This window comes from Shouchella oshimensis (genome assembly GCF_004375095.1).
In the GTDB taxonomy this organism is placed as follows: Bacteria; Bacillota; Bacilli; order Bacillales; family Bacillaceae_D; genus Shouchella; species Shouchella oshimensis.
This window is the reverse complement of the sequence record NZ_SNUX01000003.1, coordinates 460,070-517,482: the sequence shown is the minus strand read 5'-3', so window position 1 is coordinate 517,482 and position 57,413 is coordinate 460,070. Positions and strand designations below refer to the sequence as shown.

Below are 57,413 nucleotides of genomic sequence, written 5' to 3'. Positions count from 1 at the left end.
TTTATCGCAAAGGATGCCGTGACGATACTACATTCATCCAGTGCCTTTAGCTGATTTTCATTTCCAATTGAAACATTTAATCCATTCACATGCTGTGTTTTCAACCAATCATAAAGCAATGTTTCTTCTTCAAGCGCTCGGTAAACCATTCTCATCTTTTCAATATCTTGAAACTCTGGCTGCTCCATTAAATTCGAGCGGCCCGAAAAGATCAGTTTTTCTGTAATAGCTGGTGAAAGTGTTGGTTCAAGCATACCTAATACTTGCTTATAATTTCTTACATGGGCTTTAAAAAGATGATTTAGTTCATGATGAATTTTCTGTTGCAACTGTGAGAATGCCACACCACGTAACCGCTCATTTAAGAGATTGACTGTTCGTTCTAAGTCTTCTGTCGTGACATGTTCATCTAATAGCACAATATGGTTTTCAATATGACCTGTTTCACTGATTAAGATAACGATGGCTTTCATTCCCTCAAGCGGAACGATTTGAATCTTTTGCAATCGCTCATTAGACAGCTCAGATCCTAGAACAATCGACACATAGCTTGTCATTTCTGATAAAATTCGTGCCGACTCTTGGAACACTTCTTCAATCGCTTGTATTTTCGCTGAGGCAATTGTGGACAGCCTCGAACGTTCAGCTACTGTTAATCGATGCGGAGATAGTAAATGGTCTACATAGTAACGATAGCCCTTTTGAGAAGGAACTCGTCCGGCAGAGCTGTGCGGCTTATCAAGAAAACCAAGCTCTTCCAAGTCGGCCATTTCATTCCGTATCGTTGCTGAGCTGAATTGGACATCAGCACGCTTAGAGATGCTTCTAGAACCAACTGGCTCAGCGGAACGTACATAGTCGTCAACGATTGCATGCAAGATCAAGAGTTGTCTTTCAGTTAACATTCCTAGCACCTCCCTGTTAGCACTCTATGCTGTTGAGTGCTAATGCTATAGTTACACTATCAAAAGGCATCTCTTTTGTCAATTAAAAAACACGTTTTAACTATGAATAAAGCGTCTCATCAAGTGAAGCCACAAATAATTCAAATGCTTCATTCGCTAGCAATAACCCTTCTTCTGTTAACGCAAGCGTCGTTTCTCCATCTTTAAGCAGACCTTTCTTTACACCTGAAGCAATCTCATCTTTAAACAATTGATCCAAGTCAAACCCATAGCGCTCTTTAAAGTCTGCCTTTTTAATACCAGCTCGTTTTCGTAAACCAAGAAAGACAGCTTCCTCTAAATACTCTGCTGTTGAAACATCATGTCTGCGGTAGTGGGCACTGCCATTTTGATTGATAGCATCTATATATTTTTGAATTGGATTAATGTTTTGGTAGCGCACGCGTCCTTCGTAACCAGATGCACCAGCACCGAACCCTGCATATGACAAGTTGTTCCAGTAGACTAGATTGTGTTGGCTCTCATAGCCAGGCTTACCAAAATTGCTCAGCTCATACTGATAAAGACCGTGAGCTTTTGTCATTTCCGTTAATAGATCATACATCGCAACGTCATCTTCTTCTGGAGGCAAAGATAACGTCCCCTTCTTTTTACGGTTGTAAAACACCGTTTGTTTCTCGACTTTTAACATGTAAGCAGAAATGTGCTCTACATCTAGTTCAAGTGCTTTCTCTAGAGACTCTTTAAAATCTGCAACCGATTGATTCGGAAGCCCCAACATTAAATCAACAGAGAGATTAGTAAATCCACTTTCTCGTGCTTTTTGAATTGCCTCATGAACACCTTCTGGAGAATGTGTTCGTCCGATTTCCGTTAAAATCGGTTGTGAAAATGTTTGAACCCCTAAGCTTAATCGGTTTACACCGAAACGTTTCATAACGTTAAGCCGGTCTGCTGTAGCACTATCGGGATTGACTTCGACAGACCATTCAATAAGCGCGCTTAAATTCAACTCTTTGTGCAGCGCTTGACATAACGTTTCTAGTTGTTTAGCCGTAAGTGCAGTTGGCGTTCCTCCACCAATATAAATCGTGCGAATCGGACGCTGTTCTCTAGCTTGTGGTGATCGCTGCACTTCTTTTATAAGTGCGTCAACATATGCATCGACAGGCTGGTTTTCTAGAAAGACTTTATTAAAATCACAGTAGTGACAAATATGTTCACAAAACGGAATATGGATATAAATCGAATCCCCCATACCTTTACCTCCTAATAAGAAAAAAGCCAACTGAAATAGCCGGCTTTTTCATTCTTAATCCTCGTCCATTCGTAATACTGCCATAAAAGCTTCTTGAGGAACTTCAACGTTCCCGACAGCCTTCATACGTTTCTTTCCTTCTTTTTGCTTCTCTAGAAGCTTACGTTTACGGGAAATATCTCCACCGTAACATTTTGAAAGAACGTTTTTACGCATGGCTTTTATCGTCGAACGAGCAATGACTTTTGTGCCAATACTTGCTTGAACAGGAACTTCAAATTGCTGTCGTGGAATTAATTTTTTTAATTTCTCAACAATGATTTTTCCACGTTCATAAGCAGAATCGCGATGAACAATAACAGATAGTGCATCGACTTTTTCACCATTTAACAAAATATCCATTTTCACAAGCTTAGATGCTCGATAGCCGACAAGCTCATAGTCAAAGGATGCATAGCCTTTTGTATTAGACTTAAGCTGATCAAAAAAGTCATACACAATTTCTGAAAGTGGGATTTCATAAATGATCTGTACGCGTACTTCATCCAAGTACTGCATGTCCATAAACACACCGCGCTTACCTTGACAGAGTTCCATTACAGCGCCAACGTAATCATTTGGGACCATAATCGTCGCTTTCACATAAGGCTCTTCAACATGATCCACTTTTTGTGCGTCAGGCATGTTAGCTGGGTTATCAATTTTAACCGTTTCCTGATCCGTTAACGTTACATTATAAATAACAGATGGAGCTGTTGTAATTAGAGAGATACCAAACTCTCGTTCAATTCTTTCTTGTATAATTTCCATGTGTAGTAAGCCAAGAAATCCACAACGAAAGCCGAAGCCTAATGCTTGAGATGTTTCTGCCTCATATTGCAACGAGGAATCGTTTAGTTCCAAACGTTCTAGCGCTTCGCGAAGATCATTATATTCTCCCGTATCGATTGGGTAAAGGCCGCAGTATACCATTGGGTTCATTCTACGATAACCTGGTAATGGCTCGTCAGCCGGTGTAACTGCACTTGTAATCGTGTCCCCTACACGGGAATCCCCTACATTTTTTATAGCTGCTGTTAAAAACCCAACATCTCCTACAGACAGTTCATCGCATTTTATCGCTTTCGGTGTAAACACACCTACTTCGTTGACTTCAAACTCTTTGCCTGTTTGCATCATGCGAATTTTTTGCCCTGGCTTAACCGTGCCTTCCACAATTCGAATGTAGGCAATAACACCTCGATATGGATCATAAAGAGAATCAAAAATAAGTGCTTTTAATGGAGCACTTGGATCTCCAGTCGGTGCCGGTACCTTTTCTACTACTTGTTCGAGAATTTCTTCAATACCGATTCCGTTTTTTGCAGATGCGAGCACAGCATCAGAAGCATCTAGCCCAATAACATCTTGAACTTCTTGCTTAACACGTTCCGGTTCTGCACTTGGCAAGTCGATTTTATTAATAACAGGAAGAATTTCTAAATCATTATCCAACGCTAAATACACATTGGCCAATGTTTGAGCTTCAATTCCTTGCGCACTATCAACAATTAACAGAGCACCTTCACAAGCAGCTAAGCTTCGTGAGACTTCATATGTAAAATCGACATGTCCTGGTGTATCAATTAAATGAAAGATATACTCTTCTCCGTCTTTCGCTTTATATTTCAACTGAACCGCATTTAGTTTAATTGTAATGCCACGTTCTCTTTCAAGATCCATTGCATCAAGCGTCTGGTCTTTCATTTCTCGGTCTGTTAATGCGCCGGTTCGTTCCAATATCCGATCAGCCAGCGTTGATTTACCGTGGTCAATGTGAGCAATAATCGAGAAATTACGAATTCTGGATTGACGCTCTAAATTTTGATCCTTTTTCATTCGTTTGCCTTCACCCCTAAAAAACCTGCATTTACACTATCCCTTATTATAACAAGGTTAAGGCACACCAGCAATAAAAGCTTTTGATTGACCTACCTATCGTCTTTATTAACGCTTCCTTGTACAATGGAAACCACTTTCTCCAACCCTGACCGTGTTGCACCTTCTGTTTGGTCTGCTAACGTCGAACCTAAGTCTGAGAATAAATTTGATAATCCTTTTTCTTCTCGATCCGTTGTCAAAGGTTTCTTTTCAACCACTACTTCTTGCGCTGGAGACACTGGCTGAAGCTGGTTCTCTTCTTCCTTTTCTATTAATTCTATGTTTAATGGCTTTGGTTCATTTAACCCTGCATATTCACTCATTAACTGCACACCCATCATCAAGCCAAATAAAATACTAAAAAATAATAAGAAAAATCGACGTTTCGCAGTTTTCATGTCGCTCATCCTCTCTAGCCCGATTCAAACAGCCTGTCCATTTGTATACTGTATGCGAGAAGAATAGGATCAGAACAAATCCTTTTCATTTGGCAAATTAAAAACCTGTTTAAAGAGGCATCTTGGTTACTTTTAAAAAAGGAGCTATACTCAAAATCATTGAGACAGCTCCTCTCACGTCTTATTTTGTGTACGCTCCGACATTTTCTTGGTTCACTTTTCCATGTAGAGCTGCATTCAATCCCCCAGCAACCACGTGAGCCATATCTTCTATAAAAACGTCTATTTCTTTAGGTGTGACCATTAAATTATGCCCGAGAGGAGCAAGTACTTCTTGAATAAGTCTGCGCTTCTCTTCCACTTCCAATCCTCCTACCATACCTAAAATAGCTTTTCGACCAGCTTCATCGGGTAGGTCTTCATCTGTTAGTGTCCGCTTCTCTCCAAACGTCATACCAGCAGGTGCTAATCGTCTTGATGGCTTATCTCCTTCACGCATTTCTTTGCCCATATGCTTAAGAACAAAATCAATGGCATCAGAAGTAATGGTCACTGCATCAACAACAGTCGGTATGCCGATGGCGATAACTGGAATACCAAGTGTTTCTTGATTCATTGCTTTTCGATTATTTCCTACACCGCTACCTGGGTGTATGCCTGTATCCGCTATTTGAATCGTTGTGTTGACCCGTTCAATGGATCGTGAAGCGAGTGCATCAATGACGATTAAAAAGTCTGGTTTTGTTTTTTCAATAACACCAAAGACAACATCACTTGTCTCAATACCAGTTACACCCATAACGCCAGGGGTAATGGCACTAACTGAGCGATATCCATCTTGAACTTCTTCTGGTGCAAGTTTAAATAGATGCTTTGTGACTAGAATCTCTTCTACCGCGAGGGGTCCCAGAGCATCAGGTGTCACATTCCAATTTCCCAGTCCAACAATTAAGCATGTAGCGTCTTCGTGAATTGAGGAGCGTTTTAAGAAAGCAGAGAACTCGTTCGCGAACACTCGTTCAAGGTCTGCCTGTAATTCGGTATCTTTTTGCCTTATACCTTGAGCTTCAAAGGTTAAATAGTTCCCAGCTTGTTTCCCTAAGCGTTCTGCACCCTTTGCACCAATTTTCACTTTTGTTACTTTCACATTCGCTATTGTTTCTTCTACTACTAGCACATCATCAACTTTAGTCGGCTCTTTCACATTTTGATTAACTTGTTCCTCCACAACCATTTCATGTGCTTCAAGTGCAAGATCTGTACGAATCGCATACGGTTCCATGTTTAAATTTCCCATTTTATCGCTTCTCCTTCGTCAATGTCATGCCTTTAATATGACCGAGTCAAAAAGAAAACATTCAGAAGATAGAAGACTTCAACACTTTGTATTGCATTCGTGGAGTATGTTTGATAAAATGCAGAGTGTTGTACTGCTGAAACAGTGATCTAGAGAGGCCTTCGCATAGGCCATTTTATGACGGAGGTGAAATAAATGCCAAACATCAAATCTGCTATTAAACGTGTTAAAACAAACGATAAACGTCGCGTGCAAAACGCAGCGCAAAAATCTGCTTTACGTTCTGCAGTTAAGAACTTTGAAACTGCTGCTTCTAACGGTAATGCAGAAGAAGCAAAAACTGCTTTTGCTGAAGCAACGAAGAAGATTGATAAAGCCGCAACAAAAGGACTTATCCATAAAAACGCTGCAGCTCGTCAAAAATCTCGTCTTGCAAAAAAATTAAACAGCTTGTCTGCATAAGACCTACTGTTTATAAAACAATAAAAACGACTCACCAATTGGTGAGTCGTTTTTATTATGGTCACATACTCAATGAAATAAGAAGTAGTTCAACTGCTCGCTCCTTTACATCTCTACCTGTTTTTATAGCGTAATCTGTATCTGCACACGCGATTAACGCTCGACGTAAGTAAGGTTTTGAATAACGCTTCGTTTGCTGAAGAGCAAGCTGAACAACATATGGGTGCAACTTTAATTGACTAGCTATTTCTTTTTGTCCATAGCCTTTTTCTTGTCTAATCCTCACATAAAGTAAATTACGGAATTGTCTCGTTAACAAGGCGAGAATCGCGAGTGGCTCTTCTTTTTGACGCAATAATTTATGATAGACAAGCAACGCACGCTCGGTTTTCCCTAATGCAACACTCTCAACCACGGAAAAGATGCTCTCCTCTACCGTTTCTGCGACTAGCTCTTTCACATCTTGCTCCACTATATGTTTTCTATCTGCTGTATAAAGCATGCATTTCTCCAATTCCTTCTCCAGCAACATTAAATTGGAGCCCACTCTTGAAAACAGAAGTTGTGATGCCCGCTGATCAATATGAAACCCGTTTTCATTTAGAGAATTTGCAATCCACTGCTTCACTTGCTCTTCATTTAACGGGTTAGACTCTACCGTTGTAACTTCTTTTTTTAATCGTTTCGTTAGCTTTTTCCGCTCATCAATTTTCTCATACGGGGCTATAATAAGAAGAACCGTCGAATCGGCTGGCGATGCTAAATACTCTTCTAACGCTTGTACATCATGCTCAACTTTTGCTTTCACTTTTTGACTAGATACTAAATGAAAATCATTCACAACAACGAGTTTATGGGTTGAAAAAAAAGGTATTGTTGCTGCTTCCTCGACAATATCTTGAATAGGTGTGTCCATTAATTGAAAGCGAATATCGTTCATTGATTCATCTTCTTCAGTAAACAATAACTGATGAACTTTATCAACAAACTCATTTATTAAAAATGTTTCAACGCCATAAAGAAAATAGACTCTTTGTAGCGTATCACGCTTTAACTGTTTTATTGTTGTTAAAATCGTCATATGTATAACTCCAATCTCATGCTCATCCACTCTAGTTTAGTCACTTTTTAGCAAATGAGCAAGGGAGAGATATCCTCTCCCCCTATCTATAATGAACGCTTCTAACGAAGACCCTAGGACTTCCCGTTAAAAGCGGGCGACCTTTATTTCTTACTTTCACCATATGCAATGAATGATTGTTCGGTGCTGATATCCGCTTTATTTTGTAAAACGTTGGGCTAACCACGATCGTACCTTTTCATTTACTTTAAAATCACGTATACTTACTTCGTAGAGGAGGTGCAAGAAATGAATAAATTTGAAAAAGACGTACAAGACAAAGCAAATGACATTGTCCCTTCTGTTGTTGGTTTTGTTGCCTCTTTTGGATTTTTTGCATTAATTTTTGTAATCGCTAATATTGTGGACGTGGCCACACACTAACCACCCACAGAAAAAACAGCTCCTTTTATTTGACTAAAAAGAAAACGTTTCCGCATGGATGGTTCCATTGAACCTTCGTACATAAGAAACCTGCTTAGTCTGTCTATTTGGGAGCTGTTTTTTCATTTGCTGCTTGCGGCACACTTTTATGAATGGAGATGCCATCGCTTCTAATAGAAAGTTCGACTGATCCGTGGATATTTGTTTGATAGACATGAATATCTCGTGTATGCAGTCGCTCTAGTACTTCTGGATGGGGATGACCAAATCGATTGTTCACTCCTGCTGATACGAGTGCGATGTTAGGTTTAAGCTGATCAAGTAACGATTCTTGAGTTGATGTCCGACTACCATGATGACCAGCTTTTAAGATGTCTACTTTTAAATTAGGAAAGCCCTTAAGTAAATGATTCTCACCCTCTTCTTCTAAATCGCCGGTAAATAAAATAGATTGTTTGTGAAAGGAACCATAAAGCACTATGGACTGATCATTTCCACTCCATATTCGATCACTCGATGGATGAAGAACATAAAATTGATTCGAAATCATATCCCCCGCTTTAACTAAAACCATTTTTTCGTCATCTACTTGTTCAAATAATTCGACTTCAATTTCTTTTTCGAGTTCTCCTTCTGGATAATATACGTATTCAACATGTACATTCTCCAAAATCCCTTTAGCCCCACCTATATGATCAAAATCACCGTGAGTTAAAATGAGACCTGTTAGTGATTTAATCCCTTTTGCCTTTAAATAAGGCACAACAATGTCCTTTCCTGTGTCAAAAGTTTTTTTCCTCTGTTCCCAATCCTCTGTGGCAAACGTCATAACGCCACCAGTATCAATAAGATAGACTTCTTTTCGATTTGGTGTTTCAATGAGAAAACTATCTCCTTGCCCTACGTCAAGCATAGTAATAACTGCGTTTCCATTGAATTTTGGTAACTGGGCTGGCACCGTTAAAGCAACGCAAAATAAACCGATCGCAACCCACGTCCAGTAAGACTGCTTTTCCCATAGAAGTGCAATGGCTACTAGAAAGCCATATAATACCATCATTTGAACTATCGTTGGCCGACCTATCACCCACATATATACATTATTGCCTAGCTCAACGACCCATTTGTGTATCCATACCATTAAGGTTTCTGATGCCATTACAAGGGGATCAATTGGAATGATAGGAAGCTCACTTATAAATACGAGAAAAAAACTGTAAGGGAGTAAAAAGAGGGAAATAAATGGAATGTAGACAAGATTAATCAGTAAACTAAGGGGTGACCATTGAAAGAAATGATAGGCGATTAAAGGCAACCCGACTAATTGGGCAATTGTTGTCACACAAAAAAGTCGCTTTCCATAAGAATGGTACCGGTCCATAATTGGCTTTTGCATGAGAAGGAGTGTAAATGAAACAAGGAAGGATAGTTGAAAACCTAATTGAAATAGCGCATACGGTTGGACGAGCAAATAAAGAAGGAAAATGGCTGAAAATCCATAAAAAGGATGAATAGGTACACGAAGAAGCACGAGGAAAAAGTAAATCATCGTCATAATTGCTGCTCGGATTACAGGGGGTGATGCACCAGTAAGAATAATAAAAACAGGAAGAAACGCAAGCAAACTAATAAAAACAACTTCTCTTGGAATACCAATTCGTATTAAAAGATAAAAAATTGACCCTGTCAGTATGCCCACATGCAGACCCGATATAGCCAGTAAATGAATAACACCGAGCTTCGAATAAGCCTCTATGACATCAGGAGCTAGATAGCGACGCTCTCCAAATGTTAAAGCAAGTACAATGCCACTCAATGACGGTGGTAGTTGCTCCTGTAGCCGTTGTGTTGCGTTATGTCTATACTTTTGCACTTTTGTAACAAAAGACTGTGAATCAATTGATTTGCATGAAATGGTAGCCAGTTGGGTAACGCGAAATAGCATATGTATATGCTGATAATACAAAAACTGACGATAGTCAAATCCATAGCGATTTCTTGCAGCTGTGGGTTGCGTTAGATCCCCCTTAGCTTGACAGATGTTCCCTACACTCATATCTGGACGATAGAGCTCTACCTCTTCCTTAGCGTAGCCCATTAGCAACAAGGTTTCTCCGTCAGTTGTTTTAATCGTTGTTGTTAACTGACTGCCGTTTATATAGGGCGCTTCTTTCACATAAAAAGTAAGGGATGTCGGTCCTGGTTTTAAAGAGGAAGCATTACGGTCGTCAATAAAAGATGTCGAGCAAAGGTACAGGCTAAAAGGTAAAAGAAAAAAGAGAGGAGCTGCTCTTTCCCCTTTACTAAACGAATAAGAGGAAAGAACAAGAGCGATGAGTAAAAAAATTAAAGCGAGAGTAGATTCTAGTTGAACAACAAATAAGATAGCGGAGATAGCAGATAAAAAGGAGATAAATGCTTTATTCACTTGCTTTTGAAAAATACAATGTTTTTGTTTTTGTAACAAATTCTTCTAACCGATCACTTGATATCCCAAGCTCTTCTACTTCTTGTAGTAATTCAGTTGTTAATGAGAGCTTATCGTGAAACAGTGTATCAAATACAGTTGGATCTAGCTCTACTTCTATACACTCAATTCCTGCTTCTGCAAACAATTGCTCTGCATAAGGCTGGTTTTTGTAATCATTGGCATAATGCACTTTGGAAATACCTGCTTGTATTAATGACTTTGCGCAATGCACACACGGAAAGTGGGTAATATAAATTTCCGCACCTTTTGTTGGCACACCAAACTTAGCACACTGTAATAATGCATTTACTTCTGCGTGAACGGTTCTTATGCAGTGTCCGTCAACGACATAACACCCTTGATCTAAGCAGTGATCAGACCCTGTTACAGAGCCATTATAGCCACCTGCAATAATACGCTTTTCTCTAACAATTGTCGCGCCCACCTTCAGTCTCGGGCACGTACTTCGTAATGAAAGCAATTGGCTTTGTGACATAAAATATAAATCCCACGAAATTCGTTCCATGTTTGTACTCCTTTTCTCTTACATATATAAGAGTGTAAAATGAATAAAAGAAAGCGTCAAATAGTGGATTAGTTCACTTCTATAAAATCTTTTAAAGAATCAAAAGATTTTTCACCTATTCCACTGACATTTTTCAAATCGTCAATGGTTTGATAGGGGCCGTGTTCTTCTCGATGGGAAACAATTGAGGCAGCTTTTGCAGGACCAATCCCTGTTAGACCTTGCAGTTCTTCAATCGTCGCTGTGTTTAAATTGACTTTTCCAGACTCTCCATCACCTGCTTCTTTCCAATACTGTTCTATTTCAACAGGCGCCTCTCCCATTTCCGGAACGTAAATTACTTGCTCATCTAGAAGTTTAAGAGCTAGATTAACATGAATTTCTTCAGCATCCTCTGTAAAACCTCCAGCTCTCTTTATAGCATCGTCAATTCGATCTCCTTCAGTAAACGTATAGACCCCAGGTAGCTTCACAGCACCTTTCACATCAACCATTAACACAAGCGGCACGTCATCTATTAAATCCTCCTCTAAGTCCATTGTTTTAAAGGAGTCTGTCTCAAAAGCACCTTCGCCGTTCGCTTTTGTATCGCTTCGATTAAAAAGAAAGAAGATAAGCATCATAACGACTCCCACAATGATCACAATCAGTAGATACTGTTGTTTTACATAATGCAACAGGCTCTTCACCTTTTAACCCTCCTCTACTAATTTGTATGAATGTTAACCAAGCATGGGCGCATAACATGAGTAAAGCTACGTCTTAAAGGAGGTAATTCGGATGAAGATTGGCTTTATTGGAACAGGAAGTATGGGCAGTATGCTCATTGATACGTTACTTGAAGCGAAGACAATAAAAGAAGAAGACATTGTCATTACGAATCGGACAATTGAAAAAGCAATAAAGATAAAAGAAACCTACCCAGCTATTCATATTGCTTCTAATATTGAAGAGTTAACGCGACAGTGTAAATGGATTTTCGTTTGTGTAAAACCAAAGGATATTCCGGGCTTAACACCAACAGTCGCTCCTTATTTAGTAAGTGAACATGTAGTAATCTCTATAACGAGCCCAGTATCCATTCACCATTTAGAAGAGCTTTTCCCTTGTAAAGTAGCCCGTATTATCCCGAGCATTTTAAACCGAGCTCAGTCCGGTTCTACCCTTGTTAGTTTTAGTTCTCGTTGCACGAGTGCTGATGAAGAAGCGATCATTTCCTTTGTCTCATCCATATCGCGACCTTTGTTTATTGATGAGGATGTTACCCGAGTTTCTTCTGATATTGTAAGTTGTGGGCCTGCATTTTTTGCATTTATGGCGCAGCGATTTATTGAAGGAGCTGTATCAGAGACGCCATTAGGTGAAAAAGAAGCAACAGAATTAACGACATCCATGTTAATTGGTTTAGGGAAATTGTTACAAGAGGGGTATTACACACTTCCAACATTACAAGAGCGAGTATGTGTTCCAGGAGGTATTACAGGGGTCGGCATTGCTCATTTAGATCAATTATTAGGAGAGGGATTTGGATCATTGTTTCGTTTGACTGAAGAAAAATATGCAACGGAGAAGAAAAAGCTAGCGCAGGAATTTCAGTTAAAATAAGTTAGGTTTTCCTAACTTATTTTAACTTTTTCGCTATTAATTGCTCATTTCCTGCTTTTTCTGGGCAGAAAAGAAAATTCTTTCTGTTTGATCATGAAGCTCGAACTGATTAAAATCACCTGTTATACGAATATCTGTAAAACCCGCTTCTTTCAACCACTTTGTATACGTAGCTACGTCAAACGTTCTCTCTTTATGAAGCTCTTCGACGCGCTCATATAGACCATTCTCCGTCTCAATAAAAAATGTAAGTTCATGCTCTACACTTAGTGGTTCTTCCCCAGCAAATGAGTGCCACATATAGGCAACACCATCTTGTTCGTCTGCAAATGTAGCCTGATAAAACTGCTGTATTTTAAAAGGGGAATGAACATCAAAAAGTAAAATGCCGTTTTTGTGTAAGGCATTGTAACAACGTGAAAAAACACGCTTTACATCTTCTTCTTTTTCAAGATAGTTTAACGAATCACAAAAAATGGTTATTGCATCATAATTTTCAGGAAGAGAAAATTGACTCATATCCTCTTGAAAAAGTTGCGGCTGAATGTGAGCAGCTTCTAATTTTTGATGTGCTATCGCTAGCATATCCTCCGAGATGTCTAGCCCAGTTGTAACGAAACCAGCTTGATGCATACGGAGCATAAGCTCACCTGTTCCACAGCCAACATCAAGCACTTTTGATACTTGAACCTTTCTCTCTTTAAAAACGTTTTCCATAAAAATTAACCACTGGTCATACTCTACGTGAGCCATTAAATGATCATAGATGTGCGCGAAATGTATATAAGGTTTCATGCAATCAATCTTCCGTTCATTTTACTTTATGGGTAAATCCATCTTTTTGCTCAATAAGCTTTTGTTTCATAAGCTTCCCAAGAGCTCGTTTAAACGCTGCTTTACTCATTCCTACCGCACGCTCAATATCTTCTGGTGCTGATTTGTCCGTTAAGGGCATCGCTTGATTACGTCGACTCTCTAGATACATTAACACTTTTTTCGCATCAATGTCTTGCTGATCGGTTCGCTTTAAACGCTGAGTAATATTAATGCGTCCATCTTCGCGTACAAAGTGGACACGTCCTTTAATCAGTTGTCCAAGCCTCGGTATGCCATCGGCTTCATCTTGATGTAAGAAAGCAATTGGACCGTCTTCTACATAAATGGCTGCGCCTTCGTCTAAAAAGTGGTACACAATACCTGACACTTCACGATTGAGCCAAGACTGATCCGCCGGTATGGCTTTATCGGTTATTGGTGCACCTTTAACGAGTCGTCCCATGAGACGCCCTTTTTTATCCCATGTAAGGGAGCAGCATAAACGGTCTCCTTTTTCTGGCCATTCGCTTCGATCTTGTGGAAATTCATCCATAGAGATAAATAAATCTCGTGAAATGCCGTTATAAACAAACACACCATGTGTGGGCCGCACCTGCACGACCTCTAACCAGTCAATCTCGTCATCTTTAATGATAGGTGTCTTCATGGTTGCACTTAAACGATTTTGGTGATCGTGATATAAGAAAACGTTCAAAGAATCATCAATCGCTATCGCTTCTGTCACATCATTTTTATGCAGCAACACATCTTCATTTCCGTCTGAGAGGAAATAGCCAAAAGAAGCCTCTCTTACTACGGTAAGAGTTGCGGACTCTCCAGGTCTCATCATTGGCTAATAACCTCTTGCAATGGGACAGGCGGCGCGTCACCCCATAGCTTTTCTAAATTATAATAGACACGTTCCTCTTTGTGGAAAATATGGACGACCACATCTCCTATATCCAGCAAGACCCAACGCGCTTGATCATAACCTTCTAGTCGTTTAATTTCTAAGCCCTCTTCTTGAAACACTTTTTTCAATTCATGAGCAATGGCTTGTACTTGTTTTTCTGAATTACCGTGACAAATCACAAAGTAATCTGCAATGGGAGAGATTCCCTTCATGTTGAGAGCCGTGATGTTATGCCCTCGTTTATCGTCTATTGTATGAACAGCTAATTTTAAAAATGAATTCAATCTTTGTGTTCCCCTTTCAATGTGTAGTAATTATATGCTTCAACAGTATATGGGTGAATAGGTGACCTTTTTGAGAGTAAATACTGAATTGTATTCGTTAAACTAAAAAGACAAGCAGTATCAAGACTAACGGTTGCGTACTTCCGGGCTTGGTCTACGCCAACAAATGAACGATTCGGTTCAATATAATCGGCTACAAAAACAACTTGCTCTAACGGACTCATAGCCGCCCTACCTGTTGTATGAGAGCGAATGGCTTGGAGGATATCGTTATCTTTTATACCAAGTTCTTTTTCCACATACATTGCACCATATGGAGCGTGAAGAAGCTCACTTCCACACGCCGCCCAATGGTTTTCTCCTACAGTAGCTAATCCTTGCTTCATTTCATCAGTATCAAAGTATTTACAAAGATCATGTACAATGGCTGCTAACTCTGCTTTTTTTTCGTCAACATAATAATGCTTTGCCAGGCGAATGGCTGTATCACGTACACCAACTGTATGTTTAAAACGTTTCTCTGGTAAATGACGACGAACGATGTTCCATGCTTCTGTTAGTGTTACCGTCATATAATGATTGCTCCTCTATAAATTTCCTAACTAACTCAGGCACAAAATAACGTATTGGCATTTTAGCCCTAACCCGTTCGCGAATAAACGATGACGAAATATCGATTTGTGGAAACGGGATGCGTGTGACTTCTGTGGCATCATCAATATGCGAACCTGGTCGGTCAAACGCCGCAAATGTCACCATATTCTTTAGCTCGCTAATGTTATACCAATGATCTAATTGTTCCACCATATCAGCACCAATAAGAAAATAAAAGTGGGCTTGCGGATATAACTCTCGTAACTCACGCACAGTATCATACGTATACGATTTCCCTTTACGTTCTATTTCTAAATCAAGCACTTTAAATGCAGGATGCCCGTTTACAGCAGCTTTCGTTAATGCCAGTCGGTCTGCACCGGATGTTAATTCTGTTCGAACTTTATGAGGTGGGCTTGAAACAGGAATAAACCACACTTCGTCTAGGCCTAACTGAAGTTGTGCTTCTTGAGCAATTAATAAATGCCCATGGTGCGGAGGATCAAACGTTCCACCAAACAACCCAATTCTTCGCATCCGCTTACCTCCACGTTTAATTTGGTAATTGCAGCTTAGGATTGTTTACCGATTTTTTGTATAGAATGATTGTACTACCAATCACTTGAACGACATGCGCTTCTGTACCTTCCACCATTTCTGCTGTGATCGTTTCTTTATCTTCCATACAGTTTTGTAAAATCGATACTTTAATAAGCTCTCTTACTTCAAGTGCTTCATTTATTTGCGTAATCATATTTTCATTCACACCCGCTTTTCCAACCTGAAAAATCGGCTGGATGGGATGAGATTTACTTCTCAAAAATCGTTTCTGCTTATTTGTTAACATGAGCTTCCTCCATCAATTCCTTACTTCTCTTACCAGTGTTTCTTCCATCAACTTGCGATTTGGTTTCTTTCCAGTCCAAATTTCAATAGCCAAAGCTGCTTGATTTACGAGCATACCTACGCCGTTCAGTGTAGCGTTGCCTCGATTTTTTGCCTCTTTTAATAAGATCGTTTCTAGCGGATTATAAATAAGATCACAAACAAGGGTTGAGCTCGCCAATCGGTCAAGCTTTATAGGCGATTTATTTGTAAAGGACGACATCCCTACAGAAGTAGTATTAATCACAATATCAAATTGATTCAATATCATTTCCGCTGCTTCAATCGTTAGGTGAGTTACGTCAAACGGGTACATTCCTGCCAACTCTTCTGCTTTACTTATTGTTCGGTTCACGATGGTTAACACGGCTCCATCTTTACCAAGTGTATGCACAATGGCTCTTGCCGCTCCACCAGCACCAATGACAAGTATGCGTTGTTGCCTAACAGTTTTTATGTGCAATCGTTCTAGTAACGACTCTTTAAAGCCCTGAGCATCAGTATTGTAGCCGATCACTTGATCGCCTACTTTTTTTATCGTATTAACCGCACCGATGGCATTTGCGTCTTCATCAATAGCGTCTAAAAATGGCATTACTGTCACTTTATGAGGGATGGTCACGTTTAAGCCATCAATCTCCCCCGTTCGTACTAACTCAATGACGCCTTCAACTTGCTCAGTCGCCGTTTCCAAGAGATCATAGTGCCCATGGAGTTGCAAGTCATGATACGCAGCTGCATGAATACTTGGGCTTAGGCTATGACTTAGTGGCTGTCCAATTAACGCAAATTTCTTCACTTAAACCCCTCCTAAACCCGGTTACGCTAAAATCGATGTACGGTGAGAAATGGCAACCTCTTTTGGCGCATGTGCATTTACAGTTACCCCTGCACCTTTAATCGTAATCCAACCAAGACCAGAAAAAACAATATCCACTGAGCCATCCTTTAATTTAAATGTTTGGCTTTTGAAATCAAACACAGCTTGTTCATCTTCAGAGGTTGGTGGCTGAAGAAGCTCCCCAATATGATTTTGATAAAGCTGATCCGCTTTTTCCAATTTTGTTCTATGAATCGTTAAGCGATTGGATACATAAACAATAAAGGATGTTGGCTCACCTTTAATAAAGTCTAACCTTGCTAAACCACCTATAAAAAGGGTTTGACCAGAATTTAATTGATAGACCATAGGTTTAATTTCTTTTGTTGGGGTCACAAGCTTTAAGCTCTTATCACTCAAATAATGAGAAAGTTGATGACGATTAATAATTCCCGGCGTATCATAAAGCGATTGTTGTTCATCTAGTGGAATTTGGATCATATTCAACGTTGTACCTGGAAAATGTGAAGTTGTAATGAGCGGGTCCTCTTCATCACCATGTCGTTTTAAAAGCTGGTTGATAAAGGAAGACTTCCCAACGTTTGCACTTCCAACAATGTAAACATCTTTACCGTTTCTCATTTCCTCAATAAGAGAAATGGTTTCATCTAATCCTTCCCCAGTGACGGTACTAATAATTGTACTGTTGGCAGGCTTTAAACCTTGTTGACTCGCTTCACGCATGAGCCAGTGCTGGAGTTTATTCCGGTTTAACGATTTAGGCAACAAATCAATTTTGTTTGCTACAAGAAGTAGCGTATTATTTCCTATTAGTCGCTTTATGCTCGATATCCAGCTACCATATAAGTCAACAACATCAACAATCTTTACAATTAATGCGTCTTTATGACTTAACGTATGAATTAAGTCTAGAAATTCTTGGTCTGAAATACCACTCGGCTGAATTTCATTATAGTGCGTTAACCGAAAACACCTCTTGCATACAACATGTTCTCTTGTTAGGGCAGAAGCTGGAGCATAGCCAATTTTTTTCGGTTCACTTGTTTGTATTTGGACACCACACCCTGAACAAAAGTAGTGTTCTTCATTCTTACTCATCCCTTTTCGTATCCTCCCATTTCACTAGCCCTCGTTTTTTCAATTTCCTTAAGACAAAGCGTTCCATTTTTCGATTTGCTTTCGTCATCCAATCATCTGTTTGTGTAACGGGCACAACTAAAATAGTGTGTATACCAGCTCGGTTTCCTCCAAGGACATCAGTAAATATTTGATCTCCTATTACTACCGTCTCTTCTGGCTTTACTTGCATACGCTCACATGCTTGTCGAAATGCTTTCCTTCTTGGTTTTTTAGCACTATGAATAAAAACTCGCTTCTCAGGATCACAGAATGCACGAACTCGTTTCTCATTATTATTGGAGACGATGGTTACTTTTAAGCCATACTCATCTAAATGTTTAAACCAATCTTGTACTTCAGGCGTTGCCTCCGCACGATGCCATTCAACAAGTGTATTATCTAAGTCTGTTATCACAGCTTTTATTCCTTTAGTTTTTAAACTTGTAAAATCAATCTCATATATACTCTTCACATATTGATCAGGCATTAGGCGATCAAACACATGTGCACCTCATTTCTTTCAATCAAAAAACTTGTAGTCAAACATCAACTATACCTGCTACACTCATATATTTCAAATAAAACCTTGACCTTCGTCAAGGCATTCTGGAAATCGCTAAAATTTTTCGACAAAAACCCACAAATAGTAAACCTGTGGATAACGTTATACACGTTATAAACATTAGTACATTAACGTTGTCCAACCTTAACCCACAAATAACCCACAAGTTATACACGGTCGAATGTGGATAAAACGAACGGTTGTTCTACAACAAGGAACGTGGTAGGATACAAGAAATCAAACAATTATGGTCGTATGTATGTTTGTACAGGAGGTGAACCTGCTCAGAAGCAGGCAGTGAAAATGGAACAGTTGTCAGATGAGCTTTTAATTGAAACCTATCGAAAAGCACTTGATTTAAATTTAAACCAAGATTTCATTGACTTAATTTACAAGGAATTGTACAAGCGTTCACTCCATGATCGGGTAAAATTAACTTCTTAAGTATTTGACATCCCTACGACCAGTCTTAAAAATAGCAATACAAAAAAGGAAGCATCTACCTCGCTTCCTCTTTTTTTAACGGAGCCCTCTCCGGGACAAGTTTAATATATTGACGAGGTGCAAATAGCTCTTCGTTTTGTTGGAGCAATTGTAAGCCTTCTCGATCCGTCACAGTTTTTGAATAAAGATCGTTTTCTTCACATACATACCAACTTACACTAAACATGCTAATCAATATAGCTGCTGATACATAGACTTTAGTTCGCGTGCGAATAATAAAACGCCTCCTTTGTTATAAAGGTGGCGTTTTTTATCACATCTTATACATTTTTTTCATTATTTTTGTTGTGTCTCATCCTATTTAATACGAAATTCACGTTTACGAAAAGTCAAGTAAAAAAATGTGCAACTTTAATTTTTTTACGCTATAATGGCGGAGATTCATGTTAGTAAATAAAGGAGGTTAAACATGTCAAGCCTGCATCTTGCGATCTTGCTGCCATTTATTGCAGCCATTGTCATTCCATTAATCTATCCGCTAACAAAACGTTTACACACAGGCTGGATTACCATTCTCGTACCAGCAGCATTATTTATGTATTTCGTTTTTCGATTAGGAGATACAGCTAATGGCGGTTACATAGTAGAGGAAATGGCTTGGGTTCCATCTTTAGACATTAACTTCGATGCATATCTAGATGGGCTAGGCCTGTTGTTTGCCTTGTTAATTACAGGTATTGGCGTTTTAGTTGTTCTTTACTCGATATTTTACCTTGATAAAACAAAAGAACAGCTTGCGAATTTCTACGTGTACCTTTTAATGTTTATGGGTGCGATGCTCGGTATCGTATTATCCGACAACCTTATCGTACTGTATATTTTCTGGGAAATAACGAGTTTGTCGTCTGCATTACTTATCAGCTATTGGTTCACAAATAAAGGATCCATTTTTGGTGCTAGAAAGTCCATGCTTGTCACTGTTTTCGGTGGATTTGCAATGATGGCTGGATTTATTCTTCTTTATTTAGAAACCGGCACCTTTAGTATTCAAGCACTAATCGATCAACGTGATCTTATTATGGCTAGTCCATACTTTATCCCAGCAATGATTTTAGTCTTATTAGGAGCATTTACAAAGTCAGCTCAATTTCCATTTCACTTTTGGTTACCAGATGCAATGGAAGCACCTACCCCTGTCAGTGCTTATCTTCATTCAGCTACGATGGTAAAAGCAGGGATTTATTTAGTTGCAAGAATGACACCTATTTTTGCGGGTGCAGCTGAATGGTTTTGGATCATCGTTGTTACAGGTCTTATGACACTTATTTGGGGATCTGTTTCGGCAGTACGACAAAAAGACCTAAAAGGGATTCTTGCGTTTTCAACCATTAGCCAATTAGGCTTACTCATGGTTTTACTTGGGCTCGGCTCTGCAGCCTTTACTGGTGAAACGATTGATGAAAATCTTGTTTATTCAGCAGCAATTATGACTGCGATTATTCACTTGTTTAATCATGCCACCTTTAAAGGTAGTTTATTTATGGCGGTTGGTATCATTGACCATGAAACCGGCACAAGACATATTCAAAAATTAGGTGGTCTAATGGCCATTATGCCTGTGACATTTACTATCTCCTTAATTGGACTTGCCTCTATGGCTGGAATTCCCCCTTTTAACGGTTTTATTAGTAAAGAAATGTTCTTTACAGAGCTTCTACACATTTCGTCAATGAATGTCGCTGGTGTCGAAACTTGGGGCGTTGTCATACTAGCAGTTGCCTGGATTGCCAGCGTATTTACGTTTTTATATTGTGCCATTTTGTTCTTTAAAACGTTTTTTGGTACTTTTAATAAAGAAAATTTCTCGAAAGAAGTGCATGAAGCTCCGCTTGGCATGCTAATTAGTCCTGTTATTTTAGTGGGACTCGTTATCATTTTAGGATTATTTCCTAACTTACTCGTCCCTACAGTCATTGAACCTGCAGTTGTAAGTATCCTGCCTCATTTGCCTGCTGAAGAACTAACCATTAACTTAAGCTTATGGCACGGATTAAATACAGAATTACTTATGTCGCTAGGTGTCATTGGATTTGGAACAACACTCTACATGACCTACTCAAAATGGAAAAACCTTGGGATTATGCAACATGACCGCGACCCTTTCAATTCAGTTTATGACAAAAGTCTCAATGGATTATCTACCAGCTCTGAATGGATAACGAATGTTCAAATGACAGGTCGATTAAAAGATTATTTCACATACATGCTTTTATTTATAGTCAGTTTGTTAACATACAGCTTCATTCGTTCTGATAGCTTTACTCTCTCATTTACACAAACAGAAGAAGCACCGTTGTTTTTGTACGGAATCGTCTTCTTAACAATTCTAAGTACAATTGCCCTTTTATTTATGAAAGAGCGCATACCACTCATTATTACTGTAGGCGTTGTTGGCTTCTTAATAGCCTTACTTTTCGCAGTCTTTAGTGCACAAGATTTGGCAATCACTCAACTATTAATCGAAACCGTTACTGTTGTACTCTTGTTATTAGCATTCAGACATTTACCCGAGATGGTACAGGAAACAGGTTCAAGAGTAAGAAAATCTTTACACATTGCTCTTTCAGCTAGTGTGGGGCTGTTGGTTTTCTTAATTGGAACAGCATCGTTTGCCCTTCGAAATGATGCAAAGTTCACTCCTGTCTCAGAATTCTTTATCGAGAATTCGTATTCATTAGCTGGTGGAAAGAACATGGTAAATGTGATTTTAGTTGACTTTCGTGGACTCGATACGATTTTAGAAGTTCTTGTCCTTGCAATCGTTGCTTTAGCAATCTTGATGATGGTCAAACTTCGATTTAAAGGAGGCGAAGACGTGTGAAGTATTCAAAATCCCATGACGTCATGCAACGAGTTCTCATTACGATTACGATTTACTTTCTCGTTGCTTTTTCCTTTTACCTGTTCTTCGCAGGCCACAATAATCCAGGTGGTGGCTTTATAGGTGGGCTAATGACTGCAAGTGCGTTTATATTGATCTATCTTATTTTTGATCGAAATGTGGCGAACCGGATTATTCGTTTTTCATTCCCTGGTATTTTAGCAACCGGTTTGTTCGTATCCCTTTTTGTTGGTCTCATTGGTCCGGTTTTCGGTGATGAAATGTTTACTCAGTATTTCGATTACTTCGACTTACCATTCTTTGGAGAAGTTGAGTTAACAACAGCTGTCCCGTTTGATTTTGGTATTTATCTAGTTGTTGTTGGGATGGCAATGGCAGCTACAGTAACAATTGCGGAGGATGAATCAAAATGGAAATCTTAATGTTTATTGCCATAGGCGTTCTTTTTGCAGTTGGGACTTACTTTATTCTGTGCAGAAGTTTATTAAAAGTTATTATTGGCATTTTGCTTATCTCACATGGTGCACACATGTTGCTTCTAACAATGGCAGGCTTGAGACAAGGGGTACCTCCTCTCGTTGATCTTTCTGGTAGCGAGGCAACAGACCCTTTGCCACAAGCCATGATCTTAACAGCAATTGTCATTAGCTTTGGAATTACAGCATTCCTTGTTGTTCTCGCCTATCGAACCTATCGTGTTAACAAAACAGAGGACTTGGATAAGTTAAGGGGTTCTGACGATGAATAATATAATCATGTTGCCAATTATTATCCCATTTTTTATGGGAACGTTGTTAATTTTATTTGCAAAAAAACATCTCACTCAGCGAATTCTTAGCTCCATAACAGCAGTTGGATTAATGACCGTTTCGATTTATATTGCTTGGCTTGTTTATAAAGAAGGTCCTCTTTCAATTGGGCTTGGAGGATGGGAAGCTCCTTTTGGAATTGCCATTGTTGCCGATAACCTCGCGGCATTTATGGTTGTTTTAACTAGTATCGTTAGTGCCACCTGTCTCTTTTTCGCTTTTACGACCATTGATAAAAGGCGGGAACGCTATTACTTTTATCCATTGTTTTTTTATTTAGTAACTGGTGTAAATGGCGCTTTTTTAACTGGGGATTTGTTTAACCTCTTTGTCTTTTTTGAAGTGATGTTGCTTGCATCCTATGCCTTAATGGTTACAGGAAGTACAAAATTCCAGCTTAGAGAAACCTTTAAATACGCTGTTATTAACGCATTCTCTTCCATGTTATTTCTAGTAGCCATCGCTTACGTTTACGGTATTTTAGGAACGGTTAACTTCGCCCACATGGCAGAACGAGTTGCTGAAGTAGAACAAACAGGGGTCTTACAAGTTGTAGCCATTTTACTTTTTCTTGTATTTGCTACAAAAGGTGCCTTGTTCCCACTGTATTTTTGGCTCCCACATTCTTATGTCGGTCCTCCAACAGCAGTTACCGCTTTATTCGGTGGTTTACTAACCAAAGTGGGCGTTTACTGCATCATTCGTATGTATACTCTCGTATTTACATTTGACATTAGCTTCACCCACCAGACGATAATGCTTGTACTTGGTGGTTTAACGATGCTACTCGGTGTTCTTGGTGCAGTTGCACAATTTGATTATAAGCGTATTTTATCTTTTCACATCATTAGTCAGATTGGCTACATGATCATGGGTATTGGCTTGAATACTGCACTTGCCTTAGCTGGAGCTATTTATTTCCTTGCTCATAACATGATTGTTAAGACCGGTTTAATTCTAATGTCTGGCGCAACTGAGAAAATTACTGGGACAACTGACTTAAAAAAGATGGGCGGATTACTTAAGACGCATCCAGCATTAGCATGGTCATTTCTGATTCTCGGCTTGTCTATCGCTGGAATTCCACCATTGAGTGGGTTCTTTGGAAAATTCCCATTAATTGTTGCTGCAGCCGAGGAATCAAGCTACTTCTTAGTTTTTCTTTCTCTATTTGTTGGGATGCTCACCTTGTTTTCAATGATTAAAATCTTTATGAACGTATATTGGGGAGCGCCTCAACATACGAAAGAGCAAGCAAAGTTTTCTATTACACCAACACTATTAGCGGCATCACCCTTAGTTGTTTTAACAATTATTCTCGGTCTGTTCGCGGAACCATTTTTCGCTTATACAGAAGTCATTGCGGAAGATCTTCTTAATCCATCCGTTTATATTCAATCTGTTCTGAAGGAGTAGGTACATTATGGCTTTTCAATTATTAATTAACATCGTTCTTGCCATTGTTTGGATGCTGTTTCAGAATAGCTTCACCCTTGTTGATTTCGTGGTCGGCTATACGATTGGATTTTTCGTTGTCTTAGTACTGATCAGGTTTAAAGGCTATGAATTTTACTTTTCCCGTGTGTGGTCTCTTATAAAGCTCATTCTCGTTTTTATAAAGGAGCTTGCTATAGCAAATGTAGTCGTGTTAAAGATCGCGTTAAGTCCTAAAATGGACGTAGCACCGGGTATTGTGGCGGTCCCTACCCGACTCGAAACAGAAACAGAAAAAACAATGTTTGCAGTGATGATGACTTTAACACCAGGAACATTATCCATTGAATTCTCACTTGATTCAAATGTGATTTTTGTACACGCATTAGATGCTAGAAATCGAGATGAAATTATTGATACAGTGCAAAATACGTTTGAACGAGGCATTTTGGAGGTGACACGGAGATAATGTTCGACACAATTCTAACTTGGCTTTTACTTATAAAGTGTGTTGGCGCTCTACTATGCATTATCCGTGTATTGCTTGGCCCTACACATTCTGATCGAATTGCTGCACTTGATACGTTGGGACTAATGTTAATTGGCTTTGTTGGTATTCTCATGATTCTTCAAGATACGATGGCTTATACTGAAGTTATTCTCGTAGTGGCGATTTTAGCATTTATTGGCTCTGTAGCACTTGCAAAATATTTAGAGAGGGGGAATCTATTTGACCGCGATTGAATGGATGATTGTTGTCTTTTTAGCTGTCGGAACCCTTTTTAGTATAGCTGCCGGTATCGGTTTAGTTCGCTTTCCAGATGTGTATTCTCGACTTCATGCAACAGGAAAAAATGCGACGGCAAGCGTTATTTTGATTATGACAGCAACCTTTATATACTTTCTTTATGAACATCAGCTTTTTATAGGAAAGATCCTCCTTACCATTTTGTTTGTCTTTTTAACAACTCCTGTTGCCGCATTATTGATTTCGAGATCAGCCTATCGAATTGGTATACCTATGTCGAAGGATTCTGTTCGAGACGAAATGAAGCCTTATTACGATAATGAAAAGTCATCACCAGCAAAGAATGAATAAAAATAACCCCCTTGGTATGTCACTTGATGTCCAAAGGGGGTTTTTCTATGTGCAATAGACCAATTCTCTCGCCCACTTTTACTTTATTGCTACTTAGTTCTAAAGTGAACGTGTCCTTCTTAAATAATAGAATAACAGTTGAACCGAACGAAAAATAACCAACTTCCTCCCCTTTTGTCCATTGGGGATCTGATTTAGTTCGAACAATTGTATTGATATTCATCGCACCAACCTCAATCATAGCAGTTGTTACGTTTTCAGCTTGTAAATAATTTACTGTCCGATAATTGTGAGATAGTGGTTTAACACCGTACTTTAAGCCTGTTTCATTTACTGGATAGGAACGATCTCCTAAGCTTACAGTCTCTGTACAAACGCAATTAAAAGGACTATGAATCCGATGATAATCCTGTGGGCTTAAGTATAAGATGACATACATACCACCATTATAGTCAGAAGCTTTTTCCTTTGATTGCAGCATCTCTCCAATCTTATACGTCTGACCCTTCACAATAAAGCTTGTCTCTTCGTTAATGGTACCTGTTTCTTCACAACGACCATCCACTGGCGACACAACACTTTTAGCCGATTGATCAATTGGACGTTTAGCCATTTTTATTTGCCGGGTAAAGAAAGAATGAAGACTCTTATGCTCAGCATATGGTCGCACAGCTTCTTCAACATTAATCTTATAAGTCTTAATAAAAAGCGGAATAAAGGGTTTACTTAACCTTGACATCGTAAACCGTTTGATTAGTGCAGAACTCCATTTATGATTGGTTAATTCAACGCTCATCTGAAAGATTTTCCTTTTCATCTCATCACCTTTAATACATTATTTCCTCATTGCTAATCATTTTATGGTATACTTTGGTATTATAGCACGTAAATAAACTCGAAAAGAGGTGAAATGTACGTGTTTTTATTAAATCAACTCGTCTCTACCCGTAAGAAAATTAAAGGGCAACTCGCTAACGCGTTAACACTTATTAATTTAGGACTTGGGATTACTGCAATTATGTTTATTTTACAAGGAAGTATTTGGTATGGCTTCTTATTTATAGCTCTAGCTGCTTTATTTGATCGATTTGATGGCATGGTCGCTAGAAAATTGAAAATTGAATCTGAATTAGGGAAGCAATTAGACTCTTTAAGTGACCTTGTCTCATTTGGTGTCGCACCTGCTCTTCTTGTTCAACAGGCTACTTTAATGCCCCTTAGCTTTGTCAGTGGACTTGCTGTTGTTCTATTTATTTTATGTGGTGCATTGCGCTTAGCTCGCTTTAATATTACTGACTCGCCGAATGAATTTATTGGTTTACCAATTACAGCAGCTGGATGTATAGTAGCTTTTTCAACATTGTTTACGGAACAGTTGCCAGCTACGTTTTACGTCATTTTCATGATATGTCTTTCTGGATTAATGATTAGTAACATTCGTGTAAGGAAAGTGTAACAACCGTTTCTGCCTAATTTTACTGAAATTGATTCATAAGTCTACTTTTCTATCTCATAACCTTAAAATTACTGCTTTTAACTTGACAGTAGCAGGATTCATGAGTAAATTAAGGGCAGGCAGTAACGTCTGCCCGCTTATAAAGCGGATATAAAGCATACATATTATTCTAGCGTAACAGAATAATAGGTTATTCTATGTAAAGAAAAGGAGTTTTTACAGATGAACAAAACAGATCTGATTAATGCAGTTTCCGAACAAGCAGAAATCTCTAAAAAGGATGCATCAAAAGCAGTAGACGCTGTATTTGAAGGCATCACAGATTCATTAGTAAACGGAGGCAAAGTGCAACTTGTTGGCTTTGGTAGCTTTGAAGTGAGAGAGCGTTCTGCAAGAAAAGGACGTAACCCACAAACTGGAGAAGAAATTGAAATTCCAGCAACTAAAAACCCTGCGTTTAAGCCAGGTAAACAACTTAAAGACGCAGTTAACTCATAAGAACGATTTAACTGTCCAATACTAAATTCCACTAGGGGTGCTTGAATGCTGAGAAAAGGGAAACCTTTAACTCTTCAACCTGATCTAGTTAACACTAGCGTAGGGAAGTGGATAAGCAATGCACAATTGCTCAAAACGGCCGCCTCATTGCGGTCGTTTTTTGATTTGAAAGGAGGAGGTTAAAAATGACTCCGATAAAACATGCCTTAACGATTGCTGGAACAGACCCTACTGGTGGTGCAGGTATACAGGCGGATTTAAAGACGTTTCAGGAACTACATGTTTATGGAATGTCTGTCCTCACATCAATCGTAGCGCAAAATACAATGGGTGTGAAAGATATACACCATCTTCCAATTGACTTTATTGAACTACAGTTACAATCGGTTATTGAAGATATTTATCCACATGCAATAAAGACCGGCATGATTGCACAAAAAGAGATGATGGCCCTTTTAGCAACGAAACTCGGTTCGCTTCAAAATGTTCCTTACATTTGTGACCCCGTCATGATGGCTAAAAATGGCGACCCCCTGTTAGAAAAAGACGTACGCTCGTTTTTACGTGACACGCTAGTCCCTTTAGCAACCATTGTCACACCAAATATAGCGGAAGCTGAAGATCTTATAGATATGAAGATTGATACACTAGAGGATATGAAAAAAGCTGCTGAGCGAATCATACATGAATTAGGTGCTAAGTATGTAGTTATTAAAGGTGGCAGCTTAAATGGAGAAGCAACGGATGTATTTTACGGAAAAAGTCGTGAATTCCATATTTTAGATGCACCAAGAACTGACACAAAACATACACATGGGACAGGCTGTACATTCTCTGCAGCGATTACGTCTGAACTGGCAAAAGGCGTACCTATTTTCGAAGCAGTAAAGAAAGCCAAACAATTCACTGCTGCAGCTATAGCCCATTCTTTAAACATTGGCCATGGATACGGACCGACAAATCACTGGGCCTATCGTTTAACCGCTTCTTCTACACAGAATGAATGATATGTAAAGCCTACCTTATTTGGTAGGCTTCTGTTAGTTAGGCAATGCGAATGATACTTAGTGCAGCTCCCTGACCTGCAACAAGAACGGCAGCTCCTAATAAACCAAACAACTCTATCTCAACTACATCACCAGCCGCTAAAGTAGTAATAACATTACCTGAAATGTTCGTAACAGTAACACCAGGAGATACTTCAGAAGAATCTAAAGGTACACCGTTCACTGTAAGACGCAACCCTAATAATAATGCAGCAGTTAGATTAACGTTGTACGAGATGCTGTAGGTCCCGGCAGTAGCAACCGCAAATCCATCATCCTCTGCTGTTAAACCTGAAACAATTTGGTTATCAGGAACTGGAACTGTTGTACCACCTAATACTACGGCAATGGTCGTTCCACCGTTGGTACCAAATGCATAAGTCGTTGTCAGCCCTTCACCTGTTGGACCAGCTGGCCCAGTTGGACCTGTTACACCAATACTTGGCAGAATTAATTCAAAGTCTGCTGATGTGCCTGGTGTGCCTGTTGGGGCATCCACTAACACCTGATAAATCGATCCGTCAAACGACACTAACTCTCCTGCTGTTAACGCTGGAGCCGTTGCTGGATCAAATACTGTCACTCCATCTAAACCAACACCGGTTGGACCAATTGGACCGGTTGGACCCGTTACCCCGTCTAGTCCCGTTGCTCCAGTTGGGCCTGTAATTCCATCTAGTCCTGTTGCTCCAGTTGGGCCTGTAATTCCATCTAGTCCTGTTGCTCCAGTTGGACCCGTCACTCCATCTAGTCCTGTTGCCCCGGTTGGACCTGTAATTCCATCTAGCCCTGTTGCTCCGGTTGGGCCGGTTATGCCAAGACCCGGAAGCACTAACTCAAAGTCTGCTGATGTGCCTGGTGTACCTGTTGGGGCATCTACTAACACTAAATAAATTGATCCGTCAAACGATACTAACTCTCCTGCTGTTAACGCTGGAGCCGTTGCTGGATCAAATACTGTTACTCCATCTAATCCAAGACCCGTTGGGCCTGTCGGGCCAGTTGGCCCCGTTGCTCCATCTAATCCTGTTGGACCTGTTGCTCCATCTAATCCTGTCGGTCCCGTTGCTCCATCTAATCCTGTCGGTCCCGTTGCTCCATCTAATCCTGTCGGTCCCGTTGCTCCATCTAATCCTGTCGGTCCCGTTGCTCCATCTAATCCCGTCGGTCCCGTTGCTCCATCTAATCCCGTCGGTCCCGTTGCTCCATCTAATCCCGTCGGTCCCGTTGCTCCATCTAATCCCGTCGGTCCCGTTGCTCCATCTAATCCCGTCGGTCCCGTTGCTCCATCTAATCCCGTCGGTCCCGTTGCTCCATCTAATCCCGTCGGTCCCGTTGCTCCATCTAATCCCGTCGGTCCCGTTGCTCCATCTAATCCCGTCGGTCCCGTTGCTCCATCTAATCCTGTTGGACCTGTTGGACCGGCTGGACCAGTTATTCCCGTTATTCCAGTCCCACCATCGCCAATCACAAGTTCATATTCAGGAGAGGTTCCAGGATCCCCAACTGGTGCATCAACTAAAACTCGGTAAACACTTCCATTGAAAGAGACAAAATCTCCAGCAACTAAACTAGGACGAATACCTTCACTGAATGGAATGATACTGTCTAGCCCTAGTCCAGTTGGTCCTGTTGGCCCCGTTGGTCCTGTTATACCAGTTCCACCACCTGCTGGTCCTGTCGGTCCCGTTGGTCCTGTTGGTCCTGTGACTCCATCTAGGAAGCCTCCACCGTTTCTAGGAGTTCTCGAAAAACGTTGAACGTTATTACAATTAAAAAAATCCATTTTTTAGCTCCTCCTACTTTTATTGCTGCTAGAAAAACAGCTATATAATTCTATGTCTAAACGAACCATAGTGTTTGTGTAGAAACCATGGTTCTAGAAAATAGGTGTCACCTATTTTCTATCAATCGTATGAAAATTGACCATTCATTCGGGTTTTTTAATTTCTAAAAAGTCTTTGAAAAAATTCCTGTTGCGTTCTACTTAGTTGAATCGATTTCAAAAATCGTACAATAATAAGGGATAGATAACCATAATCACCAATCGTTTATTCTGAACGTACTAAAATTAGACATTGTAGCTATAGATCTTTATAATCTGCTTATGCCCATTAATACATATTTACGTTAGGAGAACTTTCATTGAAAAAACAGACCGCCGGTAAACTGACAAACGTATTTTATTGGACACTAGGCATTTTAATTGTTTTTGTGGCAATTGGCATCCTCTTTCCTAGCCAGCTTGAAGCAGTCACTGCGACTGTACGTCAATTTATAGCTACTTTCTTTGGCTGGTACTACTTAATTGTTGTCACTATTTTCTTGTTGGTTTGCCTATTTTTTATTGTTAGCCCGTTTGGAAGGCTTCGCCTCGGAAAAGAAGAAGATCGTCCAGAGTACAGCTACTTAACGTGGTTCGCCTTTTTATTTAGTGCCGGACTCGGTGTTGGCTTACTGTTTTTCGGAGCCGCTGAACCTATAGCTCACTATGCCATTGATGCTCCTACCGCAGATGAAGCTACTGGTCAAGCAGCCCTAGAGTCGCTTAAATACGTTTTCTTGCACTGGGGTTTTCATGGTTGGGCAATATATGCCATTGTCGCTATTTGCCTCGCTTACTTTAATTTCCGCAAGGATATGCCAGGCTTAATTAGTGCCACTCTTTCACCACTTATTGATCCAAGAGGCTTCTGGGGACAGACCATTGATGTCATTGCTATTGTAGCGACACTATCAGGTATTGCGACTACACTCGGTTTCGGTGCAGCACAAATGAATGGCGGAATATCTTTTTTAACAAATATACCGAATAGCTTTGGCCTACAGCTTGCGATTATTATCATCGTTACCATTTTATTTTTACTTTCTGCCAGTACAGGAATTGATAAAGGCATTCGCGTGTTAAGTCGCATGAATATGGTTTTAGTCATGCTTATGTTATTATTTTTTATGATCTTTGGTGCATCCTTATATTCTTTAAACCTTTTTACAAATACACTGGGTCAATACATTCAGTCTTTACCTGAATTAAGTTTTACCATTGCGCCGAATAGTTCTGAACATCGTGAATGGATTAATGCGTGGACGTTATTTTACTGGGCTTGGTGGATGGCTTGGTCACCTTATGTCGGAACATTTATTGCCCGTGTTTCAAGAGGTAGAACACTAAGAGAGTTTGTGATTGGCGTGTTGCTTGTACCATCTCTACTTGGCTTTGTTTGGTTTTCTTTCTTAGGTGGAACAGCGATATCCTTTGAATCTCAAGGGTTAACCACGATCTCCAATTTGGCTGATGAAGAGGCCTTGTTCGGGGTATTAGGTGCCATGCCATTTAGTACGGTTACATCGTATATTACCATTTTCTTAATTGCCGTTTTCTTTATAACATCCGCTGATTCGGCTACTCATGTGTTAGGAAGCCAATCAACGAATGGATCATTAAATCCCCCTACAAAAATAAAAATTCTATGGGGCGTTCTCATGTCAGCCACTGCTGCTGTACTTCTCTATAGTGGTGGGTTGCAAGGGTTACAAAATACGATGATTGTCGTTGCTTTTCCATTTTCAATCATTATGCTATTAATGGTTATTTCTCTATTTAAAGCATTACGACATGAACACTTGAAGAAAGAAGTTAAAGAACGTCGCTTGCTAAGAGAAATTGCAGAGCTTCGTCAATTCAAAACTAAGACGGAACGGGCAGAAAGAAAACGATTAAAGCAAGAAGAACAAAAACAGAAAAAAATAGATAAATCAAAGAAAAAGAAGGTCACTAAAAAGCCCAAAGAAGAATAAAAAAAAACCGTCGTCTTAACAGACAACGGTTTTTTTATCTAGTAGAAGCTATGTATTTTCCTAAATGGATAATCATTGCCCCCATTCGTTCTTTAGCAGGAGGATACACGACTTTCGTTACTCCAGATTCATATAAAGCCTCTGCTGTTACCTTTCCGACCGCCGTCGCAATGACATCCTCATCAAAACTAGCTATGACTTCTTCTACAAGCCCTCGATCCTCAGCACAGGAAAAAAGCGCTTTTACTTGTAATGCAGATGTAAAACAAACCGCTTGATACTTTTTATTAATCACTAACTCATGTAACAATTTGTCCGCTACACTCTCTTCTGGAGGGAGATGGTGGTAAGGTAGCCACGTTGTTAATGTCGCTTGTTTATCCGAAAAAAAATGTTCTATTTCTGGTGATGGAATTCCATAAAGTTGGACAACAACATGCTTTTTTTGAAACGAAAAAACACTTAATTTAGTAAGTAAATCTTTAGTTGTACCATCCTCTGATGTCACTTCATAGGACACACCTTCTTTCTTTAATGCAGCAATTGCTTTGTAGCCTCGAACTGCAATTCTTGCGTTATTTAATTTTTGAACAAACGCTTTTTTTACTCCCATCTCCTCAGCGTGACGCATAAAGGTATGGATGCCAATTCCAGTAGTAAAAACAAACCAGTCAACATCGTCATTTAAGCCATTGCGAATCATCGCTTTCACAATTGTTTTGTCCTCAATCACTGTGCCTTGCATGGAACGCACGCTACTTGTTCCACCTTGCTTCCTAATTAATTCTTGCATCTCATCTGTTTTCCGTGACGCCGTTAACGCGAGATGATAATTCGTTAGTAATGTCATCTTTTTCTCCACCTTCTACTGAACTCACTCCAACAACTATTTGTTTTAACCTATCAGACTTGCAATGGTTTCGCAATGATAAGCGTTACATAGAATTATCGTGTATTTTTTTTGTACAGACACGTACATGCTTACGATTGCATAGGTATATGGTGGAGGTGAACAAATGTCAGGATTACTCGCAGCCGTTTCATACTTAATGAGGGAAGTTATTGTGTTTGTTTCCTATGTTAAAAATAATGCTTTCCCACAACCTTTAAGCAAAGAGGATGAAAAAAAGTACTTACAACTTGCCGCTCAAGGTGATCAAGAAGCGCGAAACTTATTAATTGAGCATAACTTACGTCTCGTCGCTCATATTGTCAAAAAGTTTGAAAACACACGTGAAGACGCGGAGGATTTGATTTCAATTGGCACGATTGGCTTAATTAAAGCCATTGAAAGCTATTCAGATGGTAAAGGAACAAAATTAGCCACCTATGCAGCTCGATGTATTGAGAATGAGATTCTAATGTCATTACTATTACATAAAGAACTTTAAAGAAGCTGAATGGAAACTTCTCCATCTTTCGATAAGATAATTTCCTTCACTAACATACGCAAAATTTCTTTTTTATCTTCCTCAGAAATAGTATCTTCTTTCAACCATCGCTGCCTAACCTCATCTAACATTAAAAACGAACTGGACACTTCCTTTTGATTATTCACTTTACCTTCAAGCTCAATAAGTTGATTCTTCAACCGTTCCTCTTTACTTTTTAACTCAACAATGGAGTCTCTAATTTCTTCTGTATCCATATCTTCAAGCGCAAAAAGCTGTAGTAGTTTTTTTCTTCCACTTTTCGCCTTATCAATCTGCTCTTTTAAATCATCAATCTGGTCAATTTCAAATTTAGAGAACGTGTCGCCATTTTCTGGCTTGTAATCTTCCAATCGCTCAGGATTATTTAAAAGTTCTTCTATCTTATCCCATATGGTTGTTTCTAACTTATCTGCCCTTACGTGATGCTTACAACCTTCATTTTTTGCTCCTGAGCTATTTTTTACATCTGTATAATACCTGAGTTTCGTACCCCAATTGTTTCTGTATATGCCTGTCATTGTATTCCCACAATCAGCACACCTTACAATTCCACTCAGAAGATACGTTCTTGCACTGGTACTCTTCGACCACCGTCTACGGGCTTGTTTAAGTAGCTCTTGAGCATAATCAAATTGCTCTTGTTCAATTATTTGAGGTATTTCTGTTTCGATCCATTCAGATTGATCTCTAATGGTCATTCTTATTTTGTTATCAGCTTTATATTTATTGGCAAGCATACCTTCAGTATTAAACTTATTTTGATAGTACGTGCCAGTGTACATTTCATTTAATAGTATCTGCCTTACCACTTGTCTATGCCAAACACCTACACCTTTTTTTGTAGGTATTTCTTTGGCCGTGAGGAATTTTGCTATTCCATTCATCCCTTGGATATCTTTAGTTGGTTTTGTAAACATGTCAAAGATAAACCTAACGATGTTAGCCTCTTTTTCATTTTGTACATACATGCCGTTTTCTTTATCATAATCGTATCCATAAGCATGACTATTCTTTATTACTTTTCCTTCAATAGCCTTTCGCTTTCGACCGCTCGTCATACGTTCATTTATTTTAGCTTTCTCAAACTCTGAAATCGCTCCCCTTAAGCTATAAAAAAGTTGCCCTTCTGGAGTGGAGGCAAATTCACCATTTACATAAATCATTTCTACATCTTTTTTACGAAACTCATCATCTATAATTAAAGCATTCATTAATTTTCTAGAGAGTCGATCAGGGTCATAACAAACAACTTTTGTAATTAGCCCTTCCCTAACATCTTTTCTTAGTCTTTCTAAATCCGGTCTTTCCAAAAACTCACCGGAAAAACCCTCGTCAACGTATTGAATTACATCATTCGTTCCTGCTTTGTCCTTGCACATCTGTATCTGATTGCGGACACTGTACCCTTTCTTTCCCTGCTCTTCCGTCGATACCCTCACGTATATCGCTATCACGCTCTAGTTCCTCCTTATATCGCTTTATCAGGTAATCATAGCAAAGATGTATGTTCTTGTCCGTATACTTACCAGTAACTACCTTGACTCGCACTGTCATCACTCCTCATTTGAGCGTATGACAGTTACGATTGTCCGAATTACTTATTTAACTAGTGCTAAGTCCACTTCTTTAATATCAATATCGTATTTATGTATGAAAGCTAAGGATTTTGCTTTTCTCCAACTTAGAAATTGGTTTTCTGTCATTCTATTTGGAGAAATTTCCGAATCAATTATTACGCCGTTTTTCTTTACACAAACCATGCCGTCTTTACCTTTTTCAGACCAAAATGCAATCACCTCATACTTCATGTTGACACCCCTTTTAATATGTAAAAATTGCGCACATATAAATAGGAAGAAACTCAATTTTCCTATGCATATGTGTGCAGAGGCGATATACGCCTCTCTTTTAACTTTAAGAACCAACTACTGGATCAGACGGTCCTCTTTTTAAATCTGATTCAATGCTACTTCCTACAACTGGATCGGATGGTCCAGCATTTTGATCTAATGATGTAGTTGCAAAGAAAGTTAACGCAACAATACCTACAGAAACTAGAAAATTTTTCAATTTAACACCCCCTTATTTTGATCTACAATTTTATTTATCTCTCGCTCAACTAAGCGTTTATAGTATGCCTTACCGCTTTTAACCAATAATCCGTATGCATCTAATAGATAAGTAATGTTACACGTAGCAACACCTTTATATATTAGAGAGAATGTCGTTTCAGGCAATTTGTTTAGTACATCTAATGCTTCTTGATATTTGTTCCGTACTAGAAGTTGATGAGCTAATTCCTCGCCCCTCAAAACATTTAAATCCATTTCAACCTTATGAACATTCTTTATAAAAGCGATATCATTTTCCCTTAGTTTTTTTGCGAATTCTAAGTTTCCATCATCCTCAAATTTCGTTATAGCTTTTTCAATGTTCTTTAAACTCTTGGTTTTATCCGTAAACATATATGCTTGACCAATGATAACGTAAGCTGAACCTATTAAATAATTCGGGCTTACTGAATTTCTTATAATTGATTCAGAATAACTTATAGCAGTTTCGGGATCATTATGGTTATACAATTTCGCATACGAGAAGTAGCTAAATATCTTGATTTGAAAAGAATCTTTTATAAATCCTTCCCTTAATTCTTTTACTTTCAGATTAACTCTTTCTGCCATGTAGTGCAGTGTTTGATAATCGTTTACAGAAATTGTGGCCGCTTCAATGAGGTCTAGTTTTATCTGTATTTCTGGAGCACTCACACGACCATAGAGCACTTTGCACTTGTTTAAGACGTCGTTGTCGCTCATACTAGTTCTTTTACGATTTAAATCGTAAACTTCCAACCACTCTTTTATTTCCCCTTTTTTATCTGAGTGTTTGGCTATCAAATTATCTGTTAAATCTCCTCTTTTGTAATTTGAAGCGAACTCCAAAGCATTTATGATTCCTACCGGCTTGTTTAATTTCAGGCAATATTCATCCATGTACTCACCGAAGTTAATAGAATCAAAGAATTTCATTAGAGATAACGCTGCTTTAAACTCAATATCCTTATCTCCTTTTACTTTTAAAAAACGAGATATAGTAAATTTTGAAACACCAGTTTCTCTACTTAAAGTAGCTTGATCCAGAAATGACCTTTCGTTCATTTGTTCAACAACAAACCTATATAGATATTGTCCAGACGTTTCTCTTTCGAAATCCATTAAATCACCTCATAAATGAAGTTGCATGTTTTTTTAATATGAAAATTCTGCAACTTTCTGTTATACGTATTTATATTCTGACTTAAGAATACATTAGTCGCATCATAAATCATATTGGGAAAATCATTTATTTTTAAAAGAGATACTTTCACGAATAAAAAAAATTAAGCTAAAATTTTTGTGAACGCTTCTTTTTTATGCCAATGCGTCGCGGATATCGACCAACAAATTCATAAAAATTGGGATTAGCTGGAACGCTATAATTTATTCATCTTATAGTGTATAGTTATTTTATCAATTGTAAGATTACTGTTGAAATGGTACTAAAAATATGTACGAAAGAAGGTCACTAGTATGAATTCTGAAACTACCCTCACACCAAAGCAAGTAGCTGAATTTTTTTCTACTGGAAACTTCAATCATACTTATCAATTTCTTGATAAAAATATTGAATGGAATATTGTTGGTGATAAAGTATTGGTAGGGAAGAAAGCTGTAATGGATGAATGTAGACTTACCTCTAATTATTTTGAAAGTGTTACAACAAATTTCAAAATATTAAATGTAATTCAAGAAGAAAATTACGTTGTCATAAATGGAACAGCTGAATTTATAAGAGATAATAAGCAGTTGTCTTACATAGCCGCCTCGGACATTTACAGTTTTAATGATCAGAATATGCTACAAAGAATTGATTCTTATTGCATTAAAATACAGTAAGGTTAATTATAAAAAAAATTGAGGAGGATTTTTATGGAGAATTTAATTATAAAAGGTAGGAATTCAAGCAGTTTTACTTATGGTCATTTTAATGATCTACCCGCAACTCCAAAAGGCAGATACGTTGGTAAGGTATGCTAATACAAATTTTGCTAAGAGGTCTTTTACCTTTTATAATTATGAATGTCATTGCTATTGTTTTGTATTATCAAAACAAAACACACGATGCAAAAGGCACGTTTATAGCTAGCTTCATCGTTTTAATTCTAGGTATTGCTTCACTTATTTATAATTTTGAAGAATGGAGTATATTACGAAAAACAGTACTGCATTTCTTTGTCATGTTATTAACTATCTATCCAATATTATTAGTAAGTGGTTGGTTTACGTTAATTAGTATGAAGGATTACTTCTTGGTATTTTTAATATTTTTGGGCTTCGGTACTGTCTCGTGGCTGATTTTTTTTACACTATTTAAATTCACTTCTAATTAGAGGGTATATCCAAAGCTAAACCTATTACAAGATCAAATTCAAACTGGCTGCTTTATTGAATGTAAAAGTAGATGACTTTTACGATACGAACGATGATAGCGGTATTAGTGAGTCTGAGGAATAAAAGTGATTTTGACGGTAGTACCTGACGGGGATATACAACTAAAAGCTAATAGCTTAGCTTGGCGTGCTATTAGCTTATGATTGCGGACAAGTAGTTTATTACAAGTAAAGCACTGCAAAAGGATCAATTTTTATTGGTTCTTTTTTCTTGTTGTTTATAGAACGTACATTCGTATATAATGAATCCAACTAAGAGAGGATGATTGAAATGGAACTACCTGACACTTCTTTTGACGGTTGGGATTCACTTACAGTCGATGAACGACCAGAGGTAAGTATACGGTCGTACATTATTAATCGATTAACTCGAGAGTACCTACACAACATATATGACCGCTCGCCCGATCTACACCAGCAGATACTAAAACTGATTGCAGATGATCAATTTGCAAAGCGGCATTACTTTAAAAAAGAAAATATTAAAGTTGAAGATCAACCAAGCCAAGTAGATAGCCTGTTTTTAAATTGGCGCTACTGGTGCAATGGTCGCACAGGTAATGTCGGCGGAACGAGATCAACACTAAAGAAAGATATAAAAAGGAACTTGTTGTTTTACATGGATAGATTACATGAATAGATGCCCTTTTGATGAGGCTTTTGAAATACGTTTAGATGATATGGATGAAGACCTGTTATGGGAAGAAATTTTAGCGGGTATAAGCGATGAGGATAAACCTTTAAGTGTGAGTAAGTCTTTGTGACTGATATGACGAAAATGACAAATGTCGTTGCGTATGGAGACCGATTGATTTAGGTCTCTTTTTTGGTGCTCGGTAAAGGCAAAACCATAGTTGTAGAGTGCATAGTTAACAACTTGATTGTAGTTACCGTAGTGACTACTGGCGTTAGGATACCGTTCAATAATTGCATCATGGATGGACCATAGACAAGCAAATGCTTCAAATTCTCTCTTCATATAAAACCTCCTATGTCCTCAAATTCGTTAAAATAAAAGATATTCCTGCTTTCGCAGGAATATCTTTATCCGTAGTATGCTTCATATAAGCTGAAAACTGCCATTAAGATAAAAAAGCTAAAGAACATAATAACGTTTAATATGACTAACAAATAACTTTTTGCAAATACACCGAAAACTGTACCAACAGTACCAAATATGTATACAGAGAGCCATAATGGTGATGCGACTTGAAAAACAACATTTGGTATCCATACAAGAATCGATAATAAAATACAAATCCATGAAAGTTTTTTATAAGTATTAATACTCAAGGTTAGTTAACTCCTAAAGTTGATTATCTGCAGTTGACTGCCATTTGGGCAGTGAAGTATATAACTACATTTTGTGCCATCATTTTTTCTAATGTCTTCATCTTATTGTAATCTCTACCAATCCGGGCAATTAATCTCGCATCAGCCGTACAACTAAAATAACCTTCTCTCCCGTATGCTATATCATGTTCTTTACAAGCAGCATCTAGGTGATCTTTTGTAGGTCCACCACCGTATCCAGGTCCACACCAATTACCCCAAATAGGAAGCGAAATTAAAGGTGTTACTACATCTTCTTCTGATGGATTATACATATCATTAAGTTCATTAAGCATTTTTCCTGTTTCTATAACAAATTCAGATTCACCTTCATTGATTGCAGCCTCAACATTGAAGAATACCCCTTCTTCAGTAGTAGAAACATATTTCATTAAAACTTCATTAGCTTCCTCAAAGGAACTATTTTCATCGATAAATTTCGTTGCTCCAAATGCTTGTTGTGGAATTAAGCTAAATAACATTAATAAAGATAAAATAGACAAAATAGATTTTTTAACCACAGTAACACTCCTATGAAATTTTTGGAAGGCGCCTTCAATGAAAATATTAGCATAAAACCATATGAAAAATAAGTATAATTTTTACATGTTATTTAATTCTTACTATTTATTTTAATACTTACTTTATAAAAATTTTATAATTATAGATATATAAGATTAGGTAATTAGATCTAAATTAAAATACATAAGCATCGTTAAATAAATACAACACTATATTAAAAGGTTTTTTCACACTTTATTAACCACTTAAAAGGTAAAACAATTCTGAATATATGACTTATTTCTTATTTTTTATTTTATTTTTAAAATTACCAAGCTCCCCCAATGCAGGGATCGTTGTAATGACCAGTTTTATAACCCCCTTGAGACCTCGCTGAGAAGCGGGGTCAAGATGTTATTCAGGAGTTATAATTTCTCAATAACCTCGTCGATATTATCCCATTGGTAAATAAGCTCATTTAATGGTTTTCCACCAATTATAAATTGAACTGATTTAACTAACTTCGCACCATAATATTCGTAAAAATAACGAGTTTTATTCTCCTCAAGCACCTCAACAAATATTTTTCTGTAACCCAAGAGCTTGAAGTTTTTAAACAATGCTTTGAGTAGCTTCTTTCCTACACCTTCTCCTTGGTATTCTTCAAGTAGGTAAATTGAGGTTAAATCACCTGAGTTTTCCACTTTATTGGTTTCTCTTTTCCAAGCATCTCCAAAACCTACAATTTCACCTTTATTGTTCTCTGCAACAACAACATAATTATCTTTCTTTGCAATATTTGCTTTCCATAATTCTGTTCGTTTCTGATAAGATAAATTGCTTAAATAATCATTAGGGACAATACCTTGATAGGTAGTTTTCCAACTATCAACGTGAACTTTTGCAATAGCTGGTGCATCATCTAATTTTGCTCTTCTTATAATCATTTTTACACCCCGTAACATATTTATAAGCTCTTTAATTTAGTAATTTCCAATTTCATTTACGCAATAATAACATATAAAGCAAAGTAACACTTTTAATCTATCAGCTTTATGAAGCCCCCTTGAGACCTCGCTGAGAAACAGGGTTTTTGTAGTGAAATAAGCTTAAATTATATTAACCCTAAAAAATCGATAGAACTCTCTCTTTCTATTGAACTTAAGAAAATCTTCTACATTGTTAAAAAAACTCGACATTGCGTAAAATTAATAGCACAATATGGAAAAGGAGGAAGGTAGATTAAAAATTCTATAGACTTCTAAATTTCAATCAAAAAGAGTCTGTTGGTGTGCATCATTAATAAATAATCGTAGACAGGGTATCTTGATAGTGAGGAGAATATATTTTGGCTAAATATTGTGAACGAGATCACGTTAAAAATATGATTTTAGAATTGGAAGATATGTTTTCTAGAAAAACCATTGAAAAATTTAGCGGTGAAAACAAGAAAGTATATTTATGGTCGCTATGCGGAATCTTTTTAGAAATACTAATTGCAGGAAAATATAACCAAATGCCTTTTTATGGTTTTGCAAAAATGCAAAAAGAAACATTGGGTTATATAAAAGAGGATAGAGAGTCTTCTTTTACATCTAGGACTGTTTATGGAGGGCGACTTTATAAATTACCTATCACAGTTAGTTCTAGTATAGACTTAGATGCTCCAGAGGGTAGATCAATTATAATTAATTTCGCAAGAAATTATCTGAGTGACTTAAAACAAAAAAACAAAAGGCTTTATAAATTGCAAGAATTACAGGACAAATTTGAAATGAAACAGTTTTATAACCAATCTCTAGGGATACCTGTTAAGCCCCATCATTGGATTGATATAAACTTTGATAACACTGCAACAGTTACGATGCCTGAGTTCATAAATTACTGTGATTTGATTAATATATACAACATCTTTGTAGAGAAATTTAATCAAAAAAACAGTATTCAAGACGAGTTGTTGAGAGTTGAGATTGATAAAGAACTAAATTCCTTAACAAGACAAATAATAATAAACAGTATAACTTTTTTTGAAAGTTATTTGTTTTATTACTTTTACAATCAAAAATTCAGCGAAAGTATCTCTCAAGAAAAAATCAAAAGTTTCCTAACCAAAAATAAGGTTGAGGATGACACTATTTTAAAACAATTAGTGTTTAGGTTACATGAGCATATTAAAAAAAACCAAGAAATACAATTGTTAAAATCTAAGATTAAAGCACATTCTAAAGTTCGAAATCAACTAATTCACGCATCTGCTTTAACTGACGAATCATCAAGCTTATCAAATTTAGAACATTTAATAGACATGTCGGAAGAAAGATTTATTAGCGCTGCTCAAGATTGTTACGATTTCATATTTTTAATGGATTCGTTACTTCCCAAGGAAGAGAAAATTCTTTTTTGGATAAACAGATTTGAAAAACCTGATTTTACATCTTTTAAGAAAATCTCTCTTTTAAACAAAAACAGGAAGATTCATTGATTTCTCAAGACCTTTGAATAGATGAAAAATTTAAAATTAATCTAGGGGGTATTATGAAGGATATAATTTATTTAGACGTAGATTTAATGAATTCAATGCTAGCTCAGTTAGAGAATGGTTTAAAAACATCTTATTCGACTGAAGACTCACAAAGTCGTGAAGAGTCCGCCACGTCAAGATCTGGCGAGGAGATTAGTTCAGGTTTAGATGCTAAAGTCTCTATTTCGACCGGAATATTTCCAGGCGGATCTGCCCAAATAGGAGGGAAATTAGGTGGTAAAGGCAGCGAACAAAATAGTGAGACTGAATCACTAACAGAGGGACAAAAGGATATACTTAATAAGCAGTTTCATGATGCTGCCCTAGATAACCTACTGAAGCTATTAGAAGAAGAAAATAAACTTACAAAAGCGCAAAATGCCTCTGAAGGATCACTACTCTTAAGTAGCGAATCTTTTAGGTTTTATGATTTTAATTTAATTAGTAACAGTGTTAATCCTGAGCTATTTAAACAAGTAGCTTTAGGAGAAATTTTTATGCACGACATAAGTTATGAGGAAGCAAAAAAACTAGTCAAAAAACAAAAACCAACATCTACAGAAAGAGAAAAAATGAATATTGCTAATAAGGTAGTCGCAAAACACGAGGAAATGCACAACGTTGTTAAATTATTTGAACAATTAAAGGTTATTAACACTTACTCCAATAATTTGCTACCCAATTTAGTAATTATAAAGACTTCCGATAAAAAAATTGGGCTGTTAAAAGAATCTAACCTGCGTCAATCGACAGCTTCACTTGCATTTAGAACAGATACGACTAGAAAAGCAAAATTTCTTGTTAGGGTTATTGGAAAAAAAAGAGAAGTTTACGATGGAATAAAGGATTTCCCTAATTTAGATGAAACAGACTTAGATAGATTGCCTACTTTTATATTGGATATTTTATTAGGTTCATTCAAAATTATAGAGAAAAATGATTTAGTGGTTTCTCCAATAGCTATTTTCTACGAATAAACGATAAGTCTTTTTTTACAGCTTTTTTTCTATGCTCAAATTCTTCAGATCTTTTATGCATGGATTCTTGAATTCTCGATCGTCTTTTCTCATTTATTTTTTTTCTTTTTGAATAATCAGCTGTTTGATTTTTGAGAAGAGAAGCTGCATCATCAAAAATTCTTCTGACCATTTTTATTCCTCCTTAAGCTGTTTGGTATAGTGTATTCAAAGAATTAACAATTAGTCAATTATATATGACTACTTAATTTCATTTTACATCTTTAGGAGCTATTTTAAACTGCCTATTTTCTGCCATACTTTCACCCCGCCGAAGCGGGGCTTTTTTATGCCAACTGATTAACTCTTGTTCTCACTTGGTTATACTGCGCTTGTGAAATACCTAACGATTTCCTACGCGCCTCATGTCCGTTACCATGTTTGCCTGCTATCACTTCACGCGCCATTTGATCGACAGAATTAACGGAACTCTTTGTTACACCACCTGCACGACGGTTTACCTCAGCTCTTACTTTATCGTATTCGGCAGCAGAAATGCCCAGCGAACGTCTGCGGTTATCATGACCATTACCATGTTGATTGTTGATGACTTCCGTAGTCATTTGAGCAATGCTCTTTTTTGGCTTAGATGGCGCTGGTTTTGATGATCCTACACCTGATTTCCGGTTAACTTCCGCGCGCACCTTCTCGTATTCGACTGCGCTGATTCCTAATGACTTACGACGGTTGTCGTGCCCGTTACCATGCTTTTGAGCAATTACTTCATCCGCCATTTGAGCGATGGATTTCTTCGATGGCTTAGGAGCAGGTTTATTCTCAACGATAATTCCACCTGTTTTGGTATCGTTAGGAATCGTCACTTCTCCACCTAAATAAGCAATCGCCCCCTTAGCAATTGCCTCGCCTTGCGCTTTCAGTTTGTCATCATCACGCATAACAGCCACATCGTGGCGAGAGTCCATGAAACCACCTTCTGTAAGGATTGCAGGCATTTTTGTCTCTCTGGTAATGTGCAGATTCGCCTTTTTAACCCCACGATCACGCAATCCCATTGCTTTAACATATAGAGGGTGTACAGCCGCTGCTAACCTTTCAGCGTCTGGGTGACTGCCATTCTGAGTAAACGTTTCAATACCAGTTTCTGCATCTCTCCATGTAGTGCCCATAGCGTTATGATGGACAGAGATGTAAATATCAGCGCCCCATGAATTGGCGCGGTCTGTACGTGTTTTTAGCGGCACATCTGTTTTACCCGTCGGATCATCTAAGCGAAATACCTCATGACCTGACGCTCTAAGGACAGCAATTGCTTCAATGACTACCTTATTGTTAAAGTTCCATTCGTATTCACCCGCTGGCGTTCTTTTACCTGCCGTCGATCCACTACCTCCGTGTCCTGCACACATTGCAACTTTAGCCATAATTACTCATCTCCCTTTTCATTTTCTAATGGTCCTTGTCTATCAAATCCTCTAAGCTTTTCCTGAATAACAGGCGGTACTTTCAAACCTAACTTCGCGGCATTCTCTGTAATGGACAAGATTTCGTTGACCATATAAAAAAGCACAGTCGCTGTAGCAACCATGCCATTTAAATCAAGAATTCTATCTATAATGTTTGCCACGATGATGATTCCAAATATAGCAATTTTACGTGCATACCCAAACATAGCGTTACGACTACGTAAATCTTTATCTTTCCAAGCTTTTAAAACCCCTGTTAGTACATCTATTAACATTAAAACAATTAGTAGATCAAGCCATTTTACATTACCAAATAAATAAAGCCTTGCTACCTCCAACGTCTCTAAATTTAAAAATAGCGAAATGTTCTCCATAAAAAAACTCCTTATATTGAAATAAAATACTTGCACCTCCGATAATAATATTTGGAGGTGCTTTGATGATCTTTAAGAAAAAGAAAAAACCAATCGAAAACTTTATTGAATTACGTCGTATAGCTAAAACATCTGACAATTTGTTCAAAAGTGGTTTACAAAAAATTTTAGATAAAGGTACTCAAATTGGCACAAAGGAAATCAAAGAGTTTGCATACGTGGTGAGGTACTTAGGTTACAAAAATACCTCATCACTAATTAAAGAACTACCGAGCACTTCAATTGATTCTTTACTCGATTTGTTACCAAGTCTAAAAGAAAAATACAAATCTTTTATAAGTCATTACTTAGCTTTTATTACTTTAGTAATAGCCATTACAGCACCAATACTTCCATTTCAGGAATTACAAATGGAAATTGCTGGCCTGTTTTTTGTTTTTTTTCTTACAATGACGTACGTCGGTCTATCAACAGATAGTAAACATAAAACTATAAGAATTCAGCTTATCTTATTAGAAAAGTTGCTTGAAACAGAAACTAAAAAGAGGCTCAAAAATTGAGCCTTTAATTTACTCTCCAGGTTCTAAACGTGCCACAAGCTTTTTACGGGCTAAGTCTGCGAGTGCTGTAAATCCTTGCGCGTTAAAATATTCCTCTGTTGTCACCGCCACACGCCCATTCGCATTAATATCACCGACCGGATCAGTTACACTAAAACGCAAGCGTACAACGTCAACATCTTCCTCTTGATTGTAAGTAAAATCAACACCGGACACGCGCAAATCTAACTTTTCTACTTCAAACATTATTCTTCATCTCCCTTTTCTAATTGGTCGTACAAGTAATCATAGATCTCGGATTCAACGCCTCCAAATTCCTTTTCTTCTAAATCCACAAAAATGGTTTGCAGTGTTTCGAGAGTACCTTGATATGCCGTTCCTTCAATTGCAAGAGGCATTTCCTTTTCAAATTCCAATAAATCTTCTTGCAACGCTTGATAGTCCTTAATTCTGTAATTTTCATTTTCTATGATCGCCTCACCCCTCTCATCTTTCTCGGCATGTTCCTCTAACAGCTCTTTACGCTCCTTGTTGTAGCGCTCGATCCGTTCTTGTATCAAGGTTAGGATACGGCGGCGCTCCCTAGATTTTTTTCGCACCAAAATAAGCCCATGTAAAAATTCATGCGCCTTTGCTAACTTATTCACTTCGATCACTAATTTCATGTTATCGCTCCTTTAGTTTTTCGATTTCTCTTTTCAAGAGTTGGTTTTCAATTTCTAGCAAACCTACATTGTCTTTCAGTTCATCAACTTCCGTTTGCACTACTTTTAAGACCATATCCTGCATTTTTACTTTAGCGAGGATACCAGTGTTAAAGTTACCTGTGTTTAGAGACAACTGACTTCCTTGTCCAAGAAACTCTTGTGGCAATTCTTCCGCGATCACACCGTAAGTTTTGTGGTTAAACAAGGTGCCGTCATCATTTTTATAATTATAGGAGTAGAGTCGGACTCCATCAATGAGATTAGCAAAGTGTTCAACGTTTAATTCTTCAATGTTGGCTTTTACTTCCCTTGTCGATATCTGATGCTGTTCAAAGGTGTGTAAGTGATTTATCCAAGACTCCCATATTCTATGAGTTCCAGTGCCTATCGATCCCCATCCCGATGTATCAGGTCTTAAAGAGGGTCCAGGTCCTGATTTACCAGATGCATTTGCCCATCCCATCACCCAATACCTTCCGCTACTTTGATTTCGCATTGGGTTAAATCTAAACTCGTTTGACCGAAATTCAATTGGTCTTGTTGAATCAATAAAAGTATGACCTGTGCTATAAATCGAAAATGTGTCGTTATTGTTTGCTCCGATATAACCCATGTTGCTACCGCTGGGATCAAAAAACCTTACAACTGCTGGGTCGCTACCGATGCCGCCAACATTTTGTACATTAATTAAAATGCGGCGGCGGTTATTGCTATCAAAAGCCGAAAAGCCCTCTCGATTCATACGAATAACACCAGTGCCACTGGCAATGATGTTTACACTGGACGCATCAATCGTCCCTGCAGTGATTTTATTAGCTGTTAAACTAACAATCTTACCGTCCGTGATTGTGGCGTTAGCTATTTTTGCGTTGTCAATTGCACCGTTTGCTATCTTTGCATTCTGAATAGCACCATCAGCTATATATGCATTTGAGATGATAGCCTGTTGTAGATTCGCTCTTGTAATCGCCGCATTAGCTATAGCCGCATTGCCGGCCGTGATGCTATTAGCTGTCATGTGGTTGGCGGTGATAGAACCGTCTACAATCATTTCCGTGTCTGCACGTCTTACTAGGGATGGATCTTGGAAATGATGGTTAAATGACGACCCTTCATTTAAAACTGTTAATGTTGCCTCTAAATAATAGGCATCCTTAGGAACAGTGGCATTATGGACAAGTTTTGTATAAACAAAACCCGGCGGTTTATGTGTTTCGCTATGACTCCATCCAACATGGGCACCTGCTCTATTGGTGTATCTAAATCTCAAACGAATACTGTTCCAAGGACTAGAATTGCTAGGTCTTGCATAAATAGAAAAAGAATATTGTTCCCCTTCTTTTACTCTCAGCATTTTTTGTCCACCTAGATATATTCTTGATTCCTCATTTTGTGTTGTTCCTAGAGTCAAAACTCGCCCATTGTTCATCGCTGTACTTCCAGCGTCTGCCATAGACCAATTACCAGCATGTATAAAATGAAGTTTTATATCTTCCATTTCAGAATCTCTAATGAGATTAGAAAAATTCCCTATTTGTAACAATCTAGTATCTATCTTCACTTGCTCCGGTGTAATATTAATCGCCGAAATGATGCCATCTTTTTCAACTCTCAATCCGATTTGGTTAGACATCACATCTATTCGACCTTCTGAAGTGGACATACGACCACTTAGATTATCGACTTCTTTTTGTGTAGCTAGTAATGTAATGGCTTCGGAAGTCTGTTCTATAGCCGTCTCAGCCTTAGAGATACGACCTAAGGAAGTATTGTCTATAGAAGCATCCCAAGAAACACCACTTGGAACAGAAGTGCTAAAACCTTGATTAGAGAAGACCTCAAGCATCGAGGGTGAATTTGAACCACCTTCATTATAGGAAGAAATAGCAAATCCATTGTGGTTATCACGAATTCTAAGATAAAAGTCAACAATAACTCTTCCAGAAGCGTTCTGAATCAATACCGCTTTAAAATCATTGACCCCTATGTTTCTCTTTGAATCCCTTAGAGCCATTTCTACTAGTGGATTACCAGACCCAATAGCCATTTGCTGTTTAACACGTAGGAACAATAAACCATAATCACCAACAGCACCTGAATGATTACCACCATTAAATTCAAAAGTGGCATATTTTTGATGGTATTGCGCCCTTAGCTCAACTCTCGCAAAACGAGTCCATTGACCACCAAAATTACTACTAGTGCTAGAAGTGCTGTAGCCTTCTCTACTTATTTTGCCTTTGAGGTCATTTGAAATCTCTGTGATTCTTGTCTGAAAGGTTGAATCTGTTAACTCAAGGGTACCAACTCTAGACGTAATAGAACCAAGATTATCTTCTGTTGTTGTTACTCGACCTGAAATGCCCTCTAAAGTTGCATCTAAAGAAGTTTGACGTTTCACATAATCAACAGATGATGGCGACCATGAACTTGCAACTGTTCCTTTTTCAAGCTGGAATTTTCTTGCTCTAAAAGTTTGATTTGCATTACCTCGCATTTCAATTCTTAACATAGAGCCAGTTGCGTTTTGATGTAGTTTAAAAGTAAATGATACCGTTACCCACTTATCCCTTTCAATGTCATTCGGGATTGGGAAATTCTCACTGCCCCACCCACCATTTCTATAGGAAAAAGATCTAAATGCAGGTAGCGTGCCAGTAAATGCAGAAGGTATATAAATCTCCATACTGAAAGTGTAATACTGATTAAGTTCTAGCCCCTGCAGATCGTTTGTTGCTGTAGCGCCCATCTGAGCGTATCTATCTGTAGTAGAGGCATCTGATGACGTATACTCAACCCACTGCTCTCTTTCATTAGCACTAATTCTATTTCTTGTGTGTATGTTATTGAGTCTTGGTTGTTCTTTCTCACCACTAGAAGTATCGAGCATATTTTTACCACTACCAGACCCACGAACACCCGTCACTAGTTCAGTTACTGACGTACTAAAACCATCTAAAGTATTGCTAAACTCCGCTTGTCTATCTGTTATACTAGTTAAATCTGATGTAATATCTGACACACTGCCAGTAATCCCTTCTAGCGTTAAATCAAGGCTGGCTTGTCTTTCTCTGTAGACTTCGCTATCAACTTTTTCATCTAAGGATTTTTCGATCTCTTGAATAGACGTAGAAAACCCATCCGCTGTGAACTTTAAATCTGCCGTGATTTCTCTAAGATTAACCACGTCACCTGTTAAATTGTCTACCGTTCCCGATGTTTGTTTTAAATCAAACTCAATACCTTCAACAGAAGCGCCAATTTCAAGCATTCGCTTATCGTAAACGGTCTGATCTACCTTATCACCTAGTAGATTCTCCACCTCTCCCTTGGATATCAGACCATTAAAACGACCATCAATCATTTCAAACTGCTCTGTAAAATGCTCTTCAATGTCTGTTAGCCCTTCGCCAATTCTGCCAATGTCTTCTTTAAGCTGCTTTTCTTTCTCAACTAATTCTTTTCTGTTAGCATCAACGTCATCATGTACGCTTTTTAGCTCTTCGGACAGCTCATTGTATGCATGGGCTATTTCTTGATCGCTGTACACCTTTGCTCTGTTGTGAATCCGATCTAAGGCATCTTGTTGTATTTGATCAAAGTTGATACCATCCTTACCAATTATGTCAGCCTCTTTGTTTAGCTCACGCAATCGCTCTGCAAGTTCCTCGCCAAATAAAAGGTCATCCGTCATAACACGCACTGTACTTGCCGATACCTCAGCGGTGTAATTTGACGCCCTGTCATGATAATTGATGGCACGTGCTCTAAAGTAATAGGTCGTGTTTGTCTCACCTTTCAGGTTATAGCCATTGAGTGGACCTCTATAGACCATCGTTTCTGGTGACGGCAAAAATCCCTTTACCTGACTGGCAAAGAGTTCATAATGTTGGATGTAATACTCCATAAAATTAAAATCCCAAAACACTTGGATGATTTGAAATCCACCCGTTGCCTCAATACCTGCAGGCACTTCAGGCACAATGTCTGGGTAGCTATTACGATCAAAAGGTTTTGCTGGTTGCTCCCACTTGCCACGGTTGTCGTTTATTTCACGCACAACGTTGTCTAGGCGGTCGTCATAGTCATGAGCGCTTAAAAATTGGCCAATCTCGACGACTGCGGTTGTGTCAATGTCTAGTAGATCGTACTCAATCGCAATTACGCGAGCTTGGATTTCGATTGGTCGAGCAAAGTTACGATCAATGGCACGAGCTGTATCGCCAAGACTCACCTTTTCATGCTCATACCCTGCTAAACTTTCAAGTAGATGCACGGACAGCTTATAGTTAATCTCCGGTTTATTAACCTTTAGCAACTGTTCCCATGTGGCTTTTAAGACTTCCTCTGGTTCGTCATAATTTCCATTCTGCCAAATGCCCTCACGATGCAACAGTTTATCGCCGTGTCTACGACCATATTTTTGTAACGCCTGTGGATCACCTACCCACCGTTGACCTTTTGGCTTGTCTACGGGATCACCTGCCGACTTACGCCACTCAACATCTGCAAAATCAATATAGCTCGTATAACCACCAGTATGATCGCCCTCGTCGTCTTCTATCGGCAACGATGCACCACGGCCGTATATAGCTGTAACCGGATAAGACATGACTGTGCGCTGTATCTCAGCTACGTTGTGCTCAATGTCAAACCGCTTGCCGTTGTCGATGCCTCTACGTGCTAAAATGCGGATTTCACGAGCTGTAATGCGGTTCCCGTTAAACTCTACAACGTCCTTAAACTCGCCGCCCCAAACCTCTAAGATGCGCCAGATAGAGTCGATTGCTGAGAGATAGAAAAAGTTAGTAGTCGCTACACTTAAGTCAGTTTCAACGGTTCCTGTCCAACGCGTTCCTTCGAGAGCTGCCGTTAATGCTCGTTGTGCGTTTGTCTCAATAAACCGCCGTTCTACAACCGTTTTTTCGCTTAACTCCATAAAAGCAGGCTCACAGATAGCAATTGTTTCAGGACCATCTAATCCGTCAGCATCATCAATTTCTTTAATAACATAAAGGCGTAACTCACCCTCTTTGTCGCGAAACACAACTTGGTTTTCTTCTAAGACATGAGCAGCTTTTTCAGATTCTGCGTCCATTGTAAAAGTAAATGGCTGTGATGGAAGTTGGTTAAGCTCCTCTCGAAAGACAGCCGATATCAAACCAGTTTCTTCCGATAGCGCTGTTAGTAATTCGTCATGCTGACTAAAAATATAAATTTCCGCCAATACATTTCCTCCTTTCTCTAATAATAAGTTTCCGTATAACTGACCGTCGTTACATGACTAGCCCTCAATCGGTTCGCTCCTGGTTGTAACATAAACCAACGACTATCGAGCGATAACAGAGCCATGCGGGGTTGTCCATTGAGCTTAATTAAGCGTTTGGCATGCTCAATTTCTAACCGGTCGTTTACTTGGAACGCGTGATTTAGCGTGATCTTCTCGCCTTGATCGTTCTCAAAAACAAAGGATGAGGCGTTGTTTTTAAATATGGTAAGAGTTGACCAAGAACTAGCCAACTGGCCCGCGTTCAGTAAATTGCTAAAAGATGTTTGAATTTCCCTAGATTGCGTGTCTCCAAAACGATAACCTTCAGGCATGTAAAAGCTTATAACGCCCTTTGCATACTTATATTTCTCTTCTAATACCATTCCGTTGTAATAAGCAAGATAGTACCGATTTGGCGTATCTAAAAAAACGAGCTTTTTAGGCTCGTCATGAACTAACCAATTGGATAATTCGTGTTTAAGAAGCTCTATTCTTTTCTCACTCCTTATAACAACTGGCACATCTAAATGTAAAGCAGAGAGTCGTTTCCCTTTCACCCTCTCTCCACCTTTTAGCTTAGTATCAGTGATATATTCAAGCGGCGCTGTGGGTGGGCGAAACAAATCCATACTTACTCGCAAGTAGTCTTTACTGGTGCCGTTAAACCTCACTACTTACCACCTCGATTTCTGCCTAAGCGAAATTTATCTCTGTCCTGTAGCCTTGAAATATCATCAACTATTTCACTTGCAATTTGTTTGCTTCCGACGTACAAGTTAATCGCAACAGGTATTTTTGAGTCCTCTTCGCCTGTTGGATTAAAGCCATTTACAGCAGCTACCGTATTCGGAACAGAGTTTCTAAAATGGACTGGTATAGAAGTAGCTAGACCACTTGCAAGACCTTTTATATCGTTCATAACCGCACTAACTTCTGGTAACTCCGGTTTCATCCACTCCGCAGCTTGTTCCATCTTTCCAATAGTAGCGCTTTTTTCTTTGTCGATACCAATACCAAAACCACGCATTAACATGACACCGACTTCATCCCGCATCCAGCGTGACGGGGAAAAGATACCAAGTGCACCAGTGATTTTTTCTTTAATACCATCCGTTATCTCAGTAACCTTATTCCACACTTTTTTCGCCATACTTCCTATACCTCTAATTAGACCAGCAATGATGTCTTTACCGATCGAGAACAGGTTAACGTTAGCGAGAAATCTTTGCGCTGTGTTCCAAATGTTTTGTATGGTGTTCTTTGCATCGTTCATACGCTCTCTAATTGCGCTTTTAATATCGTTAAATTTCCTTATTACAGTTGCCAATATGCTGGCTATTACACTAATGAAAAAGCTCCTAATTTGGTTCCAAATGCTTATGATTAGCATTAATGCTTCTCTCATCTTGTCTCGGACTGCATTCTTAATTTCTAGAAACTTCGTAATGGTCCATCTAAGCACAGCTGCTAATGCTTCGTTGAAGTTCTTTTTAATATTCTCCCAAGTAGTTGAGATCCACGATTTTGCTTCTTCCATCTTTTGAACGATTGAATCTTTAATATGGTTGAATATATTTACTGCCGTCTGCCAAATAGCTGTCCATACTCCAGTAACGTACGTTTTAAAGGTATCCCAGATTAGAGATACATTAGCAATTGCCGTTTGGATAATGACCGTTATGTTCTCTGTTAATGCTCTCCAGATAATGCTCGCATTTTCTTTGATGTTCTCCCAAATCGCAGATAAATGCTCTTTAAAACCTTCCATATCACCTGTCACAAGATCAATTAAAAGTAGAATCGGTCCAAGAATAACGTTTTTAATCAATTCCCAAGCCGCAGCCGCAGCAGTTTGTATGTTTGTCCATACCGTCGAGAACATCGTCGTAATGTTATTCCAGTACTCCATTGCATTTGCTGAAACTGTCTCCCATAACCCAACAAAGAACTCAATTAATGGCGCGAATAACGTCGTGACTAATGCAACAACTTCATTCCACTTTGTTGTAATCGTATCCCAAATTGATACAGCAACCTCGACAATACCATCCCAAAGCCCAACAAAAAAATCTGACACCGTTTGCCAGATTGATTTAAACCATTCAATTGTGCTTGTCCATACAGCTTTTATACTATCCCATATACTTGTAGCACTTTCTGAAACGTCAATCCACAGATTAGAAAAGAAAGCAGTAACACTCGACCATGTATCTTTAACCCAATCCACGGCCGCCGACCAAACGCTCTTGATAGCTTCCCATGCAACCACTGCATAAAGCTTAATCTTGTTCCAAAGATCTTGGAAAAATGCTGAGATAGGTTCCCAATATTGATAAATCAATATAGCAGCCGCCACGATCGCAACCGCAAGTAATACAAAAGGATTTTTAAACATCGTTAAATTAAGTGCTTTCATCGCTTTATCAAGCAATTTCACTATAAAAACTGCACTATTCCAAGTAGCTACAGCTGTGTATACTGTTCCCATACCAATAGCTATCGCAGACAATAAAGGAATCCATGGTTCCATTGTTTTATAAATTTCTTTTGCTTTATCTACTACGATAGGTATCATTTCTGCTGCAGTTTTTAACGCTTTTTCAAAAGCTTTACCAAATTCCGATACCATCGTTCTCATATCAGGTAAACCATTATTAGTTAGCATTTCGTCAAGGTTTTGAATAATGCTAGTCACACCGCGAGCAACTGCCGCTCTCATATTATCGAAAGATCCACTCCACGAGGCACCAGCTTCTTTTGCGGCTCCTTTAATTCCAGCAAAGTTTTCAGTGCCGTTTGCGATAGCATCGTTCATAACGTTCATAAAACTTTCTGCATCTAACTTACCTTTGCTCATTTGATCGGCAACTTCTTCAACAGACTGACCTGTAGCATCCGCATAAATTTGCATCGCCGGAATACCCGCTTCGGTCAAACGATTCATTGTGTCCATCTGGACTTTACCTTTGGCGTACATTTGAGATAAAGCGGTTGAAACACTAGCGAATGATTCATTACTACCGTCGCCGTAGAAAGCAACAGCATCGCCCCACGCCGCTATAGATTCCGTGGCTTGGTCAACCCCCATGTTACTTGTCACAAACCCCTGTACCGCAGATGCAGCAACATCTAATCCGTAGGCTGTTCCAGTAACAATATCGTTTGTGGTATCAAGGACTTCATTCGCCTTCTCACTTGAGCCTGTCATTGTCGTCATAACTCGCTCAAACTGCTCCATTGTATCTATACGGCCGAAGGCACGGTCAATCGAATCTTTAACCAAACCAATTGCTTTTGCACCTAAAGCAACTAACCCAAGCGCTGTAACTATTTTGCCTATCCCTATAGCTCCTTTTTCACCTGATCCTTGTAGGCCAGACAATTTACCGTCTATATCAGCTACACCTTTTGCAACGCTACCATCGTCAAGCATGATATCAATAACAACCTTACCGTCTGCCACTTGTCAACCTCCCTTCAAAGGGCACAAAAAAAGAACCCTCGAAAGGATTCTTTTAACCTAGAAGCTCAAGCTTCTTCTTATTAAATTCATCTTCACTGATAATTCCATCATCTAAAAGCTTCTTGAATTCCCTAATCTCATTAGCTGATGTAGAGATAACAATGGATTCTTCTTTCTGTTTTTCTAATTCTTCTTTTTTAGGATGAGCTTTGAATGCTTCAAGCTTACCAACAATAGGTTTCACTTCTGCTTCTACTGTATAAACTTCTTCTGTATCGACATTCATAAAAGCGAACACAAAACGTGTGCCTTTTTTCTTAATGGCTCCAACTGCCCCACCCAGTAGTGTTCCAATGCCCGGCGCAAAGATTGTTCCTATTGCAGCTCCAGTTAATGCCTTTGCACCACTCACCTCTTCATAAGGTCGTTCCGAAACTCCTAAATAATAGTAATTTTCTTTCCTTATAGTTACAATGCCTTCTTCTTCAGTTTCCCAAACCGTATACGTTTCTTTCTTCTTTTTTCCAACTTGCCCATTTTTAACATATAAATCGAAACGTTTCTGAGTAAAAAAATTTTTGATCCCCATCCTTCATCATCCTTCCGTTCACCCATATACGAATATTATATAAAGGATGATTCGCTTATTACAATACAATCTGGTAATTTTATCTATTCTTCTTTCAACTCATAAGCTTTTTTCAATTCACTCATGCGTTGGCGTTCTTTCTCTGTTCCTTTACCTTTTGGCAGTTCAGAAGTCCGTATCTGAATGACTTCTTTGAATTTGGTATCGTTTCGTAATCCGCTTAATAAGGCTTTAAATTTGTTCCAATGCATCTTCCCCTGTTGCTCAAACAGGTCAATTCCATAATCCTGCATAAAGGAGGCGTAGATGTACTCAGCGTCTTGTGAGAGCGAATACACCTTAGCACTCTCGCTCTCTGGCATCGGATTTCCTTGCCTGTCTAGGGATGGCTTTAATTCCTTTTGTGCAACTGCCTTTTCGAATATTTGATGGAACACTTTTGATTTAGTCGATAAGTCCAGTTCTAATGAGGTACCGATCAACATTTCAAGTCCAGTTTCTACTTTTATATCGTCGTCAAGCTCCGTATCTCCAATCATATCAATCAGTCGGATGATGTTGTCAAAGCTCATGTCTAATTTATACGATTGTTCACCGATCTCTATTTCATCGGTTAGGCTGTAAGCAAGAGAGAACAAGATGCCTCACCTACTTCTTTTTGTTTTGATACTTCTTAGCGCGCTCTTTCTGAGTCTTGCCGATCAATTCGCCTCGTTTAGTAAGCTCTGCCTCTAAGTGGTTCCGCAATTCTACGAAAATACGCATCATTTCTAATACCGATGGTGCTAATTCGTAAATTTTCTCAAACGCTCCCTCACCTAAATACATATCAAAACCGATTTTCAAGTGCTTGTTTATCTCATCTGAGTCCGTTTGATCATCCATGCTTTTTAGAGTCTTAAGGACTTCCTCTGCTTGTTTACTTTCCTCTTTAATAAACTTGTCCGAGTAATCATATTTAAACTGTAGGTCGCCGATCTCGACGTCGATTTCAGGTTTTTTAAGTTCAATTTTAATAGCCATGTGGTTTCCTCCAAGGTAAGAGGGCAAAGCCCCCTATTATTAGTCTTCGATTAGTAACATTTGCGTTTCGGTTTCGTCTTCTGATCCTTCTTCCGTAACCTCTGGGGTGCGATCAAAAGAAATTAAGCAGCTAAACGCTCCATATTCGGTTGCCTCGCCACCAGATGCTACGATATTAGCAACGGTTGCTCGTCCAATAGCAGTGTCTCCATGTGCTTCTACTTTTTTCATCATGATTTTTCTGTCTTGACCGGGCTTACGCTTTAATCCAGCAATAAATTTCATGGCTGGGTCAGAGTGGTCATAGGTCCCTTCAAAGTTGTACGCTTCTTTCACTGACATTACATCGGTTTCAGGAGTTCCATCCCCATCGTAATAGCCCATGTCTTCTGTATTTTCGTCTGAATCATCGGTTACACTCGAAATCCATCGTGCTAGTTCCATCCACTCAGGCTCGCCACCATTACGTGGCATAGGAGCTACAAAGTAGGATGTCAGGGCGTTCTTTTGACGAGCGAAGAATTGTAAATTGTATTCTAATCGTTGTTTAAGTGGTTTCATGTAACTCACTCCTTTTAATGTATAAATCAGCTCGAAATTGAGCGACATAAAAATAATGGTTCCCATCCTTACCAACTACGTTTGGATCACCGGCCACTGTAATTCCATTAAACTCGTAAGAGTTATTTTGACTTGGAATATCCTTTATGTTGTCGAGAAAGTCAGTGATTCTTAGTAGTGTCTGATAGGCTTCTAGCTGCTGCTCATGCTTCGTCATCACTTGGAACATATAACCTTGATCATAAGTCCCGTCATAATAGACTGCGCGGTTATTAGATGGCATGACGGAAACGGCGATACTGTTTCCTT

Annotated in this window: 63 protein-coding genes, 1 pseudogene and 1 riboswitch (2 of these 65 running past the window's edge); of the genes and pseudogenes, 22 read left to right on the top strand and 42 right to left on the bottom strand. The window is 38.6% G+C overall.

The features are described 5' to 3' along the window. The 5 genes from hrcA to gpr all read right to left on the bottom strand — a co-directional run. Positions 1 to 905, bottom strand: the 5' portion of a protein-coding gene (hrcA, locus tag E2L03_RS13490; protein ID WP_055736040.1) for a heat-inducible transcriptional repressor HrcA. 118 nt of this gene lie to the left of the window's left edge; 905 of the gene's 1,023 nt are visible here — the first part of the coding sequence; it begins with the start codon at positions 903 to 905; its stop codon lies beyond the left edge, outside the window. A 100-nt stretch (positions 906 to 1,005) separates the two neighbouring features. Then, a complete protein-coding gene (gene hemW, locus E2L03_RS13485; protein WP_038478863.1) occupies positions 1,006 to 2,163 on the bottom strand; it encodes a radical SAM family heme chaperone HemW in 1,158 nt (385 codons plus the stop codon). A gap of 54 nt (positions 2,164 to 2,217) precedes the next feature. Beyond that, positions 2,218 to 4,041, bottom strand: coding sequence for a translation elongation factor 4 (lepA, locus tag E2L03_RS13480; protein ID WP_038478860.1), 1,824 nt, complete (start codon positions 4,039 to 4,041; stop codon positions 2,218 to 2,220). A gap of 92 nt (positions 4,042 to 4,133) precedes the next feature. After that, positions 4,134 to 4,481 (bottom strand): hypothetical protein, encoded by a 348-nt coding sequence (locus E2L03_RS13475; protein ID WP_038478857.1) that lies wholly within the window; start codon positions 4,479 to 4,481, stop codon positions 4,134 to 4,136. A 181-nt stretch (positions 4,482 to 4,662) separates the two neighbouring features. Beyond that, positions 4,663 to 5,778 (bottom strand): GPR endopeptidase, encoded by a 1,116-nt coding sequence (gene gpr / locus E2L03_RS13470; RefSeq protein ID WP_038478854.1) that lies wholly within the window; start codon positions 5,776 to 5,778, stop codon positions 4,663 to 4,665. 195 nt (positions 5,779 to 5,973) lie between these two features. Between gpr and rpsT the strand changes: the two genes are divergently transcribed. Then, entirely contained in the window at positions 5,974 to 6,240 is a 267-nt protein-coding gene (gene rpsT, locus E2L03_RS13465) for a 30S ribosomal protein S20 (RefSeq protein WP_038478851.1), read from the top strand. Between the two features lie 61 nt (positions 6,241 to 6,301). On the opposite strand, the gene holA is transcribed toward rpsT, so the two are convergent. Beyond that, the gene (gene holA, locus E2L03_RS13460) at positions 6,302 to 7,321 is read right to left on the bottom strand and encodes a DNA polymerase III subunit delta (protein WP_124741881.1); all 1,020 of its coding nucleotides are present in this window, start codon (positions 7,319 to 7,321) and stop codon (positions 6,302 to 6,304) included. A gap of 288 nt (positions 7,322 to 7,609) precedes the next feature. Between holA and E2L03_RS13455 the strand changes: the two genes are divergently transcribed. Next, entirely contained in the window at positions 7,610 to 7,744 is a 135-nt protein-coding gene (locus E2L03_RS13455) for a YqzM family protein (protein WP_035396374.1), read from the top strand. A gap of 103 nt (positions 7,745 to 7,847) precedes the next feature. Here the strand turns inward: E2L03_RS13455 and E2L03_RS13450 are convergent, their stop codons facing one another. The 3 genes from E2L03_RS13450 to E2L03_RS13440 form a co-directional block, all read right to left on the bottom strand. Continuing rightward, positions 7,848 to 10,172, bottom strand: coding sequence for a DNA internalization-related competence protein ComEC/Rec2 (locus tag E2L03_RS13450; protein WP_166740311.1), 2,325 nt, complete (start codon positions 10,170 to 10,172; stop codon positions 7,848 to 7,850). After that, positions 10,165 to 10,740, bottom strand: coding sequence for a ComE operon protein 2 (locus E2L03_RS13445; protein ID WP_038478841.1), 576 nt, complete (start codon positions 10,738 to 10,740; stop codon positions 10,165 to 10,167). Before E2L03_RS13445 ends, E2L03_RS13450 begins: the two co-directional genes overlap by 8 nt. Positions 10,741 to 10,808: 68 nt before the next feature. Further along, positions 10,809 to 11,429 carry a helix-hairpin-helix domain-containing protein gene (locus E2L03_RS13440; protein ID WP_134259394.1) on the bottom strand — a complete coding sequence of 207 codons (621 nt, stop codon included), beginning with the start codon at positions 11,427 to 11,429 and terminating at the stop codon, positions 10,809 to 10,811. A 91-nt stretch (positions 11,430 to 11,520) separates the two neighbouring features. On the opposite strand from E2L03_RS13440, the gene comER reads away from it, so the two are divergent. Continuing rightward, the gene (gene comER / locus E2L03_RS13435; protein WP_038478835.1) at positions 11,521 to 12,345 is read left to right on the top strand and encodes a late competence protein ComER; all 825 of its coding nucleotides are present in this window, start codon (positions 11,521 to 11,523) and stop codon (positions 12,343 to 12,345) included. Positions 12,346 to 12,381: 36 nt separating this feature from the next. On the opposite strand, the gene E2L03_RS13430 is transcribed toward comER, so the two are convergent. From E2L03_RS13430 to E2L03_RS13390, 9 genes are read right to left on the bottom strand one after another with little or no spacing between them, the layout of a single operon-like run. Next, positions 12,382 to 13,140 carry a class I SAM-dependent DNA methyltransferase gene (locus E2L03_RS13430; RefSeq protein ID WP_134259393.1) on the bottom strand — a complete coding sequence of 253 codons (759 nt, stop codon included), beginning with the start codon at positions 13,138 to 13,140 and terminating at the stop codon, positions 12,382 to 12,384. A 16-nt stretch (positions 13,141 to 13,156) separates the two neighbouring features. Next, positions 13,157 to 14,011, bottom strand: coding sequence for a CvfB family protein (locus E2L03_RS13425; RefSeq protein WP_038478829.1), 855 nt, complete (start codon positions 14,009 to 14,011; stop codon positions 13,157 to 13,159). Beyond that, a complete protein-coding gene (rsfS, locus tag E2L03_RS13420) occupies positions 14,008 to 14,358 on the bottom strand; it encodes a ribosome silencing factor (protein WP_134259392.1) in 351 nt (116 codons plus the stop codon). The genes E2L03_RS13425 and rsfS overlap by 4 nt, the downstream gene beginning before the upstream one ends. After that, entirely contained in the window at positions 14,355 to 14,930 is a 576-nt protein-coding gene (gene yqeK, locus E2L03_RS13415; protein WP_134259391.1) for a bis(5'-nucleosyl)-tetraphosphatase (symmetrical) YqeK, read from the bottom strand. The genes rsfS and yqeK overlap by 4 nt, the downstream gene beginning before the upstream one ends. Beyond that, on the bottom strand, positions 14,866 to 15,489 hold the full coding sequence (locus E2L03_RS13410; protein WP_038478819.1) for a nicotinate-nucleotide adenylyltransferase: 624 nt from the start codon (positions 15,487 to 15,489) through the stop codon (positions 14,866 to 14,868). The genes yqeK and E2L03_RS13410 overlap by 65 nt, the downstream gene beginning before the upstream one ends. Before the next feature lie 16 nt (positions 15,490 to 15,505). Continuing rightward, the gene (gene yhbY, locus E2L03_RS13405) at positions 15,506 to 15,799 is read right to left on the bottom strand and encodes a ribosome assembly RNA-binding protein YhbY (RefSeq protein WP_038478817.1); all 294 of its coding nucleotides are present in this window, start codon (positions 15,797 to 15,799) and stop codon (positions 15,506 to 15,508) included. Between the two features lie 12 nt (positions 15,800 to 15,811). Further along, positions 15,812 to 16,636: a shikimate dehydrogenase gene (gene aroE / locus E2L03_RS13400; RefSeq protein WP_124741876.1), complete on the bottom strand. Its 825-nt coding sequence runs from the start codon at positions 16,634 to 16,636 to the stop codon at positions 15,812 to 15,814. Positions 16,637 to 16,657: 21 nt separating this feature from the next. Further along, positions 16,658 to 17,776, bottom strand: coding sequence for a ribosome biogenesis GTPase YqeH (gene yqeH, locus E2L03_RS13395; protein ID WP_134259390.1), 1,119 nt, complete (start codon positions 17,774 to 17,776; stop codon positions 16,658 to 16,660). Beyond that, positions 17,769 to 18,284: a YqeG family HAD IIIA-type phosphatase gene (locus E2L03_RS13390; RefSeq protein WP_055736075.1), complete on the bottom strand. Its 516-nt coding sequence runs from the start codon at positions 18,282 to 18,284 to the stop codon at positions 17,769 to 17,771. Before E2L03_RS13390 ends, yqeH begins: the two co-directional genes overlap by 8 nt. Positions 18,285 to 18,662: 378 nt before the next feature. On the opposite strand from E2L03_RS13390, the gene E2L03_RS13385 reads away from it, so the two are divergent. From E2L03_RS13385 to mnhG, 8 genes are all read left to right on the top strand, one after another. Continuing rightward, the gene (locus E2L03_RS13385) at positions 18,663 to 18,803 is read left to right on the top strand and encodes a sporulation histidine kinase inhibitor Sda (RefSeq protein ID WP_060705125.1); all 141 of its coding nucleotides are present in this window, start codon (positions 18,663 to 18,665) and stop codon (positions 18,801 to 18,803) included. Between the two features lie 469 nt (positions 18,804 to 19,272). Then, positions 19,273 to 21,684 carry a Na+/H+ antiporter subunit A gene (locus tag E2L03_RS13380; protein WP_134259389.1) on the top strand — a complete coding sequence of 804 codons (2,412 nt, stop codon included), beginning with the start codon at positions 19,273 to 19,275 and terminating at the stop codon, positions 21,682 to 21,684. Then, on the top strand, positions 21,681 to 22,127 hold the full coding sequence (locus tag E2L03_RS13375) for an MnhB domain-containing protein (RefSeq protein ID WP_038478805.1): 447 nt from the start codon (positions 21,681 to 21,683) through the stop codon (positions 22,125 to 22,127). Before E2L03_RS13380 ends, E2L03_RS13375 begins: the two co-directional genes overlap by 4 nt. Further along, entirely contained in the window at positions 22,115 to 22,453 is a 339-nt protein-coding gene (locus tag E2L03_RS13370) for a Na(+)/H(+) antiporter subunit C (protein WP_055736056.1), read from the top strand. Before E2L03_RS13375 ends, E2L03_RS13370 begins: the two co-directional genes overlap by 13 nt. After that, positions 22,446 to 23,930, top strand: coding sequence for a Na+/H+ antiporter subunit D (locus E2L03_RS13365; RefSeq protein WP_038478798.1), 1,485 nt, complete (start codon positions 22,446 to 22,448; stop codon positions 23,928 to 23,930). The genes E2L03_RS13370 and E2L03_RS13365 overlap by 8 nt, the downstream gene beginning before the upstream one ends. Before the next feature lie 7 nt (positions 23,931 to 23,937). Beyond that, complete coding sequence (locus E2L03_RS13360; protein ID WP_134259388.1) at positions 23,938 to 24,417, top strand: Na+/H+ antiporter subunit E; 480 nt, start codon at positions 23,938 to 23,940, stop codon at positions 24,415 to 24,417. Beyond that, entirely contained in the window at positions 24,417 to 24,692 is a 276-nt protein-coding gene (locus tag E2L03_RS13355) for a Na(+)/H(+) antiporter subunit F1 (protein ID WP_124741872.1), read from the top strand. The genes E2L03_RS13360 and E2L03_RS13355 overlap by 1 nt, the downstream gene beginning before the upstream one ends. After that, positions 24,679 to 25,047, top strand: a complete 369-nt coding sequence (gene mnhG, locus E2L03_RS13350; RefSeq protein ID WP_124741871.1) for a monovalent cation/H(+) antiporter subunit G — start codon at positions 24,679 to 24,681, stop codon at positions 25,045 to 25,047. Before E2L03_RS13355 ends, mnhG begins: the two co-directional genes overlap by 14 nt. 19 nt (positions 25,048 to 25,066) lie before the next feature. On the opposite strand, the gene E2L03_RS13345 is transcribed toward mnhG, so the two are convergent. Further along, a complete protein-coding gene (locus tag E2L03_RS13345) occupies positions 25,067 to 25,864 on the bottom strand; it encodes a phosphatidylserine decarboxylase (RefSeq protein WP_134259387.1) in 798 nt (265 codons plus the stop codon). Positions 25,865 to 25,957: 93 nt separating this feature from the next. Between E2L03_RS13345 and pssA the strand changes: the two genes are divergently transcribed. The 3 genes from pssA to thiD all read left to right on the top strand — a co-directional run bounded on the left by pssA (position 25,958) and on the right by thiD (position 28,008). Next, the gene (gene pssA, locus E2L03_RS13340; RefSeq protein WP_206698969.1) at positions 25,958 to 26,503 is read left to right on the top strand and encodes a CDP-diacylglycerol--serine O-phosphatidyltransferase; all 546 of its coding nucleotides are present in this window, start codon (positions 25,958 to 25,960) and stop codon (positions 26,501 to 26,503) included. A gap of 222 nt (positions 26,504 to 26,725) precedes the next feature. Then, positions 26,726 to 27,001, top strand: coding sequence for a non-specific DNA-binding protein Hbs (locus E2L03_RS13335; RefSeq protein ID WP_035398747.1), 276 nt, complete (start codon positions 26,726 to 26,728; stop codon positions 26,999 to 27,001). 23 nt (positions 27,002 to 27,024) lie between these two features. Continuing rightward, positions 27,025 to 27,124: riboswitch (TPP riboswitch) on the top strand. A 62-nt stretch (positions 27,125 to 27,186) separates the two neighbouring features. Then, the gene (gene thiD / locus E2L03_RS13330; protein ID WP_134259386.1) at positions 27,187 to 28,008 is read left to right on the top strand and encodes a bifunctional hydroxymethylpyrimidine kinase/phosphomethylpyrimidine kinase; all 822 of its coding nucleotides are present in this window, start codon (positions 27,187 to 27,189) and stop codon (positions 28,006 to 28,008) included. Positions 28,009 to 28,045: 37 nt separating this feature from the next. Here the strand turns inward: thiD and E2L03_RS20955 are convergent, their stop codons facing one another. Further along, positions 28,046 to 29,833: a BclA C-terminal domain-containing protein gene (locus E2L03_RS20955; protein WP_134259385.1), complete on the bottom strand. Its 1,788-nt coding sequence runs from the start codon at positions 29,831 to 29,833 to the stop codon at positions 28,046 to 28,048. A gap of 359 nt (positions 29,834 to 30,192) precedes the next feature. On the opposite strand from E2L03_RS20955, the gene E2L03_RS13320 reads away from it, so the two are divergent. Beyond that, positions 30,193 to 31,845 carry a BCCT family transporter gene (locus E2L03_RS13320; protein WP_134259384.1) on the top strand — a complete coding sequence of 551 codons (1,653 nt, stop codon included), beginning with the start codon at positions 30,193 to 30,195 and terminating at the stop codon, positions 31,843 to 31,845. Positions 31,846 to 31,879: 34 nt separating this feature from the next. Here E2L03_RS13320 and E2L03_RS13315 read toward each other — a convergent pair whose 3' ends face one another. Further along, the gene (locus tag E2L03_RS13315) at positions 31,880 to 32,695 is read right to left on the bottom strand and encodes a uroporphyrinogen-III synthase (RefSeq protein WP_134259383.1); all 816 of its coding nucleotides are present in this window, start codon (positions 32,693 to 32,695) and stop codon (positions 31,880 to 31,882) included. A gap of 166 nt (positions 32,696 to 32,861) precedes the next feature. Between E2L03_RS13315 and E2L03_RS13310 the strand changes: the two are divergent. Next, positions 32,862 to 33,230: pseudogene (locus E2L03_RS13310) on the top strand (sigma-70 family RNA polymerase sigma factor); the annotation flags it as partial. Between the two features lie 2 nt (positions 33,231 to 33,232). Here E2L03_RS13310 and E2L03_RS13305 read toward each other — a convergent pair. The 4 genes from E2L03_RS13305 to E2L03_RS13295 all read right to left on the bottom strand — a co-directional run bounded on the left by E2L03_RS13305 (position 33,233) and on the right by E2L03_RS13295 (position 36,490). Beyond that, on the bottom strand, positions 33,233 to 34,732 hold the full coding sequence (locus E2L03_RS13305; protein WP_134259382.1) for a recombinase family protein: 1,500 nt from the start codon (positions 34,730 to 34,732) through the stop codon (positions 33,233 to 33,235). A 144-nt stretch (positions 34,733 to 34,876) separates the two neighbouring features. After that, positions 34,877 to 35,086, bottom strand: a complete 210-nt coding sequence (locus E2L03_RS13300) for a hypothetical protein (protein ID WP_124741863.1) — start codon at positions 35,084 to 35,086, stop codon at positions 34,877 to 34,879. Positions 35,087 to 35,192: 106 nt separating this feature from the next. Beyond that, positions 35,193 to 35,348: a hypothetical protein gene (locus tag E2L03_RS20490; protein ID WP_166740310.1), complete on the bottom strand. Its 156-nt coding sequence runs from the start codon at positions 35,346 to 35,348 to the stop codon at positions 35,193 to 35,195. Continuing rightward, positions 35,345 to 36,490, bottom strand: coding sequence for an AimR family lysis-lysogeny pheromone receptor (locus tag E2L03_RS13295; protein WP_124741862.1), 1,146 nt, complete (start codon positions 36,488 to 36,490; stop codon positions 35,345 to 35,347). The genes E2L03_RS20490 and E2L03_RS13295 overlap by 4 nt, the downstream gene beginning before the upstream one ends. Positions 36,491 to 36,844: 354 nt before the next feature. Here E2L03_RS13295 and E2L03_RS13290 point away from each other — a divergent pair, with 354 nt between their 5' ends. The 3 genes from E2L03_RS13290 (at position 36,845) to E2L03_RS13280 (ending at position 38,404) form a co-directional block, all read left to right on the top strand. Beyond that, positions 36,845 to 37,210: a hypothetical protein gene (locus tag E2L03_RS13290; RefSeq protein ID WP_124741861.1), complete on the top strand. Its 366-nt coding sequence runs from the start codon at positions 36,845 to 36,847 to the stop codon at positions 37,208 to 37,210. Positions 37,211 to 37,344: 134 nt separating this feature from the next. Then, positions 37,345 to 37,704, top strand: coding sequence for a DUF3021 family protein (locus E2L03_RS13285; RefSeq protein ID WP_124741860.1), 360 nt, complete (start codon positions 37,345 to 37,347; stop codon positions 37,702 to 37,704). Between the two features lie 331 nt (positions 37,705 to 38,035). Beyond that, entirely contained in the window at positions 38,036 to 38,404 is a 369-nt protein-coding gene (locus tag E2L03_RS13280; RefSeq protein WP_124741859.1) for a YhjD family protein, read from the top strand. Here E2L03_RS13280 and E2L03_RS13275 read toward each other — a convergent pair. The 4 genes from E2L03_RS13275 to E2L03_RS13260 form a co-directional block, all read right to left on the bottom strand. Then, on the bottom strand, positions 38,393 to 38,743 hold the full coding sequence (locus E2L03_RS13275) for a hypothetical protein (RefSeq protein WP_124741858.1): 351 nt from the start codon (positions 38,741 to 38,743) through the stop codon (positions 38,393 to 38,395). The genes E2L03_RS13280 and E2L03_RS13275 overlap by 12 nt on opposite strands. A 65-nt stretch (positions 38,744 to 38,808) precedes the next feature. Further along, positions 38,809 to 39,057: a hypothetical protein gene (locus E2L03_RS13270; RefSeq protein ID WP_206698968.1), complete on the bottom strand. Its 249-nt coding sequence runs from the start codon at positions 39,055 to 39,057 to the stop codon at positions 38,809 to 38,811. 23 nt (positions 39,058 to 39,080) lie between these two features. After that, on the bottom strand, positions 39,081 to 39,617 hold the full coding sequence (locus E2L03_RS13265) for a phospholipase A2 family protein (RefSeq protein WP_134259381.1): 537 nt from the start codon (positions 39,615 to 39,617) through the stop codon (positions 39,081 to 39,083). Positions 39,618 to 40,022: 405 nt separating this feature from the next. Further along, the gene (locus E2L03_RS13260; RefSeq protein ID WP_134259380.1) at positions 40,023 to 40,544 is read right to left on the bottom strand and encodes a GNAT family N-acetyltransferase; all 522 of its coding nucleotides are present in this window, start codon (positions 40,542 to 40,544) and stop codon (positions 40,023 to 40,025) included. A 401-nt stretch (positions 40,545 to 40,945) separates the two neighbouring features. Between E2L03_RS13260 and E2L03_RS13255 the strand changes: the two genes are divergently transcribed. Together E2L03_RS13255 and E2L03_RS13250 are read left to right on the top strand one after the other, a co-directional pair. Next, positions 40,946 to 42,079, top strand: coding sequence for a hypothetical protein (locus E2L03_RS13255; protein WP_134259379.1), 1,134 nt, complete (start codon positions 40,946 to 40,948; stop codon positions 42,077 to 42,079). A gap of 53 nt (positions 42,080 to 42,132) precedes the next feature. Beyond that, positions 42,133 to 43,095 (top strand): DUF6414 family protein, encoded by a 963-nt coding sequence (locus E2L03_RS13250; RefSeq protein ID WP_134259378.1) that lies wholly within the window; start codon positions 42,133 to 42,135, stop codon positions 43,093 to 43,095. Here E2L03_RS13250 and E2L03_RS13245 read toward each other — a convergent pair. From E2L03_RS13245 to E2L03_RS13235, 3 genes are all read right to left on the bottom strand, one after another. Continuing rightward, positions 43,079 to 43,267: a hypothetical protein gene (locus E2L03_RS13245; protein WP_134259377.1), complete on the bottom strand. Its 189-nt coding sequence runs from the start codon at positions 43,265 to 43,267 to the stop codon at positions 43,079 to 43,081. The two genes, E2L03_RS13250 and E2L03_RS13245, sit on opposite strands and share 17 nt — an antisense overlap. Before the next feature lie 154 nt (positions 43,268 to 43,421). After that, on the bottom strand, positions 43,422 to 44,516 hold the full coding sequence (locus E2L03_RS13240) for an N-acetylmuramoyl-L-alanine amidase (protein ID WP_134259376.1): 1,095 nt from the start codon (positions 44,514 to 44,516) through the stop codon (positions 43,422 to 43,424). 2 nt (positions 44,517 to 44,518) lie between these two features. Next, entirely contained in the window at positions 44,519 to 44,932 is a 414-nt protein-coding gene (locus tag E2L03_RS13235) for a phage holin family protein (RefSeq protein WP_134259375.1), read from the bottom strand. Positions 44,933 to 44,997: 65 nt separating this feature from the next. Between E2L03_RS13235 and E2L03_RS13230 the strand changes: the two genes are divergently transcribed. Beyond that, complete coding sequence (locus tag E2L03_RS13230; RefSeq protein ID WP_134259374.1) at positions 44,998 to 45,492, top strand: hypothetical protein; 495 nt, start codon at positions 44,998 to 45,000, stop codon at positions 45,490 to 45,492. A gap of 9 nt (positions 45,493 to 45,501) precedes the next feature. Here the strand turns inward: E2L03_RS13230 and E2L03_RS13225 are convergent, their stop codons facing one another. The 10 genes from E2L03_RS13225 to E2L03_RS13180 all read right to left on the bottom strand — a co-directional run. Then, on the bottom strand, positions 45,502 to 45,738 hold the full coding sequence (locus E2L03_RS13225) for a hypothetical protein (RefSeq protein WP_134259373.1): 237 nt from the start codon (positions 45,736 to 45,738) through the stop codon (positions 45,502 to 45,504). Further along, the gene (locus tag E2L03_RS13220; RefSeq protein WP_134259372.1) at positions 45,738 to 46,157 is read right to left on the bottom strand and encodes a hypothetical protein; all 420 of its coding nucleotides are present in this window, start codon (positions 46,155 to 46,157) and stop codon (positions 45,738 to 45,740) included. Before E2L03_RS13220 ends, E2L03_RS13225 begins: the two co-directional genes overlap by 1 nt. A gap of 1 nt (position 46,158) precedes the next feature. Further along, positions 46,159 to 51,426, bottom strand: coding sequence for a phage tail spike protein (locus E2L03_RS13215; RefSeq protein WP_134259371.1), 5,268 nt, complete (start codon positions 51,424 to 51,426; stop codon positions 46,159 to 46,161). 17 nt (positions 51,427 to 51,443) lie between these two features. Next, a complete protein-coding gene (locus E2L03_RS13210) occupies positions 51,444 to 52,139 on the bottom strand; it encodes a distal tail protein Dit (protein ID WP_134259370.1) in 696 nt (231 codons plus the stop codon). Beyond that, positions 52,139 to 54,931 (bottom strand): phage tail protein, encoded by a 2,793-nt coding sequence (locus tag E2L03_RS13205; RefSeq protein WP_134259369.1) that lies wholly within the window; start codon positions 54,929 to 54,931, stop codon positions 52,139 to 52,141. Before E2L03_RS13205 ends, E2L03_RS13210 begins: the two co-directional genes overlap by 1 nt. 52 nt (positions 54,932 to 54,983) lie before the next feature. Continuing rightward, positions 54,984 to 55,520, bottom strand: coding sequence for an SHOCT domain-containing protein (locus E2L03_RS13200; protein ID WP_134259368.1), 537 nt, complete (start codon positions 55,518 to 55,520; stop codon positions 54,984 to 54,986). Positions 55,521 to 55,603: 83 nt separating this feature from the next. Beyond that, positions 55,604 to 56,158, bottom strand: a complete 555-nt coding sequence (locus tag E2L03_RS13195) for a Gp15 family bacteriophage protein (RefSeq protein WP_134259367.1) — start codon at positions 56,156 to 56,158, stop codon at positions 55,604 to 55,606. 10 nt (positions 56,159 to 56,168) lie between these two features. After that, entirely contained in the window at positions 56,169 to 56,543 is a 375-nt protein-coding gene (locus E2L03_RS13190) for a hypothetical protein (RefSeq protein WP_134259366.1), read from the bottom strand. Between the two features lie 39 nt (positions 56,544 to 56,582). Next, positions 56,583 to 57,104, bottom strand: coding sequence for a phage tail tube protein (locus tag E2L03_RS13185; protein WP_095150004.1), 522 nt, complete (start codon positions 57,102 to 57,104; stop codon positions 56,583 to 56,585). Then, positions 57,091 to 57,413, bottom strand: the 3' portion of a protein-coding gene (locus tag E2L03_RS13180) for a phage tail terminator protein (RefSeq protein ID WP_166740308.1). Its footprint extends 82 nt past the window's final position; the window shows 323 of its 405 coding nt (coding positions 83–405); the start codon falls outside the window, past its right edge; the stop codon is at positions 57,091 to 57,093. The genes E2L03_RS13185 and E2L03_RS13180 overlap by 14 nt, the downstream gene beginning before the upstream one ends.

Excerpts from the sequence above, each read along its gene's own strand:
- E2L03_RS13275 (WP_124741858.1), bottom strand. The coding sequence starts at position 38,743 with ATGAAGAGAGAATTTGAAGCATTTGCTTGTCTATGGTCCATCCATGAT.
- thiD (WP_134259386.1), top strand. The coding sequence starts at position 27,187 with ATGACTCCGATAAAACATGCCTTAACGATTGCTGGAACAGACCCTACT.
- E2L03_RS20955 (WP_134259385.1), bottom strand. The coding sequence starts at position 29,833 with ATGGATTTTTTTAATTGTAATAACGTTCAACGTTTTTCGAGAACTCCT.
- E2L03_RS13365 (WP_038478798.1), top strand. The coding sequence starts at position 22,446 with ATGAATAATATAATCATGTTGCCAATTATTATCCCATTTTTTATGGGA.
- lepA (WP_038478860.1), bottom strand. The coding sequence starts at position 4,041 with ATGAAAAAGGATCAAAATTTAGAGCGTCAATCCAGAATTCGTAATTTC.
- yqeK (WP_134259391.1), bottom strand. The coding sequence starts at position 14,930 with ATGACGGTAACACTAACAGAAGCATGGAACATCGTTCGTCGTCATTTA.
- E2L03_RS13285 (WP_124741860.1), top strand. The coding sequence starts at position 37,345 with ATGCTAATACAAATTTTGCTAAGAGGTCTTTTACCTTTTATAATTATG.
- rpsT (WP_038478851.1), top strand. The coding sequence starts at position 5,974 with ATGCCAAACATCAAATCTGCTATTAAACGTGTTAAAACAAACGATAAA.
- E2L03_RS13245 (WP_134259377.1), bottom strand. The coding sequence starts at position 43,267 with ATGGTCAGAAGAATTTTTGATGATGCAGCTTCTCTTCTCAAAAATCAA.
- E2L03_RS13445 (WP_038478841.1), bottom strand. The coding sequence starts at position 10,740 with ATGGAACGAATTTCGTGGGATTTATATTTTATGTCACAAAGCCAATTG.
- yqeH (WP_134259390.1), bottom strand. The coding sequence starts at position 17,776 with ATGAGTAAGAATGAAGAACACTACTTTTGTTCAGGGTGTGGTGTCCAA.
- E2L03_RS13390 (WP_055736075.1), bottom strand. The coding sequence starts at position 18,284 with ATGCCTGATCAATATGTGAAGAGTATATATGAGATTGATTTTACAAGT.
- E2L03_RS13260 (WP_134259380.1), bottom strand. The coding sequence starts at position 40,544 with ATGATTATAAGAAGAGCAAAATTAGATGATGCACCAGCTATTGCAAAA.
- comER (WP_038478835.1), top strand. The coding sequence starts at position 11,521 with ATGAAGATTGGCTTTATTGGAACAGGAAGTATGGGCAGTATGCTCATT.
- E2L03_RS13230 (WP_134259374.1), top strand. The coding sequence starts at position 44,998 with ATGATCTTTAAGAAAAAGAAAAAACCAATCGAAAACTTTATTGAATTA.
- hemW (WP_038478863.1), bottom strand. The coding sequence starts at position 2,163 with ATGGGGGATTCGATTTATATCCATATTCCGTTTTGTGAACATATTTGT.
- E2L03_RS13355 (WP_124741872.1), top strand. The coding sequence starts at position 24,417 with ATGTTCGACACAATTCTAACTTGGCTTTTACTTATAAAGTGTGTTGGC.
- E2L03_RS13295 (WP_124741862.1), bottom strand. The coding sequence starts at position 36,490 with ATGGATTTCGAAAGAGAAACGTCTGGACAATATCTATATAGGTTTGTT.
- gpr (WP_038478854.1), bottom strand. The coding sequence starts at position 5,778 with ATGGGAAATTTAAACATGGAACCGTATGCGATTCGTACAGATCTTGCA.
- E2L03_RS13290 (WP_124741861.1), top strand. The coding sequence starts at position 36,845 with ATGAATTCTGAAACTACCCTCACACCAAAGCAAGTAGCTGAATTTTTT.
- E2L03_RS13380 (WP_134259389.1), top strand. The coding sequence starts at position 19,273 with ATGTCAAGCCTGCATCTTGCGATCTTGCTGCCATTTATTGCAGCCATT.
- E2L03_RS13200 (WP_134259368.1), bottom strand. The coding sequence starts at position 55,520 with ATGGGGATCAAAAATTTTTTTACTCAGAAACGTTTCGATTTATATGTT.
- E2L03_RS13425 (WP_038478829.1), bottom strand. The coding sequence starts at position 14,011 with ATGATGAGACCTGGAGAGTCCGCAACTCTTACCGTAGTAAGAGAGGCT.
- E2L03_RS13235 (WP_134259375.1), bottom strand. The coding sequence starts at position 44,932 with ATGGAGAACATTTCGCTATTTTTAAATTTAGAGACGTTGGAGGTAGCA.
- pssA (WP_206698969.1), top strand. The coding sequence starts at position 25,958 with ATGTACGTGTTTTTATTAAATCAACTCGTCTCTACCCGTAAGAAAATT.
- E2L03_RS13335 (WP_035398747.1), top strand. The coding sequence starts at position 26,726 with ATGAACAAAACAGATCTGATTAATGCAGTTTCCGAACAAGCAGAAATC.
- E2L03_RS13475 (WP_038478857.1), bottom strand. The coding sequence starts at position 4,481 with ATGAAAACTGCGAAACGTCGATTTTTCTTATTATTTTTTAGTATTTTA.
- E2L03_RS13280 (WP_124741859.1), top strand. The coding sequence starts at position 38,036 with ATGGAACTACCTGACACTTCTTTTGACGGTTGGGATTCACTTACAGTC.
- E2L03_RS13250 (WP_134259378.1), top strand. The coding sequence starts at position 42,133 with ATGAAGGATATAATTTATTTAGACGTAGATTTAATGAATTCAATGCTA.
- E2L03_RS13385 (WP_060705125.1), top strand. The coding sequence starts at position 18,663 with ATGGAACAGTTGTCAGATGAGCTTTTAATTGAAACCTATCGAAAAGCA.
- E2L03_RS13360 (WP_134259388.1), top strand. The coding sequence starts at position 23,938 with ATGGCTTTTCAATTATTAATTAACATCGTTCTTGCCATTGTTTGGATG.
- holA (WP_124741881.1), bottom strand. The coding sequence starts at position 7,321 with ATGACGATTTTAACAACAATAAAACAGTTAAAGCGTGATACGCTACAA.
- yhbY (WP_038478817.1), bottom strand. The coding sequence starts at position 15,799 with ATGTTAACAAATAAGCAGAAACGATTTTTGAGAAGTAAATCTCATCCC.
- E2L03_RS13220 (WP_134259372.1), bottom strand. The coding sequence starts at position 46,157 with ATGAAATTAGTGATCGAAGTGAATAAGTTAGCAAAGGCGCATGAATTT.
- E2L03_RS13345 (WP_134259387.1), bottom strand. The coding sequence starts at position 25,864 with ATGAAAAGGAAAATCTTTCAGATGAGCGTTGAATTAACCAATCATAAA.
- E2L03_RS13225 (WP_134259373.1), bottom strand. The coding sequence starts at position 45,738 with ATGTTTGAAGTAGAAAAGTTAGATTTGCGCGTGTCCGGTGTTGATTTT.
- E2L03_RS13430 (WP_134259393.1), bottom strand. The coding sequence starts at position 13,140 with ATGAAACCTTATATACATTTCGCGCACATCTATGATCATTTAATGGCT.
- E2L03_RS13370 (WP_055736056.1), top strand. The coding sequence starts at position 22,115 with ATGGAAATCTTAATGTTTATTGCCATAGGCGTTCTTTTTGCAGTTGGG.
- E2L03_RS13190 (WP_134259366.1), bottom strand. The coding sequence starts at position 56,543 with ATGGCTATTAAAATTGAACTTAAAAAACCTGAAATCGACGTCGAGATC.
- E2L03_RS13185 (WP_095150004.1), bottom strand. The coding sequence starts at position 57,104 with ATGAAACCACTTAAACAACGATTAGAATACAATTTACAATTCTTCGCT.
- E2L03_RS13315 (WP_134259383.1), bottom strand. The coding sequence starts at position 32,695 with ATGACATTACTAACGAATTATCATCTCGCGTTAACGGCGTCACGGAAA.
- E2L03_RS13455 (WP_035396374.1), top strand. The coding sequence starts at position 7,610 with ATGAATAAATTTGAAAAAGACGTACAAGACAAAGCAAATGACATTGTC.
- E2L03_RS13410 (WP_038478819.1), bottom strand. The coding sequence starts at position 15,489 with ATGCGAAGAATTGGGTTGTTTGGTGGAACGTTTGATCCTCCGCACCAT.
- E2L03_RS13300 (WP_124741863.1), bottom strand. The coding sequence starts at position 35,086 with ATGAAGTATGAGGTGATTGCATTTTGGTCTGAAAAAGGTAAAGACGGC.
- E2L03_RS13240 (WP_134259376.1), bottom strand. The coding sequence starts at position 44,516 with ATGGCTAAAGTTGCAATGTGTGCAGGACACGGAGGTAGTGGATCGACG.